The organism is Binatus sp. (SeqCode), assembly GCF_035272065.1.
In the GTDB taxonomy this organism is placed as follows: domain Bacteria; phylum Desulfobacterota; class Binatia; order Binatales; family Binataceae; genus Binatus.
On sequence record NZ_DATEQZ010000029.1, the window covers coordinates 1 to 42,887 of the forward strand.

At 60.8% G+C, this 42,887-nt stretch carries 40 protein-coding genes and 2 rRNA genes; 19 read left to right on the forward strand and 23 right to left on the reverse strand.

All coding sequences use genetic code 11. The features are described from left to right. The 3 genes from VJX68_RS04740 to VJX68_RS04750 all read left to right on the forward strand — a co-directional run. A 23S ribosomal RNA gene (locus VJX68_RS04740) occupies positions 1–190 on the forward strand; the annotation flags it as partial. Positions 191–365: 175 nt separating this feature from the next. Then, positions 366–483: ribosomal RNA gene (gene rrf / locus VJX68_RS04745) — 5S ribosomal RNA — on the forward strand. A gap of 87 nt (positions 484–570) precedes the next feature. Further along, positions 571–1,758, forward strand: a complete 1,188-nt coding sequence (locus VJX68_RS04750) for a cytochrome-c peroxidase (protein ID WP_324094510.1) — start codon at positions 571–573, stop codon at positions 1,756–1,758. Here VJX68_RS04750 and VJX68_RS04755 read toward each other — a convergent pair. Continuing rightward, positions 1,745–2,170 (reverse strand): protease inhibitor I42 family protein, encoded by a 426-nt coding sequence (locus tag VJX68_RS04755; protein ID WP_324094511.1) that lies wholly within the window; start codon positions 2,168–2,170, stop codon positions 1,745–1,747. The two genes, VJX68_RS04750 and VJX68_RS04755, sit on opposite strands and share 14 nt — an antisense overlap. A 39-nt stretch (positions 2,171–2,209) precedes the next feature. On the opposite strand from VJX68_RS04755, the gene VJX68_RS04760 reads away from it, so the two are divergent. Then, positions 2,210–3,310, forward strand: coding sequence for a DmpA family aminopeptidase (locus tag VJX68_RS04760; RefSeq protein ID WP_324094512.1), 1,101 nt, complete (start codon positions 2,210–2,212; stop codon positions 3,308–3,310). 40 nt (positions 3,311–3,350) lie between these two features. Next, positions 3,351–4,211 carry a GNAT family N-acetyltransferase gene (locus VJX68_RS04765; RefSeq protein ID WP_324094513.1) on the forward strand — a complete coding sequence of 287 codons (861 nt, stop codon included), beginning with the start codon at positions 3,351–3,353 and terminating at the stop codon, positions 4,209–4,211. Here the strand turns inward: VJX68_RS04765 and VJX68_RS04770 are convergent. From VJX68_RS04770 to VJX68_RS04800, 8 genes are all read right to left on the reverse strand, one after another. Next, the gene (locus tag VJX68_RS04770) at positions 4,208–4,720 is read right to left on the reverse strand and encodes a hypothetical protein (protein WP_324094514.1); all 513 of its coding nucleotides are present in this window, start codon (positions 4,718–4,720) and stop codon (positions 4,208–4,210) included. The two genes, VJX68_RS04765 and VJX68_RS04770, sit on opposite strands and share 4 nt — an antisense overlap. Before the next feature lie 148 nt (positions 4,721–4,868). Beyond that, complete coding sequence (locus VJX68_RS04775) at positions 4,869–5,054, reverse strand: hypothetical protein (protein WP_324094515.1); 186 nt, start codon at positions 5,052–5,054, stop codon at positions 4,869–4,871. Between the two features lie 147 nt (positions 5,055–5,201). Further along, positions 5,202–6,671 carry a SpoVR family protein gene (locus VJX68_RS04780; protein ID WP_324094516.1) on the reverse strand — a complete coding sequence of 490 codons (1,470 nt, stop codon included), beginning with the start codon at positions 6,669–6,671 and terminating at the stop codon, positions 5,202–5,204. Next, complete coding sequence (locus VJX68_RS04785) at positions 6,668–8,002, reverse strand: YeaH/YhbH family protein (RefSeq protein ID WP_324094517.1); 1,335 nt, start codon at positions 8,000–8,002, stop codon at positions 6,668–6,670. Before VJX68_RS04785 ends, VJX68_RS04780 begins: the two co-directional genes overlap by 4 nt. 311 nt (positions 8,003–8,313) lie before the next feature. Then, positions 8,314–8,565 (reverse strand): GIY-YIG nuclease family protein, encoded by a 252-nt coding sequence (locus VJX68_RS19080; protein WP_349255885.1) that lies wholly within the window; start codon positions 8,563–8,565, stop codon positions 8,314–8,316. A gap of 93 nt (positions 8,566–8,658) precedes the next feature. Continuing rightward, positions 8,659–10,593 (reverse strand): hypothetical protein, encoded by a 1,935-nt coding sequence (locus tag VJX68_RS04790; protein WP_324094518.1) that lies wholly within the window; start codon positions 10,591–10,593, stop codon positions 8,659–8,661. A gap of 209 nt (positions 10,594–10,802) precedes the next feature. Continuing rightward, the gene (locus VJX68_RS04795) at positions 10,803–11,690 is read right to left on the reverse strand and encodes an MBL fold metallo-hydrolase (RefSeq protein WP_324094519.1); all 888 of its coding nucleotides are present in this window, start codon (positions 11,688–11,690) and stop codon (positions 10,803–10,805) included. Then, positions 11,691–12,083, reverse strand: coding sequence for a hypothetical protein (locus VJX68_RS04800; RefSeq protein ID WP_324094520.1), 393 nt, complete (start codon positions 12,081–12,083; stop codon positions 11,691–11,693). A 472-nt stretch (positions 12,084–12,555) separates the two neighbouring features. Here VJX68_RS04800 and VJX68_RS04805 point away from each other — a divergent pair, with 472 nt between their 5' ends. Next, positions 12,556–13,947 carry an amidase gene (locus VJX68_RS04805; protein WP_324094521.1) on the forward strand — a complete coding sequence of 464 codons (1,392 nt, stop codon included), beginning with the start codon at positions 12,556–12,558 and terminating at the stop codon, positions 13,945–13,947. Between the two features lie 569 nt (positions 13,948–14,516). Next, positions 14,517–15,473: a Nal1-like putative serine protease gene (locus tag VJX68_RS04810; RefSeq protein WP_324094522.1), complete on the forward strand. Its 957-nt coding sequence runs from the start codon at positions 14,517–14,519 to the stop codon at positions 15,471–15,473. On the opposite strand, the gene VJX68_RS04815 is transcribed toward VJX68_RS04810, so the two are convergent. Next, positions 15,445–16,500: a class I SAM-dependent methyltransferase gene (locus VJX68_RS04815; protein ID WP_324094523.1), complete on the reverse strand. Its 1,056-nt coding sequence runs from the start codon at positions 16,498–16,500 to the stop codon at positions 15,445–15,447. The genes VJX68_RS04810 and VJX68_RS04815 overlap by 29 nt on opposite strands. Before the next feature lie 59 nt (positions 16,501–16,559). Here VJX68_RS04815 and VJX68_RS04820 point away from each other — a divergent pair, with 59 nt between their 5' ends. Continuing rightward, positions 16,560–18,203, forward strand: coding sequence for an alpha/beta fold hydrolase (locus VJX68_RS04820; RefSeq protein ID WP_324094524.1), 1,644 nt, complete (start codon positions 16,560–16,562; stop codon positions 18,201–18,203). 121 nt (positions 18,204–18,324) lie between these two features. After that, positions 18,325–19,464 (forward strand): ABC transporter permease, encoded by a 1,140-nt coding sequence (locus tag VJX68_RS04825; RefSeq protein ID WP_324094525.1) that lies wholly within the window; start codon positions 18,325–18,327, stop codon positions 19,462–19,464. Positions 19,465–19,468: 4 nt separating this feature from the next. Here VJX68_RS04825 and VJX68_RS04830 read toward each other — a convergent pair whose 3' ends face one another. From VJX68_RS04830 to VJX68_RS04865, 8 genes are all read right to left on the reverse strand, one after another. Further along, the gene (locus VJX68_RS04830) at positions 19,469–20,491 is read right to left on the reverse strand and encodes an LLM class flavin-dependent oxidoreductase (RefSeq protein ID WP_324094526.1); all 1,023 of its coding nucleotides are present in this window, start codon (positions 20,489–20,491) and stop codon (positions 19,469–19,471) included. Positions 20,492–20,549: 58 nt separating this feature from the next. Further along, positions 20,550–21,311, reverse strand: a complete 762-nt coding sequence (locus tag VJX68_RS04835) for a hypothetical protein (RefSeq protein ID WP_324094527.1) — start codon at positions 21,309–21,311, stop codon at positions 20,550–20,552. A gap of 9 nt (positions 21,312–21,320) precedes the next feature. Beyond that, positions 21,321–22,613 carry a choice-of-anchor tandem repeat GloVer-containing protein gene (locus VJX68_RS04840; protein WP_324094528.1) on the reverse strand — a complete coding sequence of 431 codons (1,293 nt, stop codon included), beginning with the start codon at positions 22,611–22,613 and terminating at the stop codon, positions 21,321–21,323. Positions 22,614–22,847: 234 nt separating this feature from the next. After that, positions 22,848–23,231: a PaaI family thioesterase gene (locus tag VJX68_RS04845; protein ID WP_324094548.1), complete on the reverse strand. Its 384-nt coding sequence runs from the start codon at positions 23,229–23,231 to the stop codon at positions 22,848–22,850. Between the two features lie 27 nt (positions 23,232–23,258). Beyond that, a complete protein-coding gene (locus tag VJX68_RS04850; protein WP_324094529.1) occupies positions 23,259–23,738 on the reverse strand; it encodes a TIGR00725 family protein in 480 nt (159 codons plus the stop codon). A 28-nt stretch (positions 23,739–23,766) separates the two neighbouring features. Continuing rightward, the gene (locus tag VJX68_RS04855; RefSeq protein ID WP_324094530.1) at positions 23,767–24,531 is read right to left on the reverse strand and encodes an HAD family hydrolase; all 765 of its coding nucleotides are present in this window, start codon (positions 24,529–24,531) and stop codon (positions 23,767–23,769) included. Continuing rightward, positions 24,524–24,994, reverse strand: a complete 471-nt coding sequence (locus tag VJX68_RS04860; protein ID WP_324094531.1) for a DUF4149 domain-containing protein — start codon at positions 24,992–24,994, stop codon at positions 24,524–24,526. Before VJX68_RS04860 ends, VJX68_RS04855 begins: the two co-directional genes overlap by 8 nt. A gap of 30 nt (positions 24,995–25,024) precedes the next feature. After that, positions 25,025–25,450, reverse strand: a complete 426-nt coding sequence (locus VJX68_RS04865) for a DUF2203 domain-containing protein (protein WP_324094532.1) — start codon at positions 25,448–25,450, stop codon at positions 25,025–25,027. A gap of 146 nt (positions 25,451–25,596) precedes the next feature. On the opposite strand from VJX68_RS04865, the gene lon reads away from it, so the two are divergent. The 3 genes from lon to VJX68_RS04880 all read left to right on the forward strand — a co-directional run bounded on the left by lon (position 25,597) and on the right by VJX68_RS04880 (position 30,400). Further along, positions 25,597–28,041: an endopeptidase La gene (gene lon / locus VJX68_RS04870; RefSeq protein WP_324094533.1), complete on the forward strand. Its 2,445-nt coding sequence runs from the start codon at positions 25,597–25,599 to the stop codon at positions 28,039–28,041. A 277-nt stretch (positions 28,042–28,318) separates the two neighbouring features. After that, positions 28,319–29,776, forward strand: coding sequence for a glycogen synthase GlgA (glgA, locus tag VJX68_RS04875; protein ID WP_324094534.1), 1,458 nt, complete (start codon positions 28,319–28,321; stop codon positions 29,774–29,776). A gap of 9 nt (positions 29,777–29,785) precedes the next feature. After that, positions 29,786–30,400 carry a ribonuclease H family protein gene (locus VJX68_RS04880; RefSeq protein WP_324094535.1) on the forward strand — a complete coding sequence of 205 codons (615 nt, stop codon included), beginning with the start codon at positions 29,786–29,788 and terminating at the stop codon, positions 30,398–30,400. A gap of 2 nt (positions 30,401–30,402) precedes the next feature. Here VJX68_RS04880 and VJX68_RS04885 read toward each other — a convergent pair whose 3' ends face one another. Continuing rightward, positions 30,403–31,176: a methyltransferase family protein gene (locus tag VJX68_RS04885; protein WP_324094536.1), complete on the reverse strand. Its 774-nt coding sequence runs from the start codon at positions 31,174–31,176 to the stop codon at positions 30,403–30,405. Between the two features lie 314 nt (positions 31,177–31,490). Here VJX68_RS04885 and VJX68_RS04890 point away from each other — a divergent pair, with 314 nt between their 5' ends. Both VJX68_RS04890 and VJX68_RS04895 read left to right on the forward strand, forming a co-directional pair. Beyond that, positions 31,491–31,667, forward strand: coding sequence for a hypothetical protein (locus VJX68_RS04890; RefSeq protein ID WP_324094537.1), 177 nt, complete (start codon positions 31,491–31,493; stop codon positions 31,665–31,667). 31 nt (positions 31,668–31,698) lie between these two features. Continuing rightward, entirely contained in the window at positions 31,699–31,878 is a 180-nt protein-coding gene (locus tag VJX68_RS04895) for a hypothetical protein (protein WP_324094538.1), read from the forward strand. Here VJX68_RS04895 and VJX68_RS04900 read toward each other — a convergent pair. The 3 genes from VJX68_RS04900 to trxB all read right to left on the reverse strand — a co-directional run bounded on the left by VJX68_RS04900 (position 31,875) and on the right by trxB (position 35,695). Next, the gene (locus tag VJX68_RS04900; RefSeq protein ID WP_324094539.1) at positions 31,875–32,459 is read right to left on the reverse strand and encodes a hypothetical protein; all 585 of its coding nucleotides are present in this window, start codon (positions 32,457–32,459) and stop codon (positions 31,875–31,877) included. The genes VJX68_RS04895 and VJX68_RS04900 overlap by 4 nt on opposite strands. Before the next feature lie 135 nt (positions 32,460–32,594). Then, a complete protein-coding gene (locus VJX68_RS04905; RefSeq protein WP_324094540.1) occupies positions 32,595–33,953 on the reverse strand; it encodes a GH1 family beta-glucosidase in 1,359 nt (452 codons plus the stop codon). Between the two features lie 776 nt (positions 33,954–34,729). Further along, complete coding sequence (trxB, locus tag VJX68_RS04910) at positions 34,730–35,695, reverse strand: thioredoxin-disulfide reductase (protein ID WP_324094541.1); 966 nt, start codon at positions 35,693–35,695, stop codon at positions 34,730–34,732. A gap of 179 nt (positions 35,696–35,874) precedes the next feature. Between trxB and moaC the strand changes: the two genes are divergently transcribed. Both moaC and VJX68_RS04920 read left to right on the forward strand, forming a co-directional pair. Then, entirely contained in the window at positions 35,875–36,414 is a 540-nt protein-coding gene (gene moaC / locus VJX68_RS04915; protein WP_324094542.1) for a cyclic pyranopterin monophosphate synthase MoaC, read from the forward strand. Further along, positions 36,399–37,595 (forward strand): class I SAM-dependent rRNA methyltransferase, encoded by a 1,197-nt coding sequence (locus VJX68_RS04920; protein WP_324094543.1) that lies wholly within the window; start codon positions 36,399–36,401, stop codon positions 37,593–37,595. Before moaC ends, VJX68_RS04920 begins: the two co-directional genes overlap by 16 nt. 89 nt (positions 37,596–37,684) lie before the next feature. Here the strand turns inward: VJX68_RS04920 and VJX68_RS04925 are convergent, their stop codons facing one another. Next, positions 37,685–38,668, reverse strand: coding sequence for a DUF1646 family protein (locus VJX68_RS04925; RefSeq protein WP_324094544.1), 984 nt, complete (start codon positions 38,666–38,668; stop codon positions 37,685–37,687). Between the two features lie 169 nt (positions 38,669–38,837). Here VJX68_RS04925 and VJX68_RS04930 point away from each other — a divergent pair, with 169 nt between their 5' ends. Genes VJX68_RS04930 through VJX68_RS04940 form a run of 3 tightly spaced genes read left to right on the forward strand, consistent with a single transcriptional unit; the run spans position 38,838 to position 42,824 of the window. After that, entirely contained in the window at positions 38,838–39,974 is a 1,137-nt protein-coding gene (locus tag VJX68_RS04930; RefSeq protein WP_324094545.1) for a WD40/YVTN/BNR-like repeat-containing protein, read from the forward strand. Between the two features lie 37 nt (positions 39,975–40,011). Beyond that, positions 40,012–42,402 carry an efflux RND transporter permease subunit gene (locus VJX68_RS04935; protein ID WP_324094546.1) on the forward strand — a complete coding sequence of 797 codons (2,391 nt, stop codon included), beginning with the start codon at positions 40,012–40,014 and terminating at the stop codon, positions 42,400–42,402. Between the two features lie 38 nt (positions 42,403–42,440). Beyond that, the gene (locus VJX68_RS04940; protein WP_324094547.1) at positions 42,441–42,824 is read left to right on the forward strand and encodes a VOC family protein; all 384 of its coding nucleotides are present in this window, start codon (positions 42,441–42,443) and stop codon (positions 42,822–42,824) included. Positions 42,825–42,887: the final 63 nt, after the last annotated feature.

The following is a 42,887-nucleotide window of genomic DNA, read 5'->3' on the forward strand; positions in this document are numbered from 1 at the left end:
ATCGCCGGGTAGCCATGTACGGACGGGATAACCGCTGAAAGCATATAAGCGGGAAGCCCACCTCAAGATTAGGTATCCCGATCGTAAGATCCTAAAGGCCCCTTCTAGACCAGGAGGTTGATAGGCCAGGGGTGGAAGCGCTGTAAGGCGTGGAGCTGACTGGTACTAATCGGCCGTGAGGCTTGACCACTACCTATTTCAATTTACCTTGAAATAGCCGCCGCATACTTGTCCGGGTTTCAATCGCTAACCGGATGGGACGGCAAAGGTCGAGTCACAAATAAGGTTCGAACGACTGCACCTGCAGACCCTACTATTCAGATTTGTCGGAGCTTGAGCGCTCACTCCGGTGAGTGCGACAGGTTTCCGGTCGCCATGGCGAAGGTGAAACACCCGTTCCCATCCCGAACACGGCAGTTAAGCCCTTCAGCGCCGATGGTACTGTGACCGAAGGCGTCACGGGAGAGTAGGACGCGGCCGGGGAATCTCGAGAGGGCGGAGTCGAAGGACTCCGCCCTCATTTTTTTCTGTATTGCAGTCCGCACGCGATAGTCAGATTCTCGGGCAGGCGTGCAAGACCATCGAAACATTGCCCGACCGTTTGTCTACGCAGCGCTCGCGCTGATCCTGACAGCGTGCGGCGTTGCCTCGACAATCCGCGCCTCGCGGTCGGGTGCCTCTCCGAAATCAGAGCATCAGGTAGGCTTCCCGGCCGAGCTCTACGCGCGCTCGATCCCGCCTGACAATCCGCAGACGCCCGCCAAGATTGCGCTCGGACAGGCGCTGTTCGTCGAGCAGCGGCTCTCCGCCGACAACCTCCAGCACTGCGAGGGCTGCCACAACTACGCGCTCGGCTTCACCGACCAGAAGAAGACTTCGGTAGGTATCGACAACCAGACTGGACGCCGCAACGCTCCGACTATCCTCAACGCTACGTTCAACACGAGCCTGTTCTGGGACGGTCGCGCGCAGACGCTTGAGGAGCAGGCCAAGTCGCCTATCCTGAATCCGATCGAGATGGGGATGAAGAGCCCCGACGAGGTGGTCGCCAAGATCAAGGCGATGCCGCGGTATCGCGAAGCGTTCGAGCGGGTCTTCGGCCGCGAAGTGAACTTCGACGACATTTGCCGCGCGCTCGCGTCCTACGAACGCACGCAGATCTCCTTCGACTCGCCGTTCGATCACTTCATGGCGGGGGAGAGCGGCGCGATTGATGAGTCCGCGAAGCGCGGCTGGAAAATCTTCAACGGCGATGGACGATGCATTGTCTGCCATAGATGGAGTCCCGAGCGTCCACTGTTCACCGACGGGCGCTTCCACAACGCGGGCGTGTCGGCAAGCGCCGCGCTCGTGCACAACGCTACTGCGATGCGCCCCAGGAGCGACGACTCGACGCAGCTCGATAAGCTTGCGACCGACAGCGGCATGAGCGACCTCGGACTTTACCTGGTAACTCACAAGCCTGCCGATATCGGCGCGTTCCGCACGCCCGATCTCCGCAACCTGCTTGTCACTCAGCCCTATTTTCACGACGGCTCGGCCGCGACGCTCTGGGATGTCGTCGCACATTTCAATAAGGGCGGCGTGCGTAATCCGTATCTCGACTCCGTGATAGTTCCGCTCGACCTTTCCAAAGCCGATCAGGACGACCTGGTCGCGTTTCTCGCCACTCTCACGAGTCCTGAGTATGCGGAAGCGGCAATGGTGGAATACGAGCGGCAGTACCGTATGTCGCGCAGCGCAGTTAGTGGACGATGAGCATAGTCTTGAAGACCTTGGCCGGCTTCATGCCCTTCTCCCACGGCCGAAGGTAACGCATCTCGAGTGTGCCGGTCCCGCTCGCTTCAACTGAGAAGTGGAAAGTCTCATGTCCCGACGCACCGGGCATCGCGCTGTCGAACGTGAACGCCGGCTCACCGACTTGCTTGACGAACCCTGCCGCTACAGGCTCGGCCTGCCACGTGTAGCCGGTGCCCGAAGTTGCAGGCAGCGATATCTCCAGCGCGTCGCCCCGATCGAGCGTAAACTCGCGGCCGGCGTCCTCCTGCGAAATAAAAACCACGCTGGCACTCGCGCGCCTCGGCAGTGACAGCGCAAATGTGGTCGCTATTGCGACCAGCAGCAGCAAATGTGATCGGCGAATCGTCATGCGCCCTCGCGCGTCCCGCATTCTGTCACTCGCGGAGTTTCTTCGCTATGTCTTTTCGACATGGCGATTGGATCGAATCGCAAGGTCGCTAGATCTCGCGCGCGCGAGATTGGGATTCCCTTTGACGGCGAGCCCGGGCCGCTCAACGCGATCACTGACGTTGCCGGGGTCGAGGTTGGGCACACTACGATCATCCGCCGCGACGGTAAGTTGATCGTTGGCCGCGGGCCGGTTCGCACGGGCGTCACGGCGATCCTTCCGCGAGGAAGGCGTGACGGCTCTCCGGTCTTCGCAGGATACTTCTCGCTTAACGGCAACGGCGAGATGACTGGCACGGCGTGGGTTGAGGAGTCGGGCTTGCTGACTACGCCAATCATGATCACCAACACGCATAGCGTCGGCGTCGTGCGCGACGCGGTGATTGCGTGGCAGGTGCGCCGCCGCAAGATGACGCAGCCTTGGTCGTTGCCGGTGGTCGCCGAGACCTACGACGGGTTGCTCAACGACATCGACGGGTTCCACGTCACCGCCAAGCACGCGTGGGCTGCTCTCGCGAGCGCACGCGGCGGACGTGTCGCGGAAGGATGCGTCGGCGGCGGCACCGGCATGATCGGCTATGGATGGAAGGGCGGAATTGGCACGGCGTCGCGACGGCTCGATCGCAAATCGGGCGGTTACACCGCGGGAGTCCTGGTGCAACTAAATTGCGGACGTCCGCATGAACTGACGATCGCCGGCGTTCGTGTCGGCCATGAGCTTCGCCCCGGCCATGACCCGTTCAGCACGCAGGAACTCGGCTCGATCATTATTGTCGCGGCTACTGATGCGCCGCTGATGCCGCATCAGCTCAAACGAATCGCGCGGCGCCTCACGATGGGCCTAGCGCGCACCGGCAGCGTATCGGGCAACGGCTCAGGCGATCTGTTCATCGCATTTTCAACTGCCAACGCCGCCGGCGGGAGACGCCCCGATGTCGAGCGCGTGAAGATGCTCCGCAACTCGCGGATGGATCCGCTCTTCACCGCAGTTGTGCAGGCAACCGAGGAAGCGATAGTCAACGCGTTGGTCGCAGCGACTACGATGGTCGGAATCAACGGGTATCGCGTCGAGGCTATTCCGCACGATCGCCTTGTCGAAGTAATGCGCACGTACGGCCGCTGATATTTGCCTCGTTCGCCATCGGAAAATACGGTTCAGAATTGTGGCTTCGGCAAATCAAATAAAGTTCTTCTCGGATGCCGGTCAATTCCTTGAACGCACCCAGCCATTTCTTTTGAGGCGCGAGGCTGAGCATTGCTTGATCCTTGGCCTTCTTGATGGGCTTCGAGTTGGCGAGCAATGGGGAGCCGACGCTCCGCTAATGGCGTTAGTTGAAGAACGCGGCGCGGTTGCTGGCGTTGTCTTGATGACGCCGCCGCATAATATGATCCTCTCATGGATCGGCGACGATTCCGCTATCGACGCGATTGCTCACGAACTCCATGCTGCTGGCCTTACGATTCCAGGCGTCAACAGTTCCGCTGAAGTCGCGCGCAAGTTTGCGCTGAAGTGGTCGGAACTCTCGGGGCGTAGCTTCCGCATTCAGATGGCGCAGCGCATCTACCAGTTGAGCCGGGTCAGAAACGAAGTGAGAGCTGCGGGCCGTCTCCGCGAACCCGACGAGTCCGATGACGTATTGCTGCGAAAATGGCGCGCCGCGTTCTCGGTGGATGCCGAAGGCATGGATCGCGAAGAGGCAGAAAAGAACGCTGCGTTGCCATTGCCGCAGTCAAGACATTTGATGCTGTGGGAGGTCGAAGGCACCGCAGTATCGATGGCGGGATTCGCGGGACCTACGCCGAATGGCATCCGGGTGGCTTGGGTCTACACGCCTCCGGAAAATCGCGGCAAAGGATTTGCGGGCGCGTGTGTCGCCGCGCTAAGCCAGAAGCTGCTGGATGACGGCCGCACGTTCTGCTTTCTCTATACCGACCTTGCCAACCCGACCTCAAATCACGTCTACCAGACAATCGGCTACGAACCGGTCACCGACGCGACCGTCTACTCGTTTCTCGTAAATTAGAACATCGCGAACTGCGCGTTCCGGTCGACGTTCACTTTCATTGCGCTTGCGCTCGAGCTGGCGACTCGGCATGCGATCGCGTCGCCGTTCTTGCACGCGTTGATGGCGAGATCGGTCTGCGTTTTCGGCCATACCGACAGCGACAGCGATTCGCATTCGCTCGCATCGCCCGCCTTGCACGACGCATAAAGTTTCGCGTACTCCACGCCGAGACGCGCGCACACCGCGGAGTCGCCGTTGTCGCATGCGACCGTGTCTAGCGCCCGGCAGGACGCCTCGTCGCTTGCACGGCATTTTTGCGAGAGCTGCCGGCTGGCCTGCGTCTGGAATTGGGGGACGTAGTCGGTACATACGCGAGCGGGCGCCTCGCAACTCGACTGCAGCATCGCCACGCAAGCGTCAGTTTCGTTTTGCACGCATCGGTCAGCGTTGGTCTGATAGAGTTGATAGATAACGGTTTCGCCGTACGACATGCATCCGGACAGCGAGCACGCTGCGGCAGCGATCAACGCGAGCGGCAAGCAGCCACGGCAATTTGGAAACCAATTGCCCATGATCAAGAGACGACGGGCGTCGCCGGATGTTTCAAACGGGCGAAGACACGACAAAAAAGGCAGCCCGCGCGGACTGCCCTTTAGGTTACGATATGAGAAATGATCAGTGCTTGGTCTCGATGCGCCTGCCGTAAGTCACTTCGCCCTTGTCCACGCGCAGGCTGAAACCGCAATCAGGATTCGTGCAAACCCAAGCCTTGAACATCACCGACGCGCCCTCCTGTCCGTAGTCGGACAGGGGAATCAACGCGCCATTGTTACACTTCTGGCACTTCGGCCACTCCATCATCCGCGCCTCCTTGCAGCCGACCCGAACCGCATCGTCCGTGCCTGAAATTATAAGACCAACAAATCTAAAGCAACGTGCCGCTGGGCCGTTCAGCAGCGTGCCTGGAGGCGCGCTCAAAGCGCGTAATGTGATGAGGGCAAATGACTTCTACTTGAGCGCGCGAACCGAGAAACCACGATCATTGCTGCAGAGCAGCGAGCGCTTGCCGTCGAGCACAGTCTCGAGCACAACTTCGCGGCCCCATAGCCGCTGCAGGTAGTTGAGGCTCTTCTCGGCGTATTCGATATGCAGGTCGCGGCCGTCGTGATCGTGCTTCACATACAGAGTACGGTTCTGGCCGAAGTCGGCGTCCTCGACTTTGAGGACCGGAATCGAGTTGGTGCCGACGTTCTTGATCAGTGTCGCCTTCACTTTCTTCCAGCTCTCGTCGTCGGCCACCTTGCTGACGACCAGCTCTTCGCCGCGCGCCTCGTATTCGAAGATGTCCATCTCGCGCATGAGCTCTTCCGTCAGGTAACGCCGCAGGAACGACGCGTCGCGCTCGACCTCGCGAACCTCGAAGATCTTCTCGTTGCCGGATTTCGCCGGCGGGCCGTCGCGCTTGATCTCCTCCTTGGTCGGATTCGTGAAGCGGCGGTAGATGTCTTCCCAGACCTTGAGCCCGAGATGGTACGGGTTGATCTGGCCGGGAATCGGGCGGCAAACCTGGTTGTGATTGACGATAAATTCGAGACGGATCCCCTGCTCGAGGTCGAGCGACTCCAGAAGTTTCTTGTGCCAGTAACTCGCCCACCCCTCATTCATGATCTTCGTCTCCATCATCGAGATGAAGTACTTGGCTTCTTCATCGACGATGGTGAGCAGATCTTTTTCGAAGTCGGCGAGGAACGGGTTGTGATCGCGGATGAAGAGCAGCAGGTCCTCGTCGGGCTCGAGCGGCACCTTGTGGAAATCCGGGACTTCGATCGTCTTGCGCGCATGGATCTTCTGAAACGGATCGGGCTGTCCCTGCGCGGTATCTTCGGCGCGCGCCATCTGCTCGGTGGGCGAGAGTTTCTTGATCGCAAAATTGCGCCGGCACTGCCATGAGAGCGCATGCGCCGCGTCCAGAATGCGCTCGACCTTCTCGACGCCGATCGACGGATCCTCGACGTAGCGCCGCACACGCATCGCCGCCGACTTGAAGGCCTCAATCGTCAGCTCGGCACGCGTCGCCGATTTGAACGTGAAATTGTTTTTGAAAAAATCGTTGTGCCCGTACACATGCGCGATCGTCAGCACCTGCAGCAGCAGCGAGTTGTCGCGCATCAGATAGGCGATCGCGGGATTCGAGTTGATCACCATCTCGTACGGCAGGCCGCTGACGCCGTGATCGTAAAGCGTCTTGAGCTTCTCGTACGACTTGCCGTACGACCAATGCGGGTAGTGCGACGGCATGCCCGAGTACGCCATGTACCCGAGCATCCCGTAATGATCGCAAAGCTCGAACTCCTGCGGATAGCAGTCAAGCCCGAACTCCGCCGCTTTCTCGCGAATGCGGCGGTCCCACTCGACGAGGTCGTCCAGTTTCCACGTCGTGATGTTGCGAGCGGCGCCGGCGTGCGGAGTGGCGCTCATGCTTCTTTCACCCTGTCCTTGGCCAGGAACGCTTTGAACGACGGCCAGATGTCTTCCTTGCGCTCGATCAGCACGGTGTGAAAATTCGGCGCCTGGATTCGGCGGAACACGTTGAGCATCGAGGATTCGTAGTAGCGCGAACCGAGCGGCTTGATCTCGCCGTAGCCGAACAGGTTGCAAATCTCGGCGAGTTCCTCGGCGTCCTTGAGCGCGGCGGGATTGTCGGAGTCGAAGTTGTCGCCGTCGGAGCAATGGAAGGCGTAGAGGTTCCAGAGCGACGGATGGTAGCGCGCGGCGATTATTTCCAGCGCCTTGGCGTAACCCGAAGAAATAAAGGTGCCGCCCGACTCGCCCTTGTGAAAAAATTCTTCCTCGGTGACCTCGCTGGCCTCCGTGTGATGCGCGATGAAAACGATCTCGACGTTGCGGTAGCGTGTCGAAATAAACTGGTAGAGCAGAAAGAAGAAGCTGCGCGCGAGGTACTTCTTCATCGTGTCCATCGAGCCCGAGGTGTCCATGATGCAGATTACAGCAGCGTTCGACTCTTCCTTGGTGTCGATCTCTACGTGCTTGTAGCGCAGATCGTCCTGATGGAACGGGAAGCGGCGGTGGACACGTTGAAATGCGGCGCCGGTCGAAACGTCGAGGGACTCTTCGTCGAGCGTGCCTTCTTCGAGCGCGATTTCGTCGAGCGCGCCCTCAACGCCGGTAATGGCATCTCCTGCAACTTCGCGATCGGCTTTCGATTCTTCGAGCGCGCGGTTGGCCGCGTCGAGACGCTTGTCGGACGCAAGCATGCGCATTACCCGCTGCTTGGCGGTGCGCCGCTTGTCGAGCCTGATGCGGATGCCGACCTTGCGGTAGCCTTTGCGCCGCGACGAGTAGTCGGACTGGATTTCGCGCAGAGCCCGCCGTTCGAGATTTGGCAATTCGAGATCCTCGAACATGATCTCGATAAGCTCTTCGAGCGTGACGTCGGTCTCGTAGTAGTCGACGCCAGGCCGATCGCCTGCATGATCGTCGCCTTTGCCGGGACCGTCCTTGCCGGTCTTGCCGACGACTTGCCCGGGCCGCGAGTCGCCGTTGCCCTGCGACGCGCCCGGCGCGTTGTCGCCGAACACGAAGCGGTATTCCTTGATTCCGCGCAGCGGAACCTTGATCACGCGGTCTCTGTCTTTGCCGATGATTGATTCTTCGGCGATGATGTCGGCAATATTTTCGCGAATAGATTCGCGAACTTTCTGCCGATGCCGCAGCCGGTCGCCGGCCGAACGGTCAGAGCGCTCGGCGTCCGAGATCCGGTATTCGCGGAAGATTGTATCGCCGCTCATCCGGACACCCGCGTTATGTTCAGTTCGGCCATCTTCGTCGGGTGCACTGGCTCAGTTTTCATACCATAGGTGGTGGTTTTGATAGGCGTTCACTACCATCGGTAGCTTCGTTCCGTAAGAAATGGATTTCGTACCGCTTGCTGCTCGATGGTTTCCGCACACTGCTTTCGGAGCCGGGATTCTTCGCTCCGCGGACTCCGCTCTGTATGACACAAAGAAGAGATCTTGTTGAGGATGTCTTGCATTCCGAGTCTTTGCCCTTTTGTCATTCAGAGCCGCTGCGGCGAAGAATCCCGCTCTTTTTCTAGGACTCATCGCTCAAGTCCTGCCACGTCGGGTTCTCGGCCTCGATCAGCGCAATCTTTTTTCGATCGCGATAGTCCTTTGATCTGTTTTTCGGCAGCAATTGCCGCTCCGATGTCGTTGGTCTCCTGAAAATAAACCAGTCGATTGATTCGGTAGCGCTTTGTGAAACCATCGAACACGCCGCTTTTGTGCTCATTCGCACGTCGCTCGAGGTCATTCGTCACGCCGGCGTACAACGTCCGCGACGGACTGCTCATTATATAAACGTAGTAACTCTTGCTGCTTGATGTTTTTCGCACACAGCTTCCGGATCCGGGATTCTTCGCTTCGCTCTAGAATGACACAAGGACTCAATCCTTCCACAGGTTGTTTGCGGCGTACTTGAGGACGACATCGACGCATGATTCGCAGTAGCCGTTTTCGAGCAGGTTCTTTACCATCGAGCTGTACTTCTCGCCCTGCTCCTCGTCGCGGGTGCGCGCCTTGGTGATGATGCGTGAGATGTCGCGCACCGACGTCATCAGCTTTTTCTCGATCGCTTCCTTGAGCGGTTCGTAGCTCTTGTAGCTGATCTTTTCGCCGCGCCGCGAGGTTGCCCACAAGTACGCGATCACTTCCTGTCGGAATCCGTCGGCCGCCGAACCGATGATAGCGATCTGCTCCTCGATCGACTTCAAGAAGCCCTCGTCGGGCGCCAGTTCCTCTTTGGTGTTGCGATCCCGCACGCGCGTCTTGTTGACGAACGCCTCGGCGTGATCGAGGTAGTTCTGGAACAGCGACTCCGCCTGCTCCTGGTACGAGTACACGAACGCGCGGGTGATCTCCTTTTCGAGCAGGTCGAGATATTCCTTGTGCAGCGTGTCCTGCAGGAACTCGAGATACTGCTTGCGCGTGTCGTCGGGCAGGTCGCCCTCCTTGGTCATCGAGATGAGCGCCTCGCGCACGTTGATCGGATTGATGCAGTTGCCGGTGACGTTGTCCGACAGCGCGTTGTCGAGCGCCTTCATGATGAAGCGCGTCGAGATGCCCGACATGCCCTCGCGCTTGGTGTCCTCTTTCAGCTCCTGCACGTCGATTTTCTTGGTGCGTCCCTTCTCGACGACTTCCTCGCCGTTGTAGAGCCGCAGCTTGGTCATCAGGTCGCACTTCGAGGTCGGCTCGAGGCGCGAGAGGATCGCGTACATCGAAGCTATCTCGAGCGTGTGCGGCGCCACATGCGCGCGGAAGTCGGAGTTCTTGATGATCTTCTGGTAAATCTTAACTTCTTCCGACAGGCGCAGGTTGTACGGCACCTTCACGACGACGATTCGATCGAGGATCGCCTCGTTGGTGTGGTCGGCCTTGAACTTCTGCCACTCGGCCTCGTTCGAATGCGCGACGATGCAGGTATCGACGTACACCATTCCGTGGCGTCCCGGCGCGGGAATCACTTTCTCCTGCGTTGCCGTGATCATCGCGTGCAGGTACTCGGTCTCGTTCTTGAAAACTTCGATGAACTCGACGATTCCGCGGTTGCCGACGTTGAGCGCGCCGTTGAGTTCGAGCACGCGCGGGTCGCCCTCGGAGTATTGGTCGAGCTTCGAGATATCCTCCGAGCCAATCAGCACCGAGGTGTCCTGGTTGTTCGGATCCACCGGCGGCACCACGCCTATCCCCACGCGGTTGCGCTTGGAGAAGTTGCGCGCGATTACCGGAAATTCCTCGTAGCGGTTGTTGAACTCGGTCTTCAGGCGGTAGCGGCAGACCGGGCAGAGGTCGCCCTCGATATGCACGCCGAGCATCTTCTCGAACTCGCGCCGCAGATGGCGCGGCACGAGATGCAGCGGCTCCTCGTTCATCGGGCATCCTTCGATCGCGTAGATGAGTCCGACCTGCTCGAGTCCGCGCTGGATTCGCTCGACCAGCGAACTCTTGCCCGAACCTACCGGGCCCATCAGGTACAGGACCTGCCGGCTCTCTTCGCCCTTGAGCGACGCGGAATGGAAGTAGCGGACGATCTGCGCGATCGTGCGCTCGATCCCGAAGAATTCCTCGGCGAAGAAATTGAACACCTTCAGCGGCTCGTCCTTGTACAGCCGCTTGGTGCGCGGATCGTCGGTGTCATGCAGCGGGTGCAGACCGGCGGAGATTATCAAGTCGTAGATTCGCGCGTGCGCGAGTTTGGTCATGATCGGGTCGGCTTTCACGACCTCGAGATAATCGAGCAAGGTACCGCGCCACTGCTTCGACTCGCGTGCGGCGCGGTCTTCTTTGATCACTCGCTCGAAGTTATTGAGATCCGCCATCGGCTATCTCCTTCGGGTTCGGGTTATAGAATGTTGAGCAGGAATACTGCCTGGGAGCGCGGGAAACGGTCGGGCCGTACTATTTCTGGAGCCCATCCTAATATCGAGTATAACTGAGCCTGTGATCTGCAACAAGTAACATAGGCATACGCAGCATACTCAGACGCGTTCCGTGTCAACAGGTCGGCAGAATGCAAATTCGAACATTACTAAGAAAATTGAAATAGCCGCTCAGAAACCGGGATCGTGTCGGCGAGCACGATACGTCCGCGATCGTTCTTCACCATCGCCGCGAACACCGTGTCGTCGTGCGCGAACGACAACCACCATCGATTCTCCGCCGCGAGCCCGAGATAGTGCGCCTTCTGTTCCATCGTGCGGAGCGCGTCGAGATCGTACGCCTGGTTCCACGGCCCGCGGATATGCGAGCGTGTCGGCACGATATCCGCGAGATGCATGAAGCATTCGCCGCCATCAGTTACGAGAGCAGCCTGATGGTCCCGCGTATGTCCGCCGGTGACGACGGCGCGCACGCCCGCGACGACATCGGTATCGCCGTCGAGCGCTTCCAGCATCGAGCGCACCGGCGCAAGAACCTCCTCGGCGTGGCGATACGCGGCGCGGAGCCGCTCGTTGCGCGGATTGTCGGCGATGTCGAGCTCGCCGCGCTGCGCGAAGATTCGCGCGCGTGGAAACGCGGCTTCGAGTGCGCCGGATTCGCGCCGCCGCACGATTCCTCCGCAATGATCGAAATGCAGATGTGACACGATCAGATGGGTGATGTCGCCGGCCTCCATCCCGAGTGCGCTCAGATGCTGCGGCAACCAGCCGTCGCCATGGTCGAAGATCTTGCGCTCGACGTCGCTTAGGCGATTGCCGATTCCCGTATCGACCAGAATGGCGTCGCTGCCCTTCATGATGAGCGGACACGTCAGGTTCAGCCGAATCCGGTTGCGCTCGTCCGGCGGATGATTGCTCTTCCACAATTCGCGCGGCACAACGCCGAACATGCATCCGCCGTCGTTGCGCCACAGTCCGTCGGCTAGAAACGCGACGGTGAACGCGCCGACTTTGATCTTCGGTGGAATCTCAGCCATCTAGCTTCCCATCAGCCACGTTCCGAGAATCAGCGCGATACCGCCCATCGCGACGATCGCGATATGCGCTCGCACCATTCGAGTCATCGCGCCCGGCACCGCATCAACACGCTCGCGCGCAACAACAGCTCTGATCACCGCGCCGACTCTCATCGACCACGTCATCACGACGATCATAACGATAAACAACGCAATCTTGATCGCAAGCACGGCCATGAACGAAGTCGAGAACACGAACCGCCGCGCAACCCCCGCCGTTATCAGGTTGATGAATCCCGTAGCCAGCAGTACGACCGCCGCAACGAGTCCAAGCAGATCAATCTTGGGCGCCGCACTCGCCACAAAATTCCGCTGATCGTCGCTTCCCGCCGCGAGCGCGAGCCCCGCGATCACAAAGCAAGCACAAGCGCCAACCCAAATCGCGCCAGCGGCAACATGCGTCCAAAGAATCGCTGAACCAAGCAATCAGATTCTCTCCGTTTGGTAAGTCTTATCATTGTGTCATCGCGAACGAAGCCGAGAGATGACACAAAAGTAAGACGAAGCAAAAGAGTAAGCTGCCGGCTTTTGTGATGTGCTCGCAGAACCCTCACCTACCGGCCGCGTTGCGGCCGGCTGCCTCTCCCGTAGAGTAACGGGCGAGGTAAGAGACGGACCTTCGCCTCCGCCCTTAACCCCTTCTAACTGAGACGAAGTCCCGCACCCTCTCCTAATACCGGTGCAGGGGTCACCCCTGCCGAAGGAAGTGTGAAACCCACCGCGGGGTTCACATTCAATAAAGTGTTCTCATCTCCCGATTGCGACGCCGCGTTGGCGGGCGGCGGCGTTTTGGGCTAACTAGGATTTTTCCCCGGAGGTGAACGTGATGCTCAACCCATTTATCGAAGCGTGGGATCTGCGCGAACTGGTTCTCAAGAAAGAAGTTAAGCCGCGCGAGGTTGCCGAGTTTTTTCTTGCGCGCGTTGAGAAGCTGAATCCGAAGCTAGGTGCGTTCATGACCGTCACCGCCGAGCGTGCGCTGGCGGATGCGGCGCGGCTCGAAAAGATGAACCCTTCGGAGGCGGCCAAGCTGCCGCTGTTCGGTGTCGCGTATTCGCTCAAGGATTTGCTCTGGACGAAGGATATTCGCACCACCTTCGGCTCGAAGAACTACGAGAACTGGTACGCGCCGGCAGACGCGGAACTCGCGGTGCGGCTGGCGAATTCCGGCGGAATCCTGCTCGGCAAAACGACCACGCCGGAGTTCGGCCTGCGGCCGACCACTGAAGGCGGTCTTTGTCCGCCTGCGCGAAATCCATGGAACCTCGAACATACGGCAGGCGGTTCAAGCGGGGGTTCCGCGTCTGCCGTTGCCGCGGGATTGCATCCCATTGCCCAAGGCAGCGACGGCGGTGGATCGGTGCGAATCCCCGCAGCATGCTGCGGGCTGGTCGGAATCAAGCCGTCGCGCGGGCGAATCACGCGCTCGCCGTCGGAGGGCGAAGCGTGGGCAGGACTATCCACTACAGGCCCGATTGCGCGCACCGTCCGCGACGCGGCGTTGATGCTCGATGCGATGGCGGGGATGATGCCCGGCGATCCGTACGCGGCGCGGCCGCCTGCGCGTCCATTCGTCGAGGAAGTCATGGCGCATCCGAAGAAACTTCGGCTCGCGCTTATCAACCACAGCGCGCTCGGGCCGGTGGACGCCGAAACTCTAGCCGCGCTCGAGGCCGCTTGCGGCGTGTTGCGCGAGATGGGGCATAGCATCGAGCCGATGACGCTCGATCCCGGCGCGATGCTCGGCAAATTTGCGCGCGTGATCGTCGGCGCGTCGGTCTCCGCACTGAATATTCCGAATCCCGAGCTGCTCGATCCCGTGGTGCGCGGAAGCTACGAATGGGGCGGGAAAATTTCCGCTGCCGACTACATCCGCGCCGTAACCGGGATGCACAATACGTCGCGCGAAATCATCCACGCGCTCATGCCGTACGACGCGCTGATCGCACCGACGCTCACCCGGCCCGCGGTACGGCTGGGCACCTTGGCTTCGAACCCCGCCACAGGCGCCGACGAGATCTATGCGTGGATCGCGTTCACGTTTCCGTTCAACTCGACCGGTCAGCCGGCCATCTCAGTGCCCAACGGATTCAGCAAGGCGGGGCTGCCGCTCGCGCTCCAAATCGTCGGCCGCCCGGGCGACGAGGCGGGCATAATCGCGCTGGCAGCCGAGTTCGAGCGCGCGCGCCCTTGGAAGGACAAGCATCCTCCAATCTAGACGTTCGTCTGTACACAAAATGTCGCTTCTGCGCGATTACCTAGTTGATTCTCGCGCGACGCTTGAGCATCATACGGCCCATCGAGGCACCAGAGCTGAAAATAATGGCGTCGTCCGCGATGCTGAGGGGGGTCCTAATTCCGTGTGATTTCGTCGCAAGCCTTGATTGATGAATGCTATGTGATCGCAACTCAATGCTGGTTAAAAGGGCGATTAGCATTCATTAGTGCGTTTCTGCGAGTGAGATACAGGTCTCTGGTGCAAATCTTGCTGTCAGTGCGTGATCAAGTCCGGTCCTGATTCTAAAGAGGTGGAAAGATGGGGAGTAATGGGGAGAAAACTATGAGGTTCAAGATGAAGGCAGCGGCACTGGTTGCTTGTATGCTTGCTGTGAGTGTTGCGTCCACGCCACAAGACGCGTCCGCCGATGGGTGCAGTCACACCGGCAATTCAGCAAACGGCGCTGAGCCGCCCGATTCCGCTCGGCACTTCTGGCGGAAATATCAACTCGCTCATCAAGAGCAAAAAAGGGAAAGGTGACCGGTTGTTTCAGTGGGACGCTGGGGTCGATGGTCCAGGATTCAAACGATATTCAATACGTCCTCAGCAATAATCATGTGATCGCGAACCAAAACAAGGCTAAACCCGGCCAGCTCATCGTGCAGCCCGGCCTGGTGGACGTGGAATGCGTGCAGGCCTCGAGCAATGCGGTCGCAGCGCTCAGTCGCAAGGTCAAACTCAAGTTCGGCGGCGGCAAGAACACTGTTGACGCAGCCATTGCGGAGGTCGACCCGGGAGATGTGAGCCCCGAAATCCTCTTTATCGGAGAGATCGCAAGCTCTGTGGTCGGTGCACCAACGATCGGGATGGCTGTGCAGAAAATGGGCCGTACGAGTTGCATTACGACCGGAATCGTTGCGGCGTTGGACGCCAACGTGACGGTAAACTACTCAGATAATCCCAAGAAGCCGAAATTGGCTAGATTCGTCAACCAGATTCTCGTAACTGGCAGCACCGAAACCCCCGTATTCAGCCAACTCGGCGACTCTGGATCGCTAATCGTAACCGAGAATGATTGCCCTCAGGCGGTCGCTTTGCTGTTTGCGGGCTTTTCTAACGGATCAACCACAATAGCCAATCCAATTTCCGAAGTGCTTAGCAAGCTTGACGTTTCGATGGTGGGCACTTGCACCCCTCCGCCGGCATCCGATACGGCGCAGGCAGATGTGTTGTCGGCGAATGTGGGTATGTCGAAAGAGGTGGTGGCATCGGCCAAGGCGGTTCGCGACCGGCACGAGGACGCGCTTATGAGCATCCCGGGGGCGGTCGGCACTGCAGTCGCGGCTGGCGATCAACCAGGCCAAGCCGCGATCGAAGTCTTCGTCAAGAAGCTGACGCCGCAGGTGCAGGACGCAGCGCCGAAAGAGGTCGAAGGTCTGCCGGTCAAGCTTGATCGAAAGCGGCGAAGCCGTCGCCTACTGAGCTCGAACGCCCGGTTCATGAGCGCGCTTCGAGCACCAGGTTGAAGGGCGTCGCGGTGGCGAGGCGTACGCGGGAGAACCCTCCCGCTGCGAGCACTTGGCGCAGGCGCGCTTCTCCAGCTTGCGCGCCGAGGCCCTGTCCGACTTCCTGTGACAGCGACGCCGGCACGCAAATCATCGTCGATGCGGCATAGAACAGCCGTCCGATCGGATTGAGGTTGTCCTCGAGGCGGTCGCTGCCGAACGGCTCGACGACCATCCAGGTTCCGTCTTCGGCGAGCGTGCTTTTCACATGCGCGGCCGCGCCGACTGGATCGCCCATGTCATGCAGGCAGTCGAAGAACGCGACCAGGTCGAAGGTCCCCGGATATTCCTTGGCTGAAGCGCGCTCGAAGCTAACGCGATCGGCGACGCCCTCGGCGCGCGCGAGTTCACGGGCGCGGACGATCGACGGCTCGTGATAGTCGAAGCCGAAGAAGCGTGATTTCGGGAACGCTTTCGCCATCAGGACTGTCGACGCGCCGTGGCCGCATCCGACGTCCGCGACGCGTGCGCCACGCTCGAGTTTCTCGCGGACGCCATCGAGCGCGGGAATCCATTCGGAGACCAGATGCATCGCGTAGCTGGGGCGGAAGAAGCGCTCGGTGCCGCGGAACAGGCAAGGGTCGTGTTCGTGCCATCCGACGCCGCCGCCGTTGCGAAACGCGTCCGCGACTTTGGGTTCATCGCGGATAGACGCGGCTGCGATCTCGTACATGGCGGGAAAAAATGCCGGACCGCCTTCATCGGCGAGCACCAGAGCCTGCTCGGGCGAAATCGAAAAGCGGCCGGACGCGGCATCGTAGTTGATGTAACCGGCGGCGGCCTGTGCGGCGGTCCATTCGCGCACGTAGCGCTCGACGGTGCCGGTCTTCGACGCGAGTTCGGCGGGCGTCAGCGGTCCTGCGGCGGCGAGAGTTTTGTAAAGTCCAAACTTGTCGCCGAGCAGCACGAGCGCCGTGCCCATCGCGGCGCCAACGTCGCCGAGCATTTTGCCGATTAGTTCCTGAAGTTTGCTTGCGTCGATGGCCATCCTAATTCCTCCGGCCCCCCAGCGTGCTCCTTCTTTAGGGCGTGCTCGCGCCTGCGTCAATGGCACGGCGAACGCATCGCGGCATGGCGGCGCGCGGAGTAGTATCTGGCGCGCAATCGTTCTCCAGCGAGAGAGGCATCCGGATGCCGATCACATCCGACACATCAACCAATCCCACGCGCGAGCTGGCCGCGATCATGTTCAGCGATATCGCGGGATACACGTTGATCATGGGCCGCGACGAGCAGGAGGGGCTCCGCGCGGTTAAGATGCACAACGAGCTGCTGCACTCGGTGTTGCCGAAGTTCAACGGCCGAATCCTTGGCGACGCCGGCGATGGCATTCTGACGGGCTTTCATAGCGCGGTGGACGCGGTCAGGTGCGCATGCGAGATGCAAGCTGCGCTGGAAGACAACATTGAGTTCAGCGTACGAATCGGCGTCCACGTCGGCGACGTTGTATTTACGGACAACACCGTGCTGGGAGACGGTATCAACGTCGCGTCGCGAATTCATGCGCTGGCACCGCCCGGGGGCATCTGCATCTCGGAGCGGGTTTACGACGAGATTCGTAACCAGCCGGGACTGCCCGCGAAATTTCTTGGCGAGAAGATTCTCAAGAACGTAAGCAGACCTATAGGTGTGTATGCCATGGCAATGCCCGGCATGGCGTTAGAAGGAGGTCCTGGCGCTGGTGCTCGACGACGCCTGCCGCGCCGCAGACTCGTTCTATTGCTCGTCGCGGTAGCAGCGGCCGTTCTGAGTTACGAGCTGCTCTACAATGAAGTCGCCACGCTGGCCCGAATCTACGTGCCGCGAATGCTGCCGCCGGAGGTCAACCAGAAAATTGCTTACTGCACGACCAGCGATGGAGTCCGAATCGCCTACGGCACATCGGGCAAGGGCCCGCCGGTGGTAATCGCGGTGGGAATGCTGACCCATCTGAAGCTCGGGCTCTTCAGCCCGACCTATAACTCGGCATTTCTGAAACCTTTGATAGCTCGCCATACGGTGGTTCAATATGACGGGCGCGGCTTCGGAATGTCCGATCGAGGGCTGAAGGACTATTCAGTGGAAGCGCGCCTGCGCGACCTGGAGGCCGTAGTAAACACGCTCAAGCTGAACAGGTTCGCGCTGTATGGCATTTCGGCCGGCTGCCAGGTGGCGATAGCTTATGCGGCAAAGCATCCTGAGCGTGTCACGCGCATGATTCTGTACGCCGGCGACGTCGACAACGGCCGCGATCCGAGTCTCAGCCCGGATCAGCGGCAAATGAGGGATGCTGGAACAACATTGGTCGCGAATGGATGGGGAAACGCCCCGATTCGTGAACTGTTTGCTTCTTTCGTAATGCCCAGCGCAAGCGAAGTTGAGAAGCGTTTCTTCAGCGAGGTGACCGGCGAGTCCGTAACGCCGGAGGATTTTGCAGCGTTCTTTGCATCGCAAAAGAGCGTCGACGTAAAGACCTTCGCGGCGCAAGTGCGCGTGCCGACGCTGATAATTCAGGTGCGTGACGACCAGATGAATCCGCTCGCATCCGGCAAAAAGGTCGCGGACCTCATTCCCGGCGCGCGGTTCGTCGTCATCGACGGCACGGACCATATCCCGATGCCCGGGACTCGCGAGAGCGAGCAGATCGCGCAGATCGTGGTTCCATTCCTCGACGAAGATCTTCCAGACAAGGAGCTACCAGCCTCGCGCTAGGGTCGCGAGCCGATTCGATTCACTTGTCGCAGCTTGCAATTTGGGCGATCGCACCGCCTCGACGAGGAGCACGATCAGGATGTAGATCTGGAATCATGCCCGGATCGAGCAAGGCCGCTTGATGAAATACGCGCAGCTCGTGTGGCGGAACCTCTCACGCAACCTTAGGCGCACCGCCCTGACGATTTTCGCGATCGCGCTGGCCGTGTTCACCTACTCGACGCTGTCGAGCCTGCCCTACGTGGCGTCGCATCTCGTGAGCAGTCCGGCCTCCGAGCGGCGGCTGGTCGCGATGAACAAATCGGGGTTCTTTTATCCGCTGCCCGCGGCGTACAGGCAAAAGATAGAAGCCGTTCCGCATATCGAAGCCGTCTCCGCTGTCACGTATTTCGGCGGCGTCTACCGTTCACCAAGCGATCAGATCGGCATCGGCGTTGACGCTGACGCGGTTGGGACGCTGTGGCCCGATTGGGGAATTACTCCTGAGCGCTCGGCTCTGTTACAGCGCACGCGGACGGCGTGCCTGGTAGCGCCCGCCGCGATGCGCAAGTACGGATGGAAGATCGGCGATCACATAATGCTGAAAGGCAGTATCTATCCGGTGGACGTGAGCCTGGTGATCAGCGAGCAACTGGGAAAGCTGGCGCCGCCCGACGCGGTTTTGTTTCGGCGCGACTACTTGGAGGAGATCCTTGGCGCCACGTCGCGGGTGAATGCCTACTACGCGATCGCGGATCGCAAGGAAGAAGTGCCCGGAGCTATCGCGACTATCGACGAGACCTTTGCCAATTCGTCGGCCGAGACCAACACCGCCTCTGAAGCGACCTGGGTCACATCGTTTTTCGATCTAAGGACCCTGCTTCTGATTCTCGGCTCTGTGGCTGGAGCGGTGGTGTTCGCGATGTCGCTGGTGGCGCTGAATACGATGATGATGGCGATGCGCGAGCGGCGCAAGGAGATGGCGGTGATGAGGGCGTTGGGGTTTCGGCCGTCGCTGGTCGTCGCGCTGACGCTGACAGAATCGACGGCGATAGGGATGGCAGGAGGAGTCGCGGGATGTGCGACGGCATACGCGATGGCGAAGCTGATGCCGTTTTCGATTCTACCGCTCGGTCCGATCGACTTGTTTACGATTCTTCCCCCGGCGGTTCTCGCGCGAGCCATGTCGCTCGCGCTGTTGATCGGCGTTGTGGCGGGCGCGATCCCGGCGGCAAATTTCGCGCGCCGAGGAATCGTCGAGAGCATCCGCGCGGTCGGGTAACGATTCAGCGAGGCTTCAGACTGAACGCTTGCGCCATGAGCTCGTGAGAGCGTAGGCGCGCCTGATGGTCGTGGACTACGGTCACGAGCATCACTTCGTCGACGTGCAGGACGCTGGCGATGTCGATCAGTGTGCTGCTGACGTGGTCGGGCGTTCCGATGATCGCGCGCGGCCATTCTCCCGTCTCGCGCATCGTCACGTCGGCGGGCAACGGTCCGGGTCCCAGCTCGGCGAGGGCCTGCTCAGGCGTGGGGATCGGTCCGCGCATTCCCTGGCGCGCGTGGCGTACGAACAGGCGCACGCTCGACGCCATGCGTTGAGCTTCGGCATCGGTCGGCGCGCATATCGCGCTGATCCCCAGAATGGCGACGGGTGTGGAGAGCTCGTTCGAGGGCTTGAAGTGCGAATGATAGTACTCGATCGCGGCGCGCGTGTGCGTCGGATCGATGAAGTGCGCGAAGGCGTAGGGCAATCCGAGCTGAGCCGCGGCGGCCGCGCTCCACATGCTGGAGCCGAGCAGCCAAACGTCGGGCGACCCGGGCATCGCGGGCGAGAGCTCGATGCGGCTGAAGGCGTGATCGGGGCGGAAGCCGCCGTGCAGGAAGGCGAGAAGCTCGAGCAGTTGTTTGGGGAAGTCGTCTTCGGACGGTTGGGCGCTGCGGTCGCGGCGCAGCGCGAATGAGTCGAGCGGGCTGCCGCCCGGCGCGCGGCCGATGCCGAGATCGACGCGGCCGGGATAGAGCGCGTGCAACACGCGGAAACTCTCGGCGACTTTCATCGGGCTGTAATGCGGGAGCATCACGCCGCCCGAGCCGACGCGGATGTGCGAGGTCTCGGCGCCTACCCGCGCGATTAGCACCTCGGGCGCGGGACTCGCGAACGCGCCGGTCGCGTGATGCTCGGCGATCCAGTAGCGCTCGAAGCCGAGGCGATCGGCAAGTCGCGCCAGCTCGATTGTGTTGCGGAACGCGTCGGCGGTGGTAAAGCCGGCTGGGACGGGGCACTGGTCGATGATTGAGAGTTTCACGGTGGTGCTTACAGGGTCATGTTGCTTGGGTGCGCGCCCGGATTCCAGCAGGCCTGCCTCAGGACGGGCGTTTGAGGTGCGCCTCGTAGTACGGGCGCATCGAGCGGAGCGCGCGCATTTGATGAAAGGCGAGCTCGTCGTCGGGGTAGCGATGCTCGGGGCCGAGGACGCATCCGGCGCGTGCGTGGCATCGCGGGGTGCAATCCGTCTCGACTTCGACGCGATGCGTCAGACATTTGGGGATGTCCCATCCGGATTGGGCATTCACTGCGTTGGCCGGACAGGCTGGGATGCAACTGCGCGCGGTGCATCGGGGGCACGGATCGAAGCCAAGCGCGTCGCCTGGTGAATCGATTTCTTCGTCGAGCAGGAGCGCGGCGCGAAATGCGATCCACGGTCCGTATTTCGGATGTACCGTCACGCCGAGAATGCTTGGCCCGGCGATGCCAGCGACTTTGCCCAGCTCGATAAAGTTGAGCGTGGGGCCGTTGCTCATGAAGGGGTAAACAGTGACGCATCGCGCGCCCGAGGCGCGGACGGGGGCGGCGATGTCGCGCTCAACGACTTCGCGGGTGAAGTCGTCGAGAGGGTTGTCGCGATTCCACCATCCGGGGTGGCGCGCGGCGTGGGACTTCAGTGAAGCCCAGAGCGCGCCGCCGCCGTTTCCGATGACGACGATCGAGCGTGAATCGGGATCGATCGCGGAGGCACGCGAAATTTCCTTGACCGCGATGTCGTAGCGCGCGACGGGAGTCGCCGCCACCAGGTTGAGTCCGTGGGGCGCCGCGGCGCGCCGGATTTTTTCCAGAGTCGATGACACGCAAAAATTCTATGGCGGGACGAGCGCGAAGATCGCGCCGTTGCCGCATAGCCCGCCCGCTTCGGTCATACCATAGAGCGTGTTGTCCAGCAGGATGACGTTGTCGATGGGGTTGGCGGCGTCGTTGCCGCCTTGAAAATCGTAAATTCGATCGTAGTTGGTGCCGTCGGTATCGATTTGAAAAACGGTGCCGTTGCCCTTGCTGCCGCCGAGGCGGGTGGTGCCAAAGAGCGTGGTGCCATTGAGCAGGAGCGAGCCGTAGGGATTTATGCCGTCGTTGGTTGAGGGCTTTCCGAATTGTTGCAGGATGGTGAAGTGCTTGCCGTCGGTGTGAATCGAAAACAGTGTGCCGTTGCCGTACTTGCCGCCGTACGTGGTCAGGCCGTACAGCGTCGAGTTGTTTTGCACGAGCGTGCCGTGGTCGGAAGTCGCACCGTCGTTAGCGTCGATGCACATGGGCGTGCTGTTGCCGGGGCAACTGAAGTTGTGCAGCACGTTGTATTTGTTCTTGCTTATGTCGAACGAGAAGACGACGCCGACGTCGTGCTTGCCGCCGGAGCGCGTCATGCCGTAGAACGTGCTGCCGTTAGGATCGAGGATAAGCTGGCCGTGCGGGTCGGCGCCGTGCTTGCCGTCGAAGGAGTAGAGCCCGGTGTAGGTGTTGCTGGAGGTGTCGAACGAGAAGATGGTGCCGTCGCCGGTCGAGCCGCCGTGCTTGCCGCCCTGCGAGGTCATGCCGTAGAGCACGCTGCCGGCGGCGACGAAACAACTGTGCGGCTGATCGCCGCCGTTGTTCTTGGCGGTCTTGGCGAAGTCGAAGACCGGCGACATCGAGTAGGTGCCGTCGTCGGTGATGCTGAAGATGGTGCCGTTGTTGTGCTTGCCGCCGGTGAACGTCGTGCCGTAGAGGACGGTACCGACGAGGGTCATCGCGTTGTGCCGCGGATTGCTGCCATCAGTCTTCGCGCCGGTGAAGAAGTGATCGACTACGTAGCCGGTGCCGTCGGGCATGATCTGGAAAATCGTGCCGTCGCCGTTGCCCGCCGAGGTGGTCGTCGAAGTGCGGCCGAAGAGCAGTCCGGTGGCGGGGACGTAGGTCAGCGAGCCCTTGGGGTCGGCGCCGTCATTGATCTTGCACTTGCCCGCGCTGGGCCCGACGCCGAAGGAATAGAGCAGGGTCTCCGTGCCGGTCGGCATCGCATCGGGAGCGTCATTGAGCGCGCTGGCTGCAGGAGCCAGCGTGAGAGATATAGCGGCGGTGAGAATACAAATCAGGCACAATCGAATGCCGGGAAACAACATATTCCACATCCTCTCCACGTCCTCGAGAATAAGAACTCAATTGTAGTGAAACCCGCGCTGGGTTTCACGCTTCCTTCGGCAGGGGTGACCCCTGCACCCATTCTTAAGAAAAGATGCGGGACTTCGTCCCTGTTAGGAATTTTTTTGTCTGTCATCCTGAGCGCAGCGAAGGATCTCGCGCGCAAGCGCGTTCGCTCCTTCGTACCTCGCCCCACGATTCAACCGCGGTCTCTGCTACGCGATTTTGTAGGTGACGAGCGCGTCGGCAATCAGTGCGTTGGACGCGTCGGTGATTTCCACGCTGAGGCTCGCGATACGCTTGCCGGTGCGCTTCACTCGCGCGCGGGCGATCAGATCGGAATTCACGGCGAAGCCAGTGTAATTGACGGTGAGCGAGATGGTTGCGGTGCGTGTCGTCGCGGCGAGGCTCCATACCGCGGCGCAAGCGGCGACGTCGGCGAGCGCGGCTATCGCGCCGCCGTGAATGGGGGCGGCGGGGCCGCCTTCGTTGAGAATGCGCAAGTCGAAGGGCATCCGCACCTTGGCGGAGCCGTTGGCGGCGGATTCGATCTTCAGGCCAAGCACGGCGGAGAACGGAGCTTGTTCAAGCAGTTTGATAAAGCGGCTTCGATCCTGAGCGGCCGTTCAATTTCTCCGTCGCGAATTTGAAACGGCGAGTTTGAGCGCGAGCGCGACCGCGCCGGCGGGAGTCTCGGCGCGATGCAGGCCGTCGATCTCGGGCCAGGAATCCAGCGCGACGATTGGCTTGCCGAATTTTTTTGCGAAACCAATCTCGGCCAGCGTGCCGCCTTCGCCGGCCAGCGCGATCACCGCGTCGGCGCTGGCCACAATCACGGCGTTGCGCGCCTCGCCGATGCCGGTAGCAATCGCGAATTCTATATAGCTATTTGCCGTGCGGCGATCGTAGCCCGGCAGGATCCCGATCGTACGCCCGCCTTCTTTGCGCGCGCCCGCCGCCGCGGATTCCATCACACCCGTGCGCCCGCCGTTTATCAGCACGGCGCCGCGGCGCGCGATCTCGCGGCCGAGCGCGAATGCCAGCGTGCAAACGGCGCGCGGCGCATCACCCGCGCCGATGACCGCCACAACTAGCCGCCGTTTCATTTTTTCTGTGAGACCGCCTTAGGCAGAGTTACTCTTGCAAGCCGAGCGCGGCGGGCAGTTCCGCGAGGTCCGAGATTGTGATGTCCGGCGCCGGGATTCCCTCGGGGAACACGTGGCCGCGCCTGCGAATCCACGCCGAATGCATGCCGACGCCCTTGCTGCCGAGCACGTCGTCGAGCGGGGTGTCGCCGACGAACAGGATGTCGGCGGGCTCGAGGCGCATCGCGTCGAGAATCTTCTTGAAGATGAGCGGGTTGGGCTTTCGATAGCCGGTGTCGGCCGAGATGATGATCGCGTCGAACAGCTCGCGGATGCCAGTGTCGTGCATGATGAGATGGCCGGTCTCGGAATCGTCGAAGTTGGAAATCAGGCCGACACGATGGTGCCTGGCGATTTTTTTCATCGTGTCGATGCGCGCAGGCGGCGCCTTGGTGACCTCGCGCACGCGTCCCATGTGGATGCGGCGCAAATCTTCGGCGAGCGGCATCGCCTGCGGCTCGTCGACATCGAGGATTTTGAGCGTGCGCGAAAAGCGCTCGAGACAGGTGATCTCGAGCGCGTCCGGCTTTGCGCGCTCGGTGAATATCTCGGCGTAGACCGATGCGTGCGCCTCCGAGAATTTTTCGCGGTCGAAGCGCTCGCCCAGCGCGGTTTCCAGCGCGGGATAGAGCAGCGGGGTCGTGCTGCGAATTTCGCGCCCGCGGAATTGCATCAGCGGCAGCCCGTCGGGATTCCAGGTGACGAGCGTGTCGAACAGATCGATCACGACCGCCTTGTAACGACGTTCAGCCACGCGCGGTCAGCGCCCCCGCGGTGCCGACGATTGCGGCGATGTTCAACAGCAGCACTGTGCCGTTGAGGATCACCGAGTTGTGGTGCAAGCTGTCGAACTCCGCTTTTTTGACCGGGTCGGGATTCGGATCTTCGGTGACTGAGCGGAGTGCGTCGGCGCGCGGCAGAATGACGGTGCCCGCGTAGAAGGTGATGCCCAGCGCGATTGCGAGCGCGAGCGTCGTGCCGCCCCACCATATCCGGGGGCTGTTGACCGCCGTGAAGTAGATTGCCAGCACCAGGCTGATCGTCCCCACGATGTAGCCGAGCATGTAGTAGCGCGGGAAGATCGTGCTGATCAGTTGGCCGGCCTCGTGGCGCTGAAGCACCGTGAAAACGGCGGGCGCGGTGAAGAACGAGAAGAAGATAATTCCGCCGAGCCAGCATCCGAGTGCTGCCAGGTAAATCGACAAAACTATGATCATTTTTTTCAGTGACCAGAGACTAGCCTGAGATCAGTTGAGCCATCGGTTGGGCGCGCCGGGCAGCGGCTGGCGCTCCGAGAATCCAGTGTCTACGCTGTGCCATGCGACGACGCGCGACTCGCCGAATTGCCAGCACAGGAAGACGACTTCGTCGCCGGCGTCGTAGGGGAAATCGATGAGGCCGAGGTCGATGTCCTTGAGGATGCATCCGAAGGATTCGATTTGAGAGGCGGCGTCGGCCATGTTGGCCGCGAACGAGCGCAACTCGGGATAACGCCCGACGATTTCGCTCATCGCGGAGTGCATAATCGAGGGATCGGCCACCGATAATTCGTCGATACGCGCGCGCAACGACGTCGCCTGCATCTGGAGCTGGCGCATCAGAATTTCCAGCCTCGGAATCAGCTCGTTGGCCTCTTCCTCGCTGAATAACCTATCAAATCCAATATTGGGCAACGCTTCCTCGTCAGTAGCGCGAGCCGGTCACCGTGATTAACTTCTTACATAAGAGGTAACCTTGTCCGCGCCGTCACCGTATATTACGGTGAAATTTGGGTTGCGTGGAAGGCGTGGCGGGGTTTCCCCAAGAGGTTGATTGACCTATGGCAGACAAGCCCAAAGGGGAGAAACGATTCGAGATTGAAGAGGACCTGAGCAAGGCCGAGATTCCTGAGATCCTGCCGGTGCTGCCGTTGCGCGGCATCGTGATTTTTCCAAGCCAGATACATCCGTTCCTGGTTTCGCGGCCTTCGTCGCTGAAGCTGATCGAGGACTGCGGACAGACCAACAAGGTCATCGCGCTCGCGGCGCAGAAAAATCCGGAAGACGAGCAGCCCGCGCCCGAGGGATTGTTCCCGCGCGGCACCGCCGTGCGCATCCTCAAAATGCTTCGCTATCCCGATCAGAGCGTGCGCGTGCTGGTGCAGGGACTCGCGCGAATCGAGTTGGGGCAGTTCACGCAGCGCGAGCCGTACTTCCTCGCGCACGCGACGCGGCTGGTCGAGCCGGATGCATCCGACAAGGAAATCGACGCGCTGCATGCGCACTTGGTGAGCCAGTTCTCGAAGTTTGTTTCTCTCGTACCGTACCTGCCCGACGAATTGCAGGTGCTGGCAATGCAGGTCAAGGAGGCCAGCCGGCTGGCCGACATGGTCGCGTCGTACCTGAAGATACCGATCGAAGAGGCGCAGGATCTGCTGGCGACCCTCGACGTTCGCGCGCGGCTGGAAAAGCTGATCGCGATTTTGGGGCGCGAGATCGAGATGCTCGAACTCGGCCACAAGATTCAGTCGCAGGTGCAGACCGAGCTCAATAAAAATCAGCGCGAGTACTATCTGCGCCAGCAGCTCAAGGCGATTCAGAAAGAGCTCGGTGAGGGCGACGCGCGCACATCCGAAGTCGAAGAGATCGAAAAGAAGATCGAAGAGGCGAAGATGTCGCCCGAGGCGCGCAAGGTCGCGGACAAGGAACTCGAGCGCCTCAAGATGATCCCGCCGGAATCGGCGGAGCACACCGTCGTGCGCACCTACCTGGACTGGCTCGTGAGTCTGCCGTGGGGCATCTCGACCGAGGACAATCTCGACATCCGGCACGCGCGGCAGGTGCTCGACGAGGATCATTACGATCTCGAAAAGATAAAGGAACGCATCCTCGAGTTTCTCGCGGTGCGCAAACTCAAGAACGACACCAAGGGGCCGATCCTGTGCTTCGTCGGGCCTCCGGGCACGGGCAAAACTTCACTGGGCAAGTCGATCGCGCGGGCGCTCGGGCGGAAATTCGTGCGGCTGTCGCTCGGCGGTATCCGCGACGAGGCCGAGATTCGTGGGCATCGCCGGACTTATATCGGATCGTTGCCGGGCAGAATTATCCAGGGGCTGCGCAACGCGGGATCGAACAATCCGCTGTTCATCCTCGACGAGGTGGACAAACTCGGGATGGACTTCCGCGGCGATCCGGCGTCAGCGCTCCTCGAGGTGCTCGACCCGGAACAGAACAACACGTTCTCGGATCATTACCTGGACGTGCCGTTCGATCTTTCGAAGGTACTGTTCCTGACCACCGCAAATATGCTCGACCCGGTGCCGCACGCGCTGCGGGACAGAATGGAAGTGCTCGAGCTGCCGGGATACACCGAGGAAGAGAAGCTGCAAATCGTGCAGCGTCACCTGATCCCCAAGCAGCTCAACGAGAACGGACTCGGCGATCAGAAGATCGAATTCTCGGAGGAGGCGCTGCGCGAGATAATCCACAGCTACACGCGCGAGGCGGGGCTGAGAAATCTCGAGCGCGAGATCGCGCGCGTGTGCCGCAAGATCGCGCGGTCGATTACGGAAGGTGAAACTGCGCCGGCGGTCGTCAGCGGAGATGACGTGCAGAAGTATCTCGGCGCGCCACGCTTCTTTTCGGAAGTCGCGGAGCGCACGCAGGAGCCGGGGGTTGCGACTGGCCTGGCGTGGACGCCTAACGGCGGCGAGATAATGTTCATCGAGAGCACGCGGATGACCGGGCAGAAGGGTCTCAACCTCACCGGCTCGCTCGGCGACGTGATGAAGGAATCGGCGCAGGCCGCGCTCTCGTACGTGCGCACCCACGCAGCGGAGCTTGGAATCGCGCCTGATTTTTACGACAAATCCGACATCCACGTTCACGTTCCCGCGGGCGCGATTCCCAAAGATGGGCCGTCGGGCGGTGTGACGATCGCGGCATCGCTGGCTTCGTTGCTCAGCGGGCGGCCGGTACGCTCGGACGTCGCGATGACCGGCGAGATAACGCTGCGCGGCAAGGTGCTTCCGGTCGGCGGAATCAAGGAGAAGGTGCTCGCAGCGAGGCGCGCGGGGATCAAGACGATCATCCTGCCGCGGCGCAACGAGCGCGACCTCGAGGACATCCAGCCCGAAGTGCGCAAAGAGCTCGAGATGATTTTCGTCGACACTGTCGATGAGGTCATTCGGCACGCGCTGCGCGACGGCGCCGTCGTGAAGCCGGGCGCAGAGGCCGTACCGCCAACGGCGGCCGCGGCGCGCACAGAAAGAACCGTCCTGAACTAGCCGGCTCCGCGCTGCCTGCGGAGCGAAGCGACTCCTGCCTCGCCCGTTATTTTCACGGGAGAGGAGGCCGGCCGCCTCGCGGCCGGTTAGGTGAGGGTTTTGCGACCTCGCCACAAACCGTTTCATCACTTTTTGCGGTGTTCCTCTTTTCTGTCATTCTAGAGCGGAGCGAAGAAATCCCGGATCCTTTCCCGGTCTCGTCGATGAGCCCAGAACCCTCACCTAACCTCTCCCGTAAGATAACGGGCGAGGGATCGGACTCCGGAACTTCGATCCCGTGAAGATAGCGATCGTTGCGGCGGAAGCTGCGCCCCATGCGAAAGCCGGCGGTCTCGCCGATGTGATCGGTTCGCTGCCGGGCGCATTGAAGGTGGCCGGCGAAGAGCCGTCGCTGGTCGTCCCTGGCTACGCTTCGATCAAGGAGAACGTCGAGACCGCGCCGGTGATACGCGATGTTCCGATGCGATTCGGCGCCGGTGTCGAGCGTTTCTCGGTGCTGCGCGCGTCCGATCCGCACGGCGTGCCGATGTACCTGATCGACCATCCCGGATTTTTCGAGCGGCGCGGGATCTACGGCGAGAACGGCAAGGACTATCCCGACAATATTCGGCGCTTCGTCTTCTTTGGCCGCGCCGCTGCGATCGTATCGGCGGAGGTCGTCGCGCCAGATATTCTGCATGCGCACGATTGGCATTCGGCGGCCGCGCCGATTGCGATGCGCGCCGACAACGGTCTTCGCCCACGGTTCAAGAATGCGCTGTCGGTGTTCACGATTCACAATCTTGCGTTCCAGGGAATCAGCAAGCGCGAGGACTTCGCACTGCTGAATCTCGAGGCGGCATACAATTCGGTCGATTACCTGGAATTTTACAATCACCTGAACCTGATGAAGGGCGCGATCGTTCTGTGCGACGGCGCGTCGACTGTGAGCCCGACCTACGCGCAAGAAATCACGACCGACCCCGAACTCGGCTTCGGGCTCGAGGGAGTGATCCGCGACAAGGGCGCGAATTTCGTGGGAATCCTCAACGGCGCCGACTACGACGAATGGAATCCCGCCAAGGATCGCGAAATCGCGGCGACCTACACGGCCGCGAAACCCGGCGGCAAGCGCAAATGCACGCGCGCGCTGCGCGATTCGCTCGGCCTGCCGAACCGCGAGGATTGGCCGGTGGTCGGGATGGTCACGCGGATGACCGGGCAAAAAGGCGTTGACCTGCTCAAGGACGCGCTCGACGCAGTGATGCGTCTGGATTTACAACTCGTCATGCTGGTGAGCGGCGACGCGGTGCTCGAGAAATTCTTCAAGGACGCGGAGTTGCGCTACCCTGAAAAACTTCGCGCGATAATCGAGTTCAATAACACGACGGCGCATCGAATCCAGGCCGGCAGCGACGCCCTCCTGATGCCGTCGCGATTCGAGCCGTGCGGACTAACGCAGATGTACGCGCTGCGCTATGGCACCGCGCCGGTGGTGCGCTCGACCGGCGGGCTGCGCGATACGGTGAGCGAGTTCGATCCCGCGGCGGGGACCGGCAACGGCTTTGCATTCGACAAGTTCGAGGCGGCTGAAATGGTCGCGGCACTGAGCCGGATGGTGGCGATATTCAGGGAGCGCGCGGACTGGAGGGCGCTGATGGCAAATTGCTTTGCGTCGGATTTCTCGTGGGAGCGGGCGGCGAGGCAATACGTCGAGTGGTTCACGCGGCTGCGAAAAGCTCGCGGCCTCAGCTAGAATCGGGCCGTGGCAGCGTCGTCTCGCGCATATCTCGTTTACGCCGACGGTTCGTGCATTGGCAATCCTGGTCCGGGCGGATGGGGAGTCGTGGTGCGCGATCCCGATGGCGTCGTGACCGAATTCAATGGCCACGACGATTCAACCACTAACAACCGAATGGAACTGACGGCCGCGGTCGAGGGACTACGTGCAACGGAGCGCGGCGCCCAGGTCATTCTGCGCAGTGACAGCCAGTACGTCGTGAATTCGATGACGCTTCACTGGAAGCGCAACAAGAATCAGGACTTGTGGGAAATGCTTGACGCTGAAGTGGCGGCGCGGCGCGTGCGATTCGAGTGGGTGCGCGGACACGACAGCGACGCGACCAACAATCGCGCTGACGAACTCGCGCTGATGGGTGCGAATGGCAGGCTGCTTGCCGAGGGAGCGACGGCAGGGGAGCGAAAGACGCGCGCGTCGAAGAGCGATGATTCGGTCGTCGAGTCGGAGCTGACGGTGCGGCTGAAGCTTGGCGAATCGATTCGCGAATGCGCCAGATGCGGTGCGAAGTTTGTCAGCCGCCGCGACGGCGACGACTACTGCTCGCTCATCCTGTGTCAGCTCGAAGCGCGCAGGCGCTGAGGTTACCAGATGTCGGGAATCAGCGCGTCGGTTTCGCGGCGGTAGGCGTCGTACTCTTCGCCGAAGCTCGCGCTCATTGCGGCCTCTTCGGACTTCATCTGCCGCTGCGCGAGGATTGTTCCGATGATCAGCGTCAGGATCGCGGTGACTGGCGCGCCGTAAATAAGCGTCCATCCAAACGTTACCAGAAATGTCCCGGCGTAAATCGGGTGCCTGATGTAGCGATAGAAGCCGCGCTTGACGAGCACGGGATGCTCCGCGGTACGTCCCGAAGTGAAAAATCCGAGCTGGATGCGCGCGCCCAGCGCCAGCCACATCCCGAGCAGTTCGAGTAACAGTCCCAGCGCGCTGACGAAAGCGGGCGCCGAACCGCCGTAAATGTAAGTGCGCTCGAACGGGGCAGCGGCGAAGGTCGCGAGCAGCGGGAGCTGCGCGGCTATGCGGCGGCCGAGCTCCTTGCGCGGCGGACTGTCCTCGGCATCTTCGCGCACAATCAAATCGGAAAAGCGAAAGCCCGCGTAGGCGGCGAGATATGCGAGCACGTAGTGATGCTCGGCGAAGTAGGCGGTGATGCCGAGTCCCAAAGCGATCGCGCCGACGACGGCGACCAGGAAGATCGCGGTCTCCGCGAAGTGTAGCGCGAGGCTGTGGATGAAATGCGGGTGCTCGGCGGGCGCGGCGCTGGCGTCGGCGATGAGCATCGCGGTCGTGGGCTTCAATCCGCCGGTTGCTTTGCCGTCGGATTGAGACGCGTCCTGATTAGTTTCACTCGCCATCACGCCACTTTCGCAGATGCGTCGAGGTGATCAAAGAGGGAGCTTCCCTGAGGCTGTGTGCAGCGAAATAGCTGCGGGTTGCTTATTGCGCATAATTCGCGAAAAAGGAAATTTACCGCGAAAATAGGAATTGCTTCAATATTGTCTCGCATTTTGCGGATTCAGTTCAAGCTATTGAATTTATTGATGTTTCGTCATTTTTTGCCGTCAGAGCCAGACGATGAAAGTACAGAACTGTTGCTAAATCGAGAGTTTTCTCGATGGCACATAGGTTGCTGTATCCAAGTCAGTCACTGAATAGGGGAGGATAGAAAATGAACGCAACGACCAACGAAGCAAGACTCGCAGTGCTCGCCAACTCGAATGAATCAGTGGAAGCCACCGCAGGAACGCGGCTCGCGCAGAATAGTCTGCTGAGCGAACTGCCCGGTGTGGTGTTCGGTCTGATCACGCTCGGATACGTCATCAGCTCGCTGGTGGCATTGGCCTGAAGTCGTCCGAAAGTTACGGGAGGAATTTGAAATGAACGCATCAACCACAGAAGCCAGGCTCGCAGGAATCGCGGCGATCAACGAAGCGGTTGAAATCAGTGCCGCGACCCGGCTCGCGCAGTACAACATGCTGAACGAAATCCCAGGCGCGATCTTCGGCATCATCACCGTCGCGTACATCGTCGGCTCGCTGTTGGCGCTCGCGCACTAGGTCATGACGCGCGTCGCCAACATAGTAGCCTCGGCGCGCGCGGAGGAGATGCGCGACGCGGTGGCGGGCTCGTCCACCGCTCGCGAGACCATCGTGAGTGACACCCAGATGACAGCGGCTGCCAGCAGGATCGTGACCCACGCCATCGCGCGGATTCGCCGCAGCATCGAGTTGAGCTGTTCGACCGTGAACGCCTCGCCGTCGCCATGTGCGGCCACCTCTTCCTGGCGGCCGATGCGAAACGCCAGTCCGAAGGTGATGTAGGTCTGGATGAAGATGAGAACGAAGGCGAGCAGCAACTTCAGTTCGAGCGCGGAACCGATCCGCGCGAAGTAGTCGAACTTCATCGACGCTTTCAAATCCGTCAGGCGCATTGCGCCGCTAATCACAATAATTCCCAGCACGCCAATCGTGAACGGGTTGTAGAACTTGAAGCCCGCGATCAGGCTCGCGCGCCGTGCGGGCTCGTTGGGCGCGGTCTCGGCGGCAGGAATCAGCATATAGATGACGGCGAATTGTGCGCCGACGTAGGACGCCATCGCGCACAGGTGCAGCCACATCAGGAATTCGCCGCCGCTCATCGCGGCACCGACGTTATCACAGCCCTTTTGTCATCCTGACGAAGCGAGCAACGCGAGCGGCAGGAAGGATCTCGGACAGCGGCCCGCAAGCGCCGCCGGTTCCGGTCTCCGAGTTCGCGCGCTGCGCGCGCTCATCTAGATCACCGGATCGAAATCCAGCGCCCCGGTACGTGCGAGATTCGCGTACCAGTGGCCGCTTTCCTTGACGATTCTTTGCTGCGTCTTGAAGTCGCAGTGCACGATTCCGAAACGCTGCTGGAATCCCTCGGCCCATTCGAAGTTGTCGGTGAACGTCCACAGAAAATAACCGCGCACGTCGGCCCCCACCTTCATCGCGTGCCCGACCTCGGCGATAAAACGGCGCAGGAAGCTGACGCGGCGCTGGTCGTTGATCTTGCCGTCGGCGCCCGGGCCGTCGCCGTATGAGCATCCGTTCTCGGTCACGTAGATCGGGATGCCGGGGTAATCTTTCGCGACGTGCAGGATCATTTCCGACAGTGCCTGCGGATAGACTTCCCAGCCGAATTCGGTGACTTCTTCGCCGCCGGGCCTTACCTGCTTCACCCCCATGTAGCGATCGTGCGAATCGTGCGCGACTACCGCGCGCGTGTAGAGGTTGATTCCGATGAAATCGAGCGGAGCTTTGATCAAGTCCATGTCGCCGGCGCGGATCTCGACGTGATCCTCGATCGAACCCTCCAGGTAAGCCTCCGGATACTTGCCGTGCATCACGGTGTCGAGAAACCACTTGTTGTAAAATCGATGCCACCGCTCGGCCGCCGTGCGATCCTCGAGCGAGCCGGTTTCCGGATGGACCGGCGACATGCTGAACGCGGTGCCGACTGCCTCGGGATGGTTCTTCGATTCGCGCAGCGCCTTGATTGCCATGCCCTGCGCGAGATTGACGGTGTGCGTCGCCTTGATCGCCTCGCCGAGTTCGCGGCGTCCCGGCGCATGTATACCGAGGTGGTAACCGAGAATCGTGAAGATCCACGGCTCGTTGAATGCCATCCAGTGCTTCACGCGATCGCCGAGCGCGTCGGCCACGACGGCGGCGTAGTCACGGAAATATTCGGCGAGGTCGCGATTGGGCCATCCGCCGGCGTCCTCGAGCGTCTGCGGCAGATCCCAATGATAGAGCGTCACCCACGGCTGGATGTTGCGCTGGAGCATTTGGTCCACGACGCGGCGATAGAAGTCGAGGCCCTTCTGATTCACCGGGCCATTGCCGGTGGGCATGATGCGCGGCCATGAGAGCGAAATTCGCGCGGCGTTGAGCCCCAGCTCGGCCATCAACGCGATATCGTCCGGGTGACGGTTGTAGAAATCGCACGCGACGTCGCCGGTGTCGCTCTGCTTAATCTTGCCGGGCGTGTGCGAGAAGCGATCCCAGATGGACTCGCCCTTGCCGTCTTCGTTCCATCCGCCCTCGATTTGATAAGACGCGCTGGCGGTGCCCCACAGAAATCCTTTCGGGAAAGATATTGGCGCCATAAGCGGGTTTGTTATCACAGCGATAACAGCTTGGCGACCCCGCCCCGCTCATCGCCGCAGCCGGTAGGTGAGGGTTCTGCGGCTCAAGCTGCAGGTGCGCAAAACGCCGTCTGTTTTTCCTTGTGTCATTCAGAGCGAAGCGAAGAATCCCGGCTTTCTTCTTTGGCTTGGCGTTTCCGAGCGTAGGAAGGGTTTATCGGTATTGCCGTGGTAAAGCTGCATCTCGCGCGCCGCAAAGCCGGTCCCGGTTCCTGGTCGGCCGCAGGCCCACAACTTCTCTTCCCCTCGCCCTTTCAGGAGAGCTTTGCGTAAGCCGGCTCGGATTTCTTCCCCTCTCCCTGACTGGGCGAGGGGAAGATACGCCGGCCACCTCCTTGGCCAGTTCCCCTTTTCTAAAGTTGAGCGCCTCTCTCCTGAGCGACGCCGATGGGCCGCCTTCGCGCGACAACGGAGCGCGAGAAATTACTGGATGCAGGGGTCACCCCTGCCAACCGTTGTCATCCCGCTATGTAATACTATTCACGATGACTGCGACACCTACTCCCGCCAACACACTCAGCCCGCGCGACCCGACTCCCACCAATATGCACTCACCACTCGAATTCACCTTCACTCCCTTGATCGTCAGATCGTCTCGCTCTCCCAAGGTGTTCCTTCATCACTCGCTCACAACAACGAAGAAATGCAGGGGAAGCAACATGTCAACCAAAATCAACAATCAGGTGATTTTTCATTTTCAAACAGTTTGTCTTCGCGCAGGAGAGGGATCTCGTTGGCTACTCGCCCTTGGCTTCGAGCCAGCGTTCGGCGTCGATTGCGGCCATGCAGCCGGTGCCCGCCGCCGTGACGGCCTGGCGATAGACGCTGTCGACGACGTCGCCGCAGGCGAAGACCCCATCGACGTTGGTGTAGGTCGAGCCCGGCTTTACTTTCAGATAGCCGATCTCGTCCATCTCGAGCTGGCCCTTGAAGAGCGCGCTGTTGGGATTGTGGCCGATCGCGACGAATACGGCGTCGGTCTTCATGTCGGTAATTTTGCCGGTCTTCAGATTTTTCAACTTGACGCCGCTCACGCCCGCTTTCTGCTCGCCGATGATTTCCTCGATCGTCGAATCCCAGATGAAGGCGATCTTCGGATTCTTGCGCGCGCGATCTTGCATTATCTTCGACGCACGCAGCGCGTCGCGCCGATGTACGACGGTGGCCTTGGTGACGAACCGGGTCAGGAAGGTCGCTTCCTCCATCGCGGTGTCTCCCCCGCCCACCACGATCGCTTCCTTGTTTTTGAAGAATGCGCCGTCGCAGGTGGCGCATGCGCTCACGCCATAGCCCATCAGGCGTTTTTCCGATTCGATTCCGAGCAGCTTGGCCGTCGCGCCGGTCGCAATGATCACCGAATCGGCCTTGATCACTTTGTCGTCCGCGACGAGTTCGAACGGCCGCTTGCCGAAGCGCACTTCGGTTACCGCGCCGCTGACGAACCGCGTGCCGAAGCGAGTCACCTGGCGCCGGAACACGTCCATCATCTCGGGCCCCTGGATGCCGTGCTCGAAGCCGGGATAATTCTCGACGTCGGTGGTGATGGTGAGCTGGCCACCCGGTTCGTACCCCTCGATCAAGAGCGGACTCAAATTGGCGCGCGCCGTATAGAGCGCCGCGGTTAATCCGGCGGGGCCGGAGCCGAGAATTACGACCTTGTTGATTTGCAGGGCCGGCCCTGCACCCAGTGATTCTTTGGTCATGCTTCGGCGTCACGCTCCTTCGAATCTAGCTTATGCAGTTTTATTGTATATGCGCGGCCGGTCAACATAAGGCAGGGCCAGCCCTGCACCCACTGATTTTTGATCATGCTCTAGTGCCGCGCTCCTTTGTCGCGCTACGTTAGTTCGACTAGCGCGAGCTTGTGAGCGAATTTCGTTTGATGGCGAGCAAAACAAAATCCCGAACGCGGCGCGCCGTTTCCACACGCCTGACGCATCTCGATGCGCGCGGCCGAATCCGGATGGTCGATGTCGGCGAGAAGCCGGTCACGCGGCGCGAGGCGATCGCGCGCGGCGAGGTCCGAATGGCGCCGGCGACGCTGCGGGCGATAGTCGGCGGGAAGCTCAAGAAGGGCGAGGCGCTGGCGGCGGCGCGCATCGCGGGAATCATGGCGGCGAAACGGACGCATGAGATGATTCCGCTCTGCCATCAGATCCCGCTGGAAGTCGTCGAAGTTGATTTCAATCCCGATGCCGCCAACTCTGCCCTTCAAATTCAGGCGCGCACTGTCACTGACGCGCGCACCGGCGTCGAGATGGAAGCGATGGTCGCGGTGAGCGCGGCGGCATTGACCATCTACGACATGGCCAAAGCAATAGATCGGGCGATGGAGATCGGCGGAGTCCGGCTGGTCGCGAAACGCGGCGGCCGCAGCGGCGATTTCGTCCGCGACGGCGAGCCGCCATGGCCAATCCGGTGAGCGCGACGCTCGCGCGCGCAATCCTCAAGCGCGGCAGGGAAGGGCCGGTCCGCGGCGGCAATCCATGGATCTTCTCGCAGGCAATCGAGCGGATCGAACCGCCGTCGCCAGAAGCAGGCGCTCTCGTCACGGTGCACGACGCCTCGGGCGCGCTGATCGGCATGGGTTACTGCAACCCTGCGACGACGATCGCAATCCGCATGATTGCTTGGGGTGAGACTCCCACAATCGAAGAACTGGTGGTGCGCCGTTTGAAGGGAGCGCTCGAGTTGCGGCGGCGTATCATCCGCGACGATACGAATGCGTACCGCCTCGTCAACGGCGACGGCGACGGCTTGTCGGGCGTGGTGGTCGATCGATTCGGCGATGTGCTTGTCATGCAAATCCTGACTGCAGGCGCGGAACGGATGCGCCCTACTATTGTTGCAGCGCTGAACGAACTGCTGCATCCGCGCTCGATCATCGAACGAAGCCACGGCGCGGTGAGAAAGCAGGAAGGGCTCGAGGATTACACGGCGGTTCTCGCGGGCGAACCTGTCACAGAGACGATTGCGGTCGAGAACGGAATCAAGATCAGGATTGATTTCGAGCACGGACAGAAGACCGGCTATTTCCTGGATCAACGTGACAATCGCGCGATGGCCGGCGCGATCGTGTCCGGCGCGCGGGTGCTCGACGCTTTCTGCTATCAGGGCGGATTCTCGCTCGCGGCGATTGCGGGTGGCGCCAGCAAGGTCGTCGCCGTCGACACGTCGGCGCGGGCGCTCGAAATAGCGCGGCGGAATCTAGAGTTGAACGGGCATCCCGCGAGCGCTGTCGAGTTCGTTCACGGCGAGGCCGGCAAGTTCATGGCGGAGACGGCGAATCGCTTCGATCTGATCGTCCTCGATCCGCCTCCGCTGGCGGGCAGCCGAGGCGACGCGGAACGCGCCGGCCGTCTTTACGTCGAGCTGAACACGGTTGCGATGCGCGCGATTGCGCCGGGCGGCCGGCTTATGACGTTCTCGTGCTCGACGCATTTCCGCGCCGACGATTTCGTCCGCGCCGTGCGGTTCGCCGCGTCCAACGCGGGCCGCACGCTTCGCCTGCTTGCGCATCTCGGCCCCGGCCCCGACCATCCCGTGCTGCTCGGTCACGGCGAGGGCGAGTATCTGACGGGCCTCTTGCTGGCGGATCTGTAACTCAGAAAATTCCGAATTACAGTTGGTCAGTCTGTGCCCTGGGGCCTATCCGAAAAAAGCCATCGAGCGCAAAACCGCGAAGCATAGAATCAGCAACAGCATCCCGGTGCCAGGCCAATCCTCGCCCACTCGCGGTTCGTGATTCTGAGCCGGCTCGCAGCGACGATATTGGGTATGTTACCAGAGACAAGCGCCCCTCCGCTGATTAGTAAACCGAGGAACGCCGCGCGCTGCTGATTGACGCTCAGCGAGGGTGATATCTCGACCACCGCAAGGGTCGAATTGTTGACGACCGCGGAAAGCGTGTTTATCCAGAACAGCAATTCCTCCGGAGCGCGACGGATGTAGGCGTTGACCACGGGCCTGAGCCCGTCCGAAAGCGCCACTAGTCCGGCAATGAAGACGTACACCCTGCCCGGGCGAATCAACAGAACGGTCCTCCACGAATCCTTCGCTCGAATAGCATACAAGGGCTCGCCAGCCTCGAACGGCAAAAACAAAATAGGAATCGCGGCGAGAATGACGCCGACAGCAACGAACGGGCCGAGCAGGCGGGTAAGGTACCAGAAGTCGGCGTGGATAGAGCGTAAAACGACGGCGATACCGGGCATGCCCAAAGGCGTGAGGCCCGCACCAAGGCCGATAGCAAAACAAGCAAAGACGGTCGCGGCGATTTCGATCCCTCGGTCGAAACGAAGCAGGGAAATCGCTTCAACGAACACGAGCGCGGATACGACCGGAGTTATAAATGCGGCAAGGAACCCAAGAACGATCGCCAGCCAGAAGCAGAGAATCCGCGGCTCCAGCAGGCTGATTGCCTCACGAAGCAGTCGATCGAGATAGTCCCTCAGGAGACGAAAAGCGGCGCCAAAAATCAGAACGGCCAGCGTGAATGACAGCGGTTCACTCAGGGCCGCAAAGACGAGCGCAGTGTCGAATCGTCCCAAGACGCAGGCGGTCAGCACTCCGACTACGAGGAAAAAGATCTCCACGTTGCGCTCGATCGCTCCGACGAAGACGGGTCCGAGCAGAACTACAACGATGACCAGTATCGCAACCGCCAATGTCACCATCCTGGAGACCTGCTATCGGGGATTTCCATTTCGAAACTGAAGCAGACTCGCGCCGATAGCAGGCGTATTGCAAATGGAGTCACCGTTTCGTTTTTTCGCGCAATTTATGACTTGCTAAGCCGGCTGGTTTGCTTGAGTATAGAGCAAATTTTTCGATGGGTTCGGCCGAATGGAGCGAAAACTCCGCGCATACAGCATAGTCAAGACGCTCTTGGTTCTAACCGCGCTCGTCACCTCCGCGTGTCATCGCGAAGTTGCGGTGCCGCCGCTGCCGCTTCGTAACATCACGCTCACCGACAAATTTTTTGATGTATGGCCGACCAGCCCGACGCGCGCGTTTATCGTCGGCGATCGCGGCAAGGTGCTGCTGACCGAGGACGGCGGGCGGAACTTCAAGCGAATCGACATCGGCACCCAGCTTGGCGTGTTCGGAATCCAGATGGCCGACGATCAGAACGGCTACCTGTGCGGGCAGGACGGCCTGGTGATGCGCACGCGCGACGGCGGCAAGACGTGGAAGCGTCTCGACTCGCGCACGCACCTGTTTATTTTCGGGCTGTCGTTTCCCGACGCGAATCATGGTTACTTCGTTGGCGACCGGGCGCTGGTGCTGAGCACGATCAACGGCGGCGAGAGTTTCATCAAGCGCCAGCTGCAGCGGCTCTTTCCGCCGGAGATCGCCGACTACGCGCTGCCGTACGAAGAGCCGGTTCTTTACAGCGCGAGTTTCCTCGACGTCGATCACGGATGGGTGGTTGGCGAGCTGGGGCGAATCTGGGCGACGGAAAATGGCGGCAAGAGCTGGCAGGAGCAGCAGCAATCGTTGGTATCGCAATGGAAACGTCCGCTCGGACCCAACGACGATCCGCGCTTCGCTGATTTTCTGCTGCCGACTTTTTTCAGCGTCTCGTTCCGCGATCAAAAACATGGCGCGGCGTGCGGACTCGAGGGCTGGGTGATTCAGACCGACGACGGCGGCAAGACCTGGGCCTTTGCGCATCAGGCGGACAAACCCGGTGCGGCGCCTGACACGCTGGTTCCGGGAGCGGTGCAGATTCCGGCGCGCGATCCGCTGTTCTCGATCGATCTGTTTGCCGGCGACCAGGGAATCACCACAGGACTGACTGGCACCGTGCTGCGCTTGCAGCCCAACGGCGCGTGGGCGCACGATCCTTCAGTGCCGGCGATACCGTTCCCGCTAAGCCAGGCGCGGTTCTTCGACGCGCAGCACGGATGGATCGTCGGCTACGGCACCATTCTTTACACCGAGGACGGCGGCAAGACGTGGCGCTTCTGCCAGGGTTGAGCGCGAACGCGCGAGCAGGGGTACTTCGGAGAACGCAATGACCTGGTACCGCTTTGGTGAATGGATTCTGCGATGGCGCTTCCTCGTGCTCGCCGTCGTCGGCGTGCTCACCGCGTTTTTCGGCTACTACGCGGCGCAAACCCAGCTCGTCACGAGCTTCGGCGACCTGCTTCCGCAGAACCATCCGTTCATCCAGGTCGCGCACAAGTACGACCAGTATTTCGGCAGCGTCAACAACGTCACGATCATGATCGAGGTGAAGGAGGGGACGATCTACAACGCCAAGATCATCGAGAAGATCGTCCACATGACGAACAACATGGATCTCGTTTACGGGATCCAGCACGGCTCGGTGCGATCGATCGCGACCTCGAGCTATTTCCGCCCGCTGGCCGGCGGCGTGATTCTCAACACCCCGGTCCTGCCCAACGGCGAAATTCCCAGGACCGCGGGCGACCTGGCTGAACTCGAGAGCAACGTCCACAAAAATCCCGGCGTGATCTTCGGCCGCTTCGTCTCGCTCGATGACCGGGCGGCGGTGATCGAGGGCAGCTTCCTGGAATCGCGGCTCGACTACACGCGCATCTTCGACGAGATTCGGCGCATCGTCGTGCAACCCGAGCGCGACGAGACGGTGCATATCTACTACGGCGGGCAGCCGATTCTATACGGATGGGTGTATCACTACACGCCGGAATTTCTCTGGATTTTCGTCGCCACGGTGCTCGCCGTGTGGATCCTGCTCTATCTTTATTTCCACGACTGGCGCGGTGCGCTGCGGCCGACGATCTCGGGCGTCATTTGCGCCATCTGGGGGCTCGGCTTCATCCGTCTGCTCGGCTTCGGGCTCGACCCCCTCGTGCTCGTCATCCCGTTCCTGATAACCGCGCGTGCGGTCAGCCATTCGGTGCAGATGCACGACCGGTACTACGAGGAGTTCTACCGCCTGCGCGACAAGGAAAAGGCCATCCTGTCGTCCTTCGCAGAGCTGTTCGTTCCGTCGCTGTCGGGAATCCTGGCCGACGCGTTTGGCGTGCTGGTTATCCTGCTCGTGCCGGTTCTGTTCCTGCAAAAGCTCGCCATCACCGCGAGCTTCTGGATCGCCGCGATCATCGTAAGCGAGCTGATACTCAATCCGATCGTGTACTACTACCTCGACCCGCCGCACATCGACGTGATCGAGAAGCGCGAGCACGGCTTCTTCAAACGAATGCTGGAGTCGATCGCCAGGCCGATGCTGGAAAGAGCGGGCCGCATCGCGACGTTCGCCGTCACGATCGCGGTGATCGCGATGTGCGCGTTTTTCTGGAGCGGCCTCAAGGTCGGCGACCCATCGTCTGAATCGCCGATCCTGTGGCCCAACTCGCCGTACAACCGCTCGATGGCCTCGATCCAGGAGGAGTTCGGCGCGATCGAGCAGTTCGTCGTCGTCGCAGAGCTCGCCAAGCGCGATTCGCTGAACGACCCCAAGCTGTACCACGTCATGGATGAGTACGAACGCTACATGGAGCGCGATCCGGCGGTGGGGCGCACGTTTTCGGTCGCCGATCTGCTGTCTAACGGCGGCTCCGCGCTAAGAGAATTCCAGCCCAAGTGGAACGTGCTGCCGACCACAGCGCGCGGCACCGGTCAGCTGCTCGGCGGATTGCTGGCGGGCGCGTCGCCGCTCTCGACCGCGTATATCATCACGCCGCGGAGAGACGCCACCCAGATGACGGTGTACACGAAGGATCGCGAGGGTGAAAACGTCCAGCGAGTCGTGCTGCGCACGCAGCGATTCTTCGCCGAACCGCAGCATCAAGTGCCTGGTGTGACGTTTTCTCTCGCCGCGGGAATCATCGGTGAACTCGCCGCCGCCAACCAGGAAATCATCAACAATGATCTTCTGCTCAACGTGCTCGCGTTCGCCACTATCTACATAATACTACTGGCGACCTATCGCTCGTTCATGGCGGGAATATATTTGTTATTCCCGCTTGCGTTAGCCAATGCCGCGATCAATGCCTACATGGGCGCCCATGATATAGGTATCAACATCAATACTCTGCCGGTAGTCACTGTCGGCGTCGGATTCGGAATTGACTATTCCATTTACATAGTAAGTCGCATCATCGAGGAACTTGCAGAGGGTTACGACCTCAAGGAAAGTACCTATGCTGCCCTTGTCACGTCAGGAAAGGCCGTCGCCTTCACCGCGCTGACGCTGGTCGCGTCGGTTCTGTTCTGGTACTGGTCGAGCATCCGCTTCGACGCCGAGATGGGCCTGCTGCTGGCGGTCTGGATGTTCGTTTCGATGCTTGGGGCGATGACCATTTTGCCCGTATTGATCGTGACGTTCGATCCTGCCTTCATCCGCCGCGAGAAGGAGCGCGTGGTCGCGTCGAAGCTGCTCGAGGTCGAGGGTCACACGGTGGCCGCATCTTCCTAATCATCGGCTCCCGTGGATAATCTGATCCGTTACCCGCAATGAAACTCGAGCGGCTGGATCATTTCGGTATCGAAGTGGCGGACCTCGCGCGCGCGGAGCGCTTTTATACCGGCGTCCTCGGCCTGCAGATAGTCAATCGATTCGGCGATCAGGTTTTGCTCGATTGCGGCGGCCAAAACCTAGCCCTGTTCGAGGTGTCCAGGCCGCCGCTCGACGATGCCGCGCGCCAATCGATCATCGCGCACCCGCTCGGCCGCGGTCATCATGCGTTCAAGGTGGTGGCGGGCGACTTTGCCGATGCTCGCGAGCGCCTCGCGGCGGCCGGAGTCGAAAGCGCCGAGCCGATCGATTGGGGCGATCACGACTGCATCTACTTCCTCGATCCCGACGGCAATCTGCTTGAAATGGTGAGTTACCGCTGAACGCCGACCTGAAATCCCGCGCGTCCGTGGTTCACTATCGATGAACTCGGGGCCGATGATCCG

Bases quoted from the DNA above. Each gene is read 5' to 3' on its own strand.
- VJX68_RS04885 (WP_324094536.1), bottom strand. From the start codon at position 31,176: ATGGCGAGTGAAACTAATCAGGACGCGTCTCAATCCGACGGCAAAGCA.
- VJX68_RS04850 (WP_324094529.1), bottom strand. From the start codon at position 23,738: ATGAAACGGCGGCTAGTTGTGGCGGTCATCGGCGCGGGTGATGCGCCG.
- VJX68_RS19080 (WP_349255885.1), bottom strand. From the start codon at position 8,565: ATGAGCAGTCCGTCGCGGACGTTGTACGCCGGCGTGACGAATGACCTC.
- trxB (WP_324094541.1), bottom strand. From the start codon at position 35,695: ATGACCAAAGAATCACTGGGTGCAGGGCCGGCCCTGCAAATCAACAAG.
- VJX68_RS04795 (WP_324094519.1), bottom strand. From the start codon at position 11,690: ATGGCTGAGATTCCACCGAAGATCAAAGTCGGCGCGTTCACCGTCGCG.
- VJX68_RS04920 (WP_324094543.1), top strand. From the start codon at position 36,399: ATGGCCAATCCGGTGAGCGCGACGCTCGCGCGCGCAATCCTCAAGCGC.
- moaC (WP_324094542.1), top strand. From the start codon at position 35,875: ATGGCGAGCAAAACAAAATCCCGAACGCGGCGCGCCGTTTCCACACGC.
- VJX68_RS04760 (WP_324094512.1), top strand. From the start codon at position 2,210: ATGGCGATTGGATCGAATCGCAAGGTCGCTAGATCTCGCGCGCGCGAG.
- VJX68_RS04905 (WP_324094540.1), bottom strand. From the start codon at position 33,953: ATGGCGCCAATATCTTTCCCGAAAGGATTTCTGTGGGGCACCGCCAGC.
- VJX68_RS04785 (WP_324094517.1), bottom strand. From the start codon at position 8,002: ATGAGCGGCGATACAATCTTCCGCGAATACCGGATCTCGGACGCCGAG.
- VJX68_RS04775 (WP_324094515.1), bottom strand. From the start codon at position 5,054: ATGATGGAGTGGCCGAAGTGCCAGAAGTGTAACAATGGCGCGTTGATT.
- VJX68_RS04895 (WP_324094538.1), top strand. From the start codon at position 31,699: ATGAACGCATCAACCACAGAAGCCAGGCTCGCAGGAATCGCGGCGATC.
- VJX68_RS04805 (WP_324094521.1), top strand. From the start codon at position 12,556: ATGCTCAACCCATTTATCGAAGCGTGGGATCTGCGCGAACTGGTTCTC.
- VJX68_RS04810 (WP_324094522.1), top strand. From the start codon at position 14,517: ATGGTCCAGGATTCAAACGATATTCAATACGTCCTCAGCAATAATCAT.
- VJX68_RS04890 (WP_324094537.1), top strand. From the start codon at position 31,491: ATGAACGCAACGACCAACGAAGCAAGACTCGCAGTGCTCGCCAACTCG.
- VJX68_RS04825 (WP_324094525.1), top strand. From the start codon at position 18,325: ATGAAATACGCGCAGCTCGTGTGGCGGAACCTCTCACGCAACCTTAGG.
- VJX68_RS04820 (WP_324094524.1), top strand. From the start codon at position 16,560: ATGGCACGGCGAACGCATCGCGGCATGGCGGCGCGCGGAGTAGTATCT.
- VJX68_RS04755 (WP_324094511.1), bottom strand. From the start codon at position 2,170: ATGCGGGACGCGCGAGGGCGCATGACGATTCGCCGATCACATTTGCTG.
- VJX68_RS04925 (WP_324094544.1), bottom strand. From the start codon at position 38,668: ATGGTGACATTGGCGGTTGCGATACTGGTCATCGTTGTAGTTCTGCTC.
- VJX68_RS04935 (WP_324094546.1), top strand. From the start codon at position 40,012: ATGACCTGGTACCGCTTTGGTGAATGGATTCTGCGATGGCGCTTCCTC.
- VJX68_RS04780 (WP_324094516.1), bottom strand. From the start codon at position 6,671: ATGAGCGCCACTCCGCACGCCGGCGCCGCTCGCAACATCACGACGTGG.
- VJX68_RS04840 (WP_324094528.1), bottom strand. From the start codon at position 22,613: ATGTTGTTTCCCGGCATTCGATTGTGCCTGATTTGTATTCTCACCGCC.
- VJX68_RS04930 (WP_324094545.1), top strand. From the start codon at position 38,838: ATGGAGCGAAAACTCCGCGCATACAGCATAGTCAAGACGCTCTTGGTT.
- lon (WP_324094533.1), top strand. From the start codon at position 25,597: ATGGCAGACAAGCCCAAAGGGGAGAAACGATTCGAGATTGAAGAGGAC.
- VJX68_RS04900 (WP_324094539.1), bottom strand. From the start codon at position 32,459: ATGAGCGGCGGCGAATTCCTGATGTGGCTGCACCTGTGCGCGATGGCG.
- VJX68_RS04860 (WP_324094531.1), bottom strand. From the start codon at position 24,994: ATGATCATAGTTTTGTCGATTTACCTGGCAGCACTCGGATGCTGGCTC.
- VJX68_RS04940 (WP_324094547.1), top strand. From the start codon at position 42,441: ATGAAACTCGAGCGGCTGGATCATTTCGGTATCGAAGTGGCGGACCTC.
- VJX68_RS04815 (WP_324094523.1), bottom strand. From the start codon at position 16,500: ATGGCCATCGACGCAAGCAAACTTCAGGAACTAATCGGCAAAATGCTC.
- VJX68_RS04790 (WP_324094518.1), bottom strand. From the start codon at position 10,593: ATGGCGGATCTCAATAACTTCGAGCGAGTGATCAAAGAAGACCGCGCC.